The sequence below is a fragment of the Blautia stercoris genome (assembly GCF_054657695.1).
Genome location: NZ_BAAHYF010000001.1, coordinates 461,372 through 519,042, shown reverse-complemented (window position 1 = coordinate 519,042; position 57,671 = coordinate 461,372). Strand labels below are relative to the sequence as shown.

Here is a 57,671-nt window from a genome sequence, read left to right as displayed (position 1 = left end):
GAACATTACCCATATTAATAGAATCACAGTGGAATTTAAATGTCCTTTGTAGCCTTAATTCCAAAAAGTGCGTTACTATATTAATAGAATCACAGTGGAATTTAAATCAAGTAAAAGAACTGTTAAAGACAACTCTGACGCAATATTAATAGAATCACAGTGGAATTTAAATATGCTATTCTTGCTTATATTACAGTGAGTGCAACGATATTAATAGAATCACAGTGGAATTTAAATTCTGTTGTTGTAGATGTATCTGCTTCAGGTGCGTTCATATTAATAGAATCACAGTGGAATTTAAATGAAGCATGGATGGTTTGTATGATTATTGAAGGATGTATATTAATAGAATCACAGTGGAATTTAAATATAGCACCAATTACTAATACATGTCTTGTAGAAAATATTAATAGAATCACAGTGGAATTTAAATGAAAGAACATTACTGGGCAGAGCGGTAGTGTGCTGCATATTAATAGAATCACAGTGGAATTTAAAGATAGAAGCAAGGTTCTTCTTGGTTGACACCTTATCATATTATAGTGGTTCAGTTGTCAAGACAAAATCTAACATTTTTATAATGAACTGATATGGTTAATGAGTTACCTGTTTCTTGGAGAAATGTTAAAAGGCCCTCCTCAAATCCATACACATGCTAAGCAGCATATGGTAATAGCATTTAGCCGGTATATGATAATCAAGGGAAGAATGACACCTTTCAAAATAGTAGGTGTGGATATATTGTCCAATTGCAATCTTCGCTTCATTGATATTGTTATATATTTTTAAGTGTCTCAAACTGGAATATTAAAATATTGTGAAAATTGTATTACATATTCAGAAAATTTTTAAAATTAAGATTTATTAAGACTAATTTTCTTGTCGAATCCCTTCAATTATGATATAATTTCTGTTAAGATTACAGACTATTTAAAACAAGTAATGAAGGTGAAAAAATAAGATGTTTGAACACAAAAAGATAAATACATTAAATGATTTTTTCATAGAACTTCATAAAAGACCAGAGGAAGGGATTTATTTTTACCGACTTAATGGCTATTCGAATGAAATTAAAACTTTTATTCAAAATTACTACGAATCCGCAAGAAAAGCTGGAGTTGTAATTGAGGGAAAAATTCCAAATCCAGATGAAAAAAACCTGGCATATTATAATGAAATCATGGGAATGGATTTTCAGATGAATCCGGCATTTATTGAAACTGCACTTAAAAAATGGCTTCCAAGAATGAATAGTTTTCAGAGAAAGAATGTTGCATATTCTATTTATGATACATTAGATAGTTTAAGAAAATCCGGCAAAAATGAAAATATGCTCAAAAATGCATATATTAAATTTATGTGCTGGCTTTATTATAAGTTTGAGAGGATTGTGAATCTGCTTGGAACAGAGAAAGTACCAAAAATTTTGTACGAGGGTGAAATCAGTCAGTATGAACTGCTTTTAATTGTGGTGTTGGCAAAAGCTGGATGTGATGTGGTTTTACTTCAATATCATGGCGATAACCGTTATCTCAAATTGGATTTGACCAGTCAGTTGTCCGAGGAATGGAAAGCCCCAGATCTAACAAATTTTCCAGCTGATTTTAGTTTGAAACAGTTAAGAATACAGATGCAGGAAGCGTTTGAACGAGAACGTTTATATGGAAGAGCTTCTTCTTATAAAAATTGTACAAATGCGTGGATAGAGGGAAAGGCTTTAGAGGATATACAAAAAGATGTCTCAACGAGAGGGGCAGATAACAGCTTCTTTTATAATTGTTATTGTCTGATAAATGGAGTGGAAGATAAACTGACGTATGTAAATCAATTATTTTTGTTTTACCAAAGCATAGCAGAAAGTAAGCGAAATCTGGTTGCAATAGATGAGAAAATTCCACTTCCACAGCCAGAGGAAATTTCATCTGTCAGAAGAAAAAATTATATGAATTTAGAACAGATGTTATTGGATTTATCTTCTAATTTAAAAGTTCCTGAAAATGTAGAATTGCAGAGATTATTGATAAAAGCGTTTATGGATGTGATGTTTTCGGAGAGTAAAAAGTCAGGAATGAATTTAAATCGTTTGCTAAATCAAGCAGTGTATCTGCTTTGCTGGACTAAGAGGTATCAAAGGATACTGTTTAAAAACTGGAAGATGCCTGAGATTTCCTGCTTTTTTTATATGACCGCGCAGGTTACAGAGAATGAAGCTCTTTTTCTTCAGATGTTGGCGAGACTCCCGGTAGATGTATTGATTTTAAATCCACAGAGAACAGGAAAGGGAGAGCTGGAAGATCCTTTATTATATGAAGAAAATTATTCTGAAACTTTGAATATCAAAAAAATTCCAAGGGAAAATGTAGATGTTCAAATGGGAACCGTTGCATATCAGGCGGAACGAGAACTGGATACGATTTTATATCAGGATACCGGAATTTATCGAAATCAACAGTATCAAAATGCTAGTGTGATTAATTTAAAAACAACGTATGAAGAGATTGGAATTTTATGGAAAGAGGAATTAAAATATCGTCCGAATTTCAGTACTACACAGGATATTGTCAATCTTCCTGTGATTTTTGCAAAAGTGTGTGGCATAAAAAACGGAGATGAAACAGCATATTGGACTTCAATAAAAGAATTAATTACAGAAGATACATTTGTAGTAAAGCATTTTCCTTTTTTGCAGGCAACGGATGAAAACCCAATGAAGCCTTATGCAACAGAATTTTGGAAAAATGAGAGACTTCATAAAAACAAGATAAAGAATCATCCGAGTTATCCTTATGCAATGCTTCGAGAGGAGATGCAGGATTATATTTTAGATAAGCTGGAGCAGTTAATAAAAAGCAGGGTTATTAGTGGAACATTTGAAAATGGGACAGAGTATACGATTGTATCGACGGTTTTAAATCTGCCAAAGGAAGTAGTAAGGCTGTTACAGGCATTTGATTTTACAAAAGAAAACCCGAAAGCGGTTCTGATTCACACAGGAGAAAAAATGATTTCACTGGAGGATACCATTTTAACCGCATTTTTAAATCTGGCAGGATTTGATGTGGCGTTTTTTGTACCAACCGGTTATCAGAGTATTGAAAAATATTTTAATCGTAAACTATTTGATGAATATCAGATAGGAGAGTATAAATATGATCTACAAATTCCGGATTTTAATCATTTTCTGGGAAATACATGGGTAAGAAAATGGCGGGATAAACTATTAGGAAAAGGAGTATGAGGTATGGGACTTGATTTTGGAAAACCAGAGGCAATGACAGGTTCTGTTGTTGTTCCGGAAAAAAATGAGATAGAAGAGGTAAAACAATATGATATTGTTGCAGACCGTCAGCAGTTAAATACGACACTCACCAACTCAAAAGAAGTAGATGATATTGTCAGTACAATTGAAGTCTATAATTTAGATACAATTGTATCGTTTGGTTCTGAAGTTGCAGAAGAAATTTCTCGTGCCTCCGATGTCGTGTTAAATAATACAAACATGTCGCAACTGGATGATTCCAGTGAACTGTTGAATACACTCACAAAAATTATGAATCAGTTTGATATTGATGAGTTGAAAGAGAATCCGGGTCTGTTTGGAAAATTGTTTGGGAATTTAAGAAAACAGCTGGATAAAATTATAGATAAATATCATACCATGGGGGATGAAGTTGATAAAATCTATGTTCAGTTAAAGAAATACGAAGCGGAAATCCGGCAATCAAACCGAAAACTGGATGAAATGTTTCAGGCGAATGTCAATTATTATCATGAGCTGGTAAAATATATTCTAGCAGGAGAGCAGGGCTGTAAGGAAATTGAAAATTATATCGCCGAGCGTCAGGCGGATATGGAAGCAACCGGTGATCAGTCAATTCAGTTTGAAATTACCAGTCTGAATCAGTCCTTAATGATGTTAGAGCAGAGAACTCAAGATTTGCGTACAGCAGAAAATGTGGCAATGCAGTCCATTCCAATGATTAAGACCATGGAATTTAGTAATATGAATCTGGTTCGAAAGATTAATTCAGCGTTTATCATTACACTTCCGGTATTCAAGCAGGCACTTGCACAGACAATTATGTTGAAGCGTCAGCGTGTGCAGGCAGAAGCAATGTCAGCGCTTGACCAGAAAACGAATGAGTTATTAATGCGTAATGCAAGAAATACTGTAGAGCAGTCAAAGCTCACGGCACAATTAGCTTCAGGGAGTTCTATAAAAACAGAAACACTGGAAAATACCTGGAAGACAATTGTAAATGGAATAGATGAGACAAGACAGATTCAGGAAAATGCAAGAAAGCAGAGGATTGAAGATCAGGCACGATTGGAGACAATCAAACAGGAATTCAACCAGAAATATCATATGCCGAATCAGTCGTATAAATAAGATTGAAAATAAAAGCGCAAGGAGGAAAAAACGATGCCAATCAATTTATCAAAAGGACAGAAAGTAGATTTAACAAAAGGAAATGCATCTTTAAAGCATATCATGGTAGGACTTGGCTGGGATGTCAATGCTTTTGATTCAGGTGCTGATTTTGACTTAGATGCTTCTGCATTTATGTGTGGTGCAAATGGAAAATGCCCGACAGAAAAGGAATTTATATTTTATGGAAATTTGGAGCATCCAAGTGGAGCAGTAAAACATCAGGGAGATAATTTAACAGGTGAAGGCGATGGCGATGATGAACAGATTTTTGTGGATTTAAAAGCGATTCCGGAAAGTGTTGATAAAATTGCCTTTACTGTTACCATTTATGAAGCACAGGAGAGAAGACAAAACTTTGGACAAGTTTCCAATGCGTATATTCGAATTGTAGATGAGGATACCAATCAGGAGTTAATTCGTTATGATTTAGGCGAAGATTTCTCAATTGAAACAGCAATTGTGGTTGGTGAATTGTATCGTCACAATGGCGAGTGGAAATTTAATGCAATCGGAAGTGGATTTCAGGGTGGATTGGCTGCACTTTGTGGTCACTATGGAATTCAGGTTGCGTAAAACAGAAGCAGTAGTTTAACCAAATCAAGTAAGTCACCTGCTTCAATTGCGAAAAGCAATAAGCAGGGGTGGGGACTTGCTTGTATCAGGAGGGGGGTAAGCCCCTTCTGATAAGCTGCGTAGCAGCTATTTGGTTATGAGCAAGTAGCGAAGCGGATTGCGAATATCCACTTGACAATTGTTTTAAGAATATATTTAGAAAATACAGGAGGAAATAGTTATGCCAGTTAGTTTAAAAAAAGGACAGAAAGTGAGTCTTACGAAAGATAATCCAGGATTAAAAAATGTAGTAGTCGGACTCGGCTGGGATATCAATGCGTTTGATACGGGCGGAGAATTTGACTTGGATGCAGCTGCTTTTATGTTAGGTGAAAATGGAAAAGTAACAAAGTCGGAAGATTTTGTATTTTATGGAAACCTCGTTCATCCGTCACAGAGCGTTCAGCATATGGGAGATAATCGTACCGGTGCAGGCGAGGGCGATGATGAGCAGATTAAGATTGATTTAACAAAAGTTCCTGCTGAGATTTCTAAAATTGCGTTTACTGCTACAATTTATGAGGCAGAAGCGAGAAGACAGAACTTTGGACAGGTTGCCAACGCATTTATCCGAATTTACAATGAAGAGACAGGGGAAGAACTGCTTCGTTATGATTTAGGTGAAGATTTCTCAATTGAAACCGCTGTTGTTTTTGGTGAGCTTTATAAAAATGGAGCAGAATGGAAATTTAATGCAATTGGAAGCGGCTATCAAGGTGGACTGGCTGCGCTTTGTGGAAGCTTTGGAGTGGATATAGAATAAGAAAAGACAATAAAAAGAAAAAAATAGAGTCAACAGGAGGACAAAGATATGTCAGTCAGCTTACAAAAAGGACAGAAAGTAAGTCTGTCAAAAGATAATCAGGGGCTTGCACAGGTTATTGTAGGGCTTGGATGGGATGAAGTAAAAAGAAAAGGCGGTTTGTTCTCAAGAAAGCCACAGGCAATTGATTGTGATGCTTCTGCGATTTTATTAAAAAATGGAAAATTGTGCGGAAAAGAGGACCTGGTCTATTTTGGAAATCTTCGTCATAAAAGTGATGCAGTAATGCATCAGGGAGATAATCTTACAGGCGCCGGAGATGGCGATGATGAACAGATTATCGTAGATTTATTGCGGATTCCACAAGAATATGATAGAATTGTAATTGTTGTAAACATTTATAAAGCAGTACAGAGAAACCAGCATTTTGGAATGATTGAAAATGCATTTATCCGTATTGTGGATGCACGAGGAAACAGAGAGTTATGTAAGTATAATTTATCTGAGAATTATGATGGAATGACAGCTATGATTTTTGGAGAAATTTATCGTCATAACGGTGAATGGAAATTTAGTGCAGTTGGACAGGCAACCAAAGATCCAGGTCTTGGAGAGCTTGCAAATCGATTTGTTTAACCGAATCAAGTGGTGAAGTGGATTGCGAATGTCTGCTTGAAAACGTAAAGCAATCGGGTATTTAGGAAGAGAAGCTGTAAGTCCGGTTTCTCTTTCTTTTATACTATAAAAAACTCAAAAAGGAGACAGAAAAATGAAGTACAATGGTTTATCAGACAAGGAAGTCGAAGAGTCCAGAAAGCAACATGGCTCGAATATGATTCCTGATTCAGAACCAACCACATTTTGGGATGAATTCAAGGAAACTTTTAGTGACCCGATGATTAAAGTTCTGTTAGCAATTGCAGCCCTTATGATTGCAATGTTTTTCTTTGGGTATGCTGAGATTTATGAACCATTAGGAACGATTGTTGCAGTTTTAATTGTTGCGTTTGTGTCAGCAAAGACAGGTGTTGCCAGCGATACAAAATATCGTGAGTTGAAAGAGAGTACAGAGAAAGATAAATGTAAAGTTCACAGAAACGGTGTAATTACCATTATTGATGTGGACGATGTTGTAGTAGGCGACAAGGTACTTCTTCAGTCTGGTGATAAAATTCCGGCAGATGGTATCTTAATTGATGGTTCTCTTCGTGTCGATAACTCTGCGTTAAATGGAGAAGCAGAGGAATGCAAGAAAACACAGGCAGATGAATCATTCCAGCTTGCAGATGAAATCACAGGAGATACCTTCGTAGATAAACATTCTCTTTTCCGTGGTGCAATTGTATTTGATGGAGAGGGAATTTTGGATGTCAGAAAAGTCGGCTTGAAAACAATGATGGGAAAAATGGCAGAAGAGATGCAGGAAGATGAGCCGGATTCCCCATTAAAAGTAAAACTTGCGAAACTTGCAAAACAGATTTCTACCTTTGGATATATTGGTGCAATTGTAATTGCAGTGCTCTATTTTGCTTATTTTATTGTTTTGGCCGGAGGTCCGTCCGCTTATTTTGCAGAGGGATTTGAAAATATTTTAAAAGATTTAATTCAGGCGGTTTCTCTTGCAATAGTAATTATTGTCTGTGCAGTACCTGAGGGACTTCCTCTTATGATTTCGCTGGTTTTGATGCAAAATACAAGTAAGATGCTTGACCATAATGTACTTGTCCGTAAAGCCCAGGGTATTGAAACAGCAGGTTCTTTAAATATTTTATTCAGTGATAAAACAGGAACGATTACAAAAGGACGACTGGAAGTTGTTGAGTTCTTCTTTGGAGATGGAAAATCGGTTGCTCTTAGTGAGTTAAAAAATCATGGAAAAGTAAAAGGGCTTGTGGATCTTGCAATTGGAAAGAATACGCAGTCTATGTTTGATGCATCTCATAAAGTAATTGGTGGAAATGCGACAGACCAGGCATTGATGAAATTTATCGGAGAATCTACTTTCCGTGCACTTGAAAGTGATAAAGAGTGTGTAATTACACAACAGCAGGGATTTAACTCTTCTAATAAATTTAGTCAGGCTAGAATTGAAAGTCTTGGAAAGACATTTTATAAAGGAGCTCCGGAACGTTTATTGGGAGCCGCAAAGCATTATCTGGATGCAGACGGAACAGTAAAACCGCTGGATATGGATGTAGTAAATAAAAAGATTGATGAGTTGGCAGTAAAAGCAATGCGTGTCCTTGCTTTTGGATATTCAGAGAGAACTATGACGGAAAATAAAATCAATGATGATGTTGTAATTATTGGTTTAGTTGGAATCCGTGATGATGTTCGCCCGGAAGCAAAAGAAGCGATTGCAGAAGTGCAGGGTGCGGGAATTCAGGTTGTTATGATTACTGGTGACCGTCTGGAAACAGCCGTTGCAATTGCAAAGGATGCGGGTCTGTTAAAAAATAAAGATGATAAGGCACTTTCTTCTGCACAGTTAAATGAGATGAGCGATGATGAAGTAAAGAAAATCATTCCTCATATTCGTGTCATTGCAAGAGCACTTCCTACAGATAAATCCAGAATGGTTCGTCTGTGTCAGGAAATGAATCTTGTTGTGGGTATGACAGGAGATGGAGTAAATGACTCTCCGGCACTGAAACGTGCAGATGTCGGATTTGCAATGGGAAGTGGAACAGAAGCTGCAAAAGAAGCCGGTGAGATTGTTATTTTGGATGATAACTTTAAATCCATTAAAGATGCAATTTTATACGGAAGAACGATTTATCATAATATTTTGAAATTCTGTAAATTCCAGCTTGTAATCAATGTAACGGCAGTAGTGGTTAGTGCGATTGCACCGTTCTTTGGTGTAGAAGAACCGTTAAAAGTAACTCATTTACTGTTTGTAAACCTTGTTATGGATGGTTTGGGCGCAATCATGCTTGGAAATGAACCGGCACTTGAGAAATATATGGATGAAAAACCAAGACGCAGAGATGAAAGCATCATCAGTAAACAGATGATGGGACAGATTTTAACAATGGGTCTTTGGCTTACGGTTGTCAGTTTTGTGTATTTGAAAGCACCGTTCTTTAAAAATTTATTTGAAAACGAAGAACAGCATTTAACAGGATATTTTGTATTATTCATCGTAAGTGCTTTGTTTAATGGATTTAATGTAAGAGATGACGGAGCTGAAATTTTCAAAGGACTGGATTTAAATCCAGGATTCTTAAAAGTGTTCTTTGCAATTATTTTAGTACAGGCAGTGATTGTAAATGCAGGTTTGATTCCATTTGTCGTATTTGATTGGATTGGTGAAATGTTCAGTTGTGTTCCATTTGGAATTAAGGGCTGGATTGCAGCGATTCTTTTAGCGGTTACTATGATACCGGTAGATTTAATCCGAAAAGCAATTGTAAATAAAAAACATTAAAATAAAAAGCAGATACATGGAAGCGTAGAAAGTTCCGGTATCTGCTTTTTAAGCCTGAAATTAATCGATTCCAACTCGGATTCCACCGATTCTTTCATTTGGCTGAACTAAAACAGTAACTGGCTGGTGGGAATTCCATTCATAAGAGTAAGATTCACCGGAAGCCTGTCCGATAAAGTTTTTCCATGAAAGATCCGTTTTAATCTGCGGATCACAGTATCCACGCTGGGAGAACCAGCAGATTACGGCATCAGGGTCTACACAGAGAGTGGAATTACTGTTTACATTGCTTAAAACGATTGGATTTCCATTGCAAAGCAGGGCGACATAAGCATTTGGTCCTGTTCCTGTTAATGTTGATGTGGCAAGTCCTTTTTGAGAGAAAATTCCACAGCCGATGAAGCGCACCTGATAATTACAGTCCGGTGTAAAGGCAAGAATATTTTCAGATTCTACAGAAACAACTTCTCCCGGGGCAAGCTGGTAAATAACGACATGCTGACCTTTATCTGCATAATAAGTGACAGAATCTCCATTCATGGTAACTTTCATAAGTGGGAAGTTTTCACCGGTCGCTCTTCTCATCAATGAGCCAAAGGCAGCTTGCGCAAGACTTTGTTGTGGACCGAGCAGTACTTTTTCAAAACGATAATTTTTGTTTCCTGGGTTATCTCCGGCAATAAAAGCGCCGGCTTTTACAAAAAGTGTATCAGAACCAGAACAAGTTACTTTTAAAGATAATTCATTTACAGTTTCAAATGTAAGCATAGCAAAGTTCCTCCTAAGTATAAGTGAGTGTAGCGTGAGCTGAGGTTAAATCGAACGCTTATGATACATTAACACCATAACGTCTGCAAAGCCCGGCAAGGTCTTCTTTTACCCCATTTCCAACAGCATGAAATTTCCAGATACCATTATGCAGATAGATTTCTCCAATCATCATAGAAGTAACAGATTCATAATAATCACTCATTGGAAAGCTGACTAATTCGTGTTGGTTAGAATCTATAATCTGGATATACGCATGTTCAATCATACTGAAATTTAAATTTCTTGTAAGTGCTTCGTTTATAGTTAATACAAATACGATTTTTTGCACAACGGAATTTAACTGATTTAGCTGAATATGAATTTTTTCGCATTGATTGGCTGAAAGTGTTTCAAATGAAACAGATTGATCAGGGCTTTGTGGCTGACCGTAAAAAACAAACCAGGAATCTCCTAAGACTTTTTGATTTGCTCCTAATAAAAATGCAGAGACATCCACATCGCAGGCGGTTTTTTTTACGTTCCATCCTAGTAGAACGTCGACAGATGGAGAAACAGAATTTGTAAACAGTGCAATTTTCTGACCTTTTTGTACGATGTTTTTTAAAGTCGGATGCCTGTAAGAAGGAGTAGTGGGAGCAGGTGAATGAGAGTGCAAATTTTGGTTTAACTGTAAAATTGTCTGAGAGGACTTTGCGGTTCGTACTTTTTGGGTATTCAGCGACAAAATAGTCTGTGAATGAAAGGCAGGTATTGTTTTTTCAGGAATTTGAATCATAAGAAACTTCCTTTCTTTTTTACATCTTTTTAAAATCATAGTAGCATTTTAGAGAGAAAAAAGCAATGAAACAGCAGAGAAATTGACAGGAAATATTGAGTTTCTCTTGTGGGTATAGTATGATAAAAAACAGAAAATAAAAGAAATAAAAAGAAAAATAATGAGGATAATTATGAATCCAATAATTGAGATAACAAATTTTGAATTTCCAGAACTGGATGTTTATGCACGACTGAATGAAAGCCAGCTTTTACATTTTAATGAGCCAAACCCTGGGATTTTTATTGCAGAAAGCCCAAAAGTTATTGAACGGGCATTAAATGCCGGATACCATCCGATTTCTTTTTTAATAGAAAAGAAAGAGATAGGAGCACAGGCAGAAGAAATTTTCTCACGATGGGAATCTGTTCCGGTTTATACAGCAGAATTTGAAGTGCTCAAACAGCTTACAGGCTTTGGGTTGACAAGGGGAATGTTGTGTGCAATGGAGCGTTTGTCTTTAAAAAGTGTAGAAGAGGTCTGCAAAAACGCAAGAAGAATTGCAGTCTTAGAAAATGTTGTAAATCCAACTAATGTGGGCGCAATTTTTCGCTCGGCAGCGGCATTAAATATGGATGCGGTATTATTAACTCCAGCTTGCAGTGACCCTCTTTATAGAAGGGCTGCCCGCGTCAGTATGGGGACAGTATTTCAAGTTCCGTGGACATTTTTTGATAAAAAGAAAGTGAGCTGGCCGGATGGAGGAATTCAATTGTTAAAAGAAATGGGATTTCAAACAGCAGCAATGGCATTGACGGATGATTCGGTCAGTATTGATGATAAAAATCTTATGGCAGAAGAAAAGCTTGCAATTGTGCTTGGAACAGAAGGAGAAGGGTTGGCAAAACATACCATCGCAACTTGTGATTATACGGTAAAGATTCCAATGATGCATGGTGTGGATTCGTTAAATGTAGCGGCAGCAAGTGCGGTAGCGTTTTGGCAGCTTGGAATGGCAAAAACAGATGGTTGTTGAATAAGAAAATCTATCTTCATAGGCAGAGTACCACGTCCATAGGAGCTGCTGCACCGCATGGGCGTGGGTGAATGCCTATAACCTACCGATTGCCTTGATTTTGAATATATTGTTTTACTACTTTCAGGCTGTTTTCGCTAACGGTCGTGATAAAATAACTGTCTGACCAGAAATAAGGTTTCCAATAATACTTCTTTAAAAGTGTTTCGCCATAAAGTGTCCTTGCCCGTCGTGCTGTCTGCGTCTTTAAAACATTTGCCAATTCTGCTGGAGAAGTTATCGCATCCACTTCCATGAGGACATGGATATGATCCGGCTCGCCATTAATCTCCAGGATACGGAATCCGCGCTGTTCGGCAATATAGTGGATACGTTCATAAACAGTATCCTTTACGTCCCCGGTAAGTACCGGATGCCTGTATTTTGTGACAAGCACAATGGGATACTGTAACAAAAAGCAACTGTGTCTGTGCACATAATAATCTGTATTTTCTTTCTTCCTCATAACGGTTCTCCTTTACATTCGAATATATGTTTGGTATAATTATATTATAAAATACAATGCATTAGAAAGGAGACAGTCAATGGCTTATTCTGTAGCACAGCATGTCATTTCAAAAAAAGACAGCATTTACGATTATTGTGATGATCTCAGCAGAAAATCAAAGCTGCTGTATAACGCTTCCCTCTTCCGTATCCGGAATATTTTTACCGGATATGAAAAAGAACATCTCACTTCCAACGAAGCCGAAGTATTCGGGGAAGTAAAATTGCTGCATGAATCTTATCCGGGCATCCATATCCAAAAAGTAATCTGCTACAAGCATCTGGAGAAGCTGATGCGTGTGACAGAGAATCCTGATTTCTTTGCCGGACTCCCTATGCAGACAGCCCAGGCGATCGTGAAACAGGCAGTCACAGATTTCAACAACTGGCTGAAAGCATTGAAGGCTTATGCGAAACATCCAGAGGACTTTCTTGGCAGACCGAAGATGCCACATTACAAAAAGGACAGCCTTACTACTGTCACGGTCACAAACCAGGATGCTGTTTTATATCCGGAAGAGTCCGGGGTCTCCTTAAAACTACCGCTCATCAAGGAGCGGATTCTGTTATCTAACATTTCCGGCAGGTCTACACTGAAGGAGATTAAAATCAAACCGTATTATGGGCGCTTCCTTCTTTGTCTGACTATGGAAGAACCAGATAGAACAGAAACACCTTCGATGCCCCATGTCTGCGCCATTGATTTTGGTACGGATAACTTCGCAGCCATCGTATGTGATGATCATTCATCAGCTATTTACAAAGGCGGAGCTGTCTTATCCAATACCCAATGGTTTCATAAACAGCGGGCAAAGTACATTTCCATCCTTACAAAAGGTCATAGTCAGAGGAATGCAACTTCTGCAAGATTGAAAGCTCTTTCTTTTCATCATGCGAATTTTACCAAAGACCAGTGTCATAAGATCAGCCGAAACATTATCGACTTCTGCCTGGAGCACCAGGCTGGGACTTTAATCCTTGGAGTAAATCCACTTTGGAAGCAGCGCACCAACATGGGTACTGCAAGCAATCAGAAGTTTGTAGCTATGCCGATCAGCATCCTGCGTACCATGATCTCCTATAAGGCATTGAACGCCGGTATCCGCATCATCGAGCAGGAAGAAAGCTATACATCAAAAGCGGATATCACCAGGAATGATTATCTTCCTACTTACGGAAAAGACGACAATAACGCAACTTTTTCCGGTGCACGTATTACACGTGGGCTTTATCGTTGTGCGGATGGGACGCTCTTGAATGCAGACTGTAATGCAGCCGCAAACATTATGAGGAAAGCAATCCCTGATATCTGGAAGGATACCAGTGATTATACATTCCTTTCATCCCCAAAAGTGTATGGATTCCACGAACTGAACCCTAAAAGTATTCCTGTCAAAAGGATAGTGGCATAAATGAATATGCCTTAATTGGTACGGACAGCCAGATTTTTTTGGTCAGAAATGGGTAACTGTCACGACTGTTAGAAACCACTTCCATAGGAGCTACTGCACCGCATGGGAGGGGTAATTCATGATACACTAAAAAATTGAGAGAAAAGAAAGAGCATAGATAAAGGAGAAAGAAAATGCCAGTATTTGACTTTAGTGATACACCAAATGAAAAAAAAGATCCGGAATGTACTTATGAGGTTTTTTATTCAAATGAATCAGAAGCAACACCGGAGAAACCAATTTTAATTTTAGATAATTCTGCCCGTCAGTGGAAACATCATTCCGGCGGAATTTTTACCAATCCAAGTAAACGTACGACGTTTGAGTTTAAAGAAGAAGATGGAGTTTTTACAGCAGATATCTTAGAGATTGATGCTCGTTTTACAAGTCTTTTACGCTGGATGGGAGAAAACCATATCAACGTCCGGCTTTCTGGAAAGAATCAGGAAAATGGTTATGCAGTCTATAAGATTCGTGAAACTGCTTTTGGAGGTGGAACAAAACTTTCAGCAGAAGATGGATTTCTCCAGTTTATGATTGACCGTCTGTTGGCAAGTGATGCACCGGCAGAGGAAGTCAGTGATGAAGAAGAGGAAGAAGTCGGCGATGATATGAAACTGACCAGTATTCAGAGTATTACAGATTTTATGAACTGTGCAGGAAAGACGATGCCGGATAATATCCGTCTCTGGGCCAGACGAAATCTTGCAGTTGCACGTTCTCATGAAGTTTCACCGGAAGAAAGACGCCATGCACAAAGAGCGCTTTCTATTATGATGAATATTCAGTGGAAGAGTAATTATTTTGAATCCATTGACCCGGAAGAAGCTCGTAAGATTTTAGATGAAGAACTTTATGGAATGGAACGTGTCAAACAGAGAATTATGGAAACCATTATTCAGATTAATCGTACGCATACACTTCCGGCTTATGGTCTGTTATTAGTTGGTCCGGCAGGAACAGGAAAATCACAGATTGCTTATGCGGTTGCCCGTATCTTAAAATTACCGTGGACAACACTTGATATGAGTTCCATCAATGACCCAGAACAGTTAACAGGAAGTTCTCGTGTTTATGCAAATGCAAAACCTGGAATCATCATGGAAGCCTTTGCGATGTCAGGAGAGTCAAATCTGGTTTTCATTATCAATGAGTTAGATAAAGCAGCATCCGGAAAAGGAAATGGAAATCCGGCGGATGTGCTTTTAACCCTGCTTGATAATCTTGGATTTACAGATAACTATATCGAATGTCTGATTCCTACTGTAGGAGTTTATCCGATTGCAACGGCAAATGATAAATCACAGATTAGTGCACCTTTGATGTCTCGTTTTGCGGTAATTGATATTCCGGATTATACACCAGAAGAGAAAAAGATTATCTTTTCTAAATTTGCACTCCCAAAAGTGCTTAGAAGAATGAGTATGAAAGAAAATGAATGTATTGTGACAGAAGAAGCTTTAGATATGGTAATTAAAATGCACGAAAACACAAGTGGAATTCGTGACTTGGAGCAGGCAGCAGAACATATTGCAGCAAATGCACTTTATCAAATCGAGGTAAATCATGTATCTAAAGTAGTATTTGACGCTGAAATGGTAAAAAATCTGCTGTCATAAAAAGAAAAATGAAACAATTAAAAACAAGAATGGGTACATTTGAGATTGATACATACAAAGTTCCAAAAGAGTATCAGTGCTATGGCATAGAGACAATTTCGAGAACAAATGACACACATTGGAGTGTCTGCACAATCAGCCAGTCTGTGAAGGTGAATGACAAAGTTTATAGTCCTGTTTTATATCAAAGCTGTATGCATCCAGAACAGGTTACGATTTATCCACTTAAAGTAGAACAGGATGGAGAGAAGATAACGTTTGTCACTCGTTATGATAAGGCAGAATATAATCTGAAAGAAAAAGAGATAAAAGCTGAATTTTGTATGTGGTATCCAAAGCTAAAAAAGAAAAGATGTAATCCATGTCAAAATTGTGGAAGATGTTAAAAAAACGGTCATTTATGTTAGTTAAATGGCCGTTTTTATGGAAATGGAGAGTATAAAATGATTACGCTAAACGATTATCTATATGATGGAGATACGATTTTTCGCATTTTGCAAAAATATATCAATGATTTAAAAAAAAGTGCAAAAGAAAATCAAAATGAAATTGACCGGATTCACAGTCATTTTCTGATTCAGATTCGTGAACTTCTTGAACATAATGATTTCTTGACGGCACAGTCTCAGAAAATCCGTGAATTTTATAAATATATGGCAAAGGAATATCCATATCTTGCTTTTACTTTTAAGGGAAGAATCAAATCTTTGATTCGGGCGGAGGAAAAATTCAACAGTTATGTGATGGAATATATTTATGAATATTATTCCGAACATCAGGTTTATCCGCCAGTCTCCGAATTAAAAAAGAAATTAAGCTGTTTTCGAGATTTGATTGCCTATCGAATTGTAATTTCTATGCCGAAATGTCATTTTAAAAGTGAACAGGAAAGAAGAGATGCTGAATTAAACTGTTTGTATGAGATTGCAAATGTACTGCCGGAATTTTTAGAGGAGCGTGGATTTACAGCAGAGCCTGCAAATGGTGTGCAGGAAAGCTGTTCATCTTTATTAAATCCGGAAGTGAAGCCTTATTACAGGGATTATGTATCTAATCATGAAGAAAATGAGTATCAGTCTCTTCACATTACATTTTATGATAATAGTTCACGAAGTTATATGGAAGTACAGCTTCGGACCAAGATGATGGATGATGTGGCTGAAATTGGAGCAGCAAATCATCGTGTATATGAAAAAAAGCAGGAAAAAGAACGAAGAAAAAGAAACCAGATTCCGAAAGGCGAATGTCTGTATTTTGATGAGGCATATGAACGAGGGATGCGTCTTTTGGAACTGGATTTATCAAAACTTGATGTGAATATGTTCTCAGCAGTTGATAATAGGCTGATTAATGATGGATGTGGATTGTACAGAGGACGCTTGATTCTTCCTTATGAGCATTTATCAAGATTTCAAAATGATTTAATTGACTGAAAATGGGAATAAAAAGAGGATAAATTATGCAGACTGAAAAAAGAAAAAGTTCAGAAAAACAAAAGATAAGAGGTTTCTTATTTGCATTGTCTGGTGGGATTTTATGGGGATTTTCAGGAACATGTGGACAGTATCTGTTTACATTTGAAGATTTAAATTCGGAATGGCTGACGGTAACAAGAATGTTATTTAGCGGAATTATTTTGCTTGGTGTATCTGCCATCAGTCATCGGGAAGAAATGACTGCAGTATGGAAAAACAAAAAAGATGCAATAAGACTTGTCTTATTTGCAATTTTGGGACTTACCAATTGTCAATATATGTATTTGACTGCAATTGCTTATTCGAATGCGGGAACGGCTACTGTATTGCAGTATTTAGGTCCGGCTTTGATTATGATTATCTCCTGCGTGATGGGAAGGAGGCTTCCCTCGAAAAAAGAACTGGGTGCAATCTTGCTTGCGATTACCGGAACATTTCTGCTTGCAACACATGGAAATCCAGGAACACTTGTAATTTCGAAAGAGGGATTATTCTGGGGACTGAGTTCCGCAGTCGCACTGGTACTTTATACAATGCTGCCAGGAAATTTAATTAGTCGTTATGGAAGTACCGTAATTGTTGGTTTTGGCATGATGATAGGTGGTATTTTCTTATTTTTTGTATTTGGATATTGGAATTATAAAATTGCTTTTCATTTACCACTTGTTTTAGGTGTAGGAGCAATTGTTTTGATTGGGACCGCACTTGCATTTACACTGTATTTACAAGGTGTGAGCGATATTGGCTCGGTAAAGGCAAGTATGATTGCATGTGTAGAGCCAGTATCAGCCACCATTATTTCCGCATTATGGTTAAAGACAAAATTTACAGGAATTGATATCGTGGGGCTTATAGCAATTTTAACAGCTGTATTATTATTAAGCAAAAAAGATAATAGCAGAGTAAAGACTTTGTCAGTTGAATAAGAAAATAAAAAAATTTTGTTTATAGGTTATCGGCCGGAACAAATCTGATATACTGTATTTTAGAATACACGCACACGATTAGTTTGAACTTACCGACTTGTTTTTGAAAATGATACAAAAAATCAGACAAAAAACAGAAAAAAATCAGCAAAATACACAAAAAACTCTTGCTCTATAAAAAACAATACGGTATAATGAATATAAATAGGGGAATAAAAAAATTAATATCGTGAAGATATATAACCTAATAAAGGAGGAAACGGAATGTTAGACCAATCATACTATGAAAAGGCGGATGCGATTATTGAACAGTATGGTCGTAAGCCTGCCTCACTGATTCCGATTATGCAGGATATTCAGGCAGAATACCGTTATTTGCCGGGAGAGCTGTTAAATTATGTGGCAGATGAAATCGGAGTCACCCGTTCAAGAGCGTACAGCGTAGCGACTTTTTATGAAAACTTTTCTTTTGATGCAAAAGGAAAATATATCATTAAGGTGTGTGATGGTACAGCCTGTCATGTTAGAAAATCTCAGCCGGTAAAAGATGCAATTGTAAAAGAACTGGGATTAGAGGGGAAAAAATGTACAACAGATGACATGATGTTTACCGTAGAGACTGTATCTTGTCTTGGCGCATGCGGATTAGCACCAACTATGATGGTAAATGAAGATGTCCATCCAAAGATGACACCGGATAAGGCTGTAAAATTAATCAGAGAATTAAGAGGGGGGAATCAGGAATGAGTATTGCAAGCAAAGAAGACCTGTTGAACAAGCAAAAAGAAGCTCAGGAAAAGATTGATTCTTACACCTGTCGTATTCTTGTCTGTTCAGGAACCGGATGTGTGGCTTCCGGCTCACAGAAAATTTATGATGAAATGGTGAAACTCTGTGAAGGATTAGATAATGTAGAAGTCAGCATGCAGAAAGACGTACCGCATATTGGTACAGTAAAAACAGGCTGTCAGGGACTTTGCGAATTAGGACCGTTAGTTCGTATTGAACCACAGCATTTACAGTATGTGCATGTCCAGATGGATGATTGTAAAGAGATTGTAGAAAAAACTGTTTTAAAAGGAGAGCCGATTGAACGGCTGTTTTATAAACATGAGGAAAAACCATGTAAACATCCGGAAGATATTCCGTTTTTGAATCAGCAGACCAGAATTGTACTAGAGCATTGTGGGAATATTGATGCGGAATCTATTGATGAATACATTGCCGCTGGTGGTTTTCAGGCGGTTGTAAAGGCATTTTTTGAGATGACACCGGAAGAAGTCATTGATGAAATTACAAAATCCGGAATCCGTGGTCGAGGCGGTGCCGGTTTCCCAATGGGTAAAAAATGGAGTCAGGTGGCACGAATTGAATCCGATGTAAAATATGTTGTTTGTAATGGTGATGAAGGTGACCCTGGAGCATTTATGGATGGCTCCGTTATGGAAGGTGACCCTTATAAATTAATGGAAGGCATGATTATTGCTGCTTATGCGGTTGGCGCTCATGATGGTTATATTTATGTGCGTGCGGAATATCCGCTTTCTGTTGCAAGATTAAAACTGGCAATTGCTCAGGCAGAAGAATATGGTCTTTTAGGAGATAACATCTTAGGTTCAGGTGTGAACTTCCATTTACATATCAACCGTGGAGCAGGAGCATTTGTTTGTGGTGAAGGTTCTGCCCTGACAGCATCAATTGAGGGTAAACGAGGAATGCCTCGTGTAAAACCACCTCGTACCGTAGAAAAAGGTCTTTGGGAAAAACCAACCGTTTTAAATAATGTTGAAACTTATGCAAATGTAGCTAGAATCATTCTAGATGGTTCAGACTGGTATCGTTCAATTGGAACAGAAGGCAGTTCAGGAACAAAGACATTTTCTTTAACCGGAGCAATTGAAAATACAGGTCTGATTGAAGTTCCGATGGGAACAACTCTTCGTCAGATTATTTATGATATTGGTGGCGGTATTAAAAAAGGAGCCGCATTTAAGGCTGTTCAGATTGGTGGACCATCTGGTGGATGTCTGGTAGAAAAACATTTGGATGAACCGCTTGATTTTGACTCTGTTAAGAAGTTTAATGCGATTATCGGTTCTGGTGGTCTGGTTGTTATGGATGAAAATACCTGCATGGTAGATGTGGCAAAATTCTTTATGGGATTTACACAGAGAGAATCCTGTGGAAAATGCGGTCCATGTCGAATCGGAACAAAACGTATGCTTGAACTGCTTGAGAAAATTACAGGTGGTAAAGGTGAAATGAAAGACCTGGACAAACTGGAGGAAACGGCGAAATTTATTCAGTCTCGTTCCCTTTGTGGACTTGGTAAGAGTGCACCGCTTCCGGTTATCAGTACACTGCAAAATTTCCGTGACGAATATGAAGAGCATATCGTAGAAGGAAAATGCCGTGCTCATGTTTGTGAGGTAATGAAAGTTTATACGATTGACCCTGAAAAATGTAAGGGATGTACAAAATGTGCACGTAATTGTCCGGTTAGCGCAATTACGGGAGAAAAGAAAGAACCGCATATCATTGATCAGATTAAATGTATTAAATGTGGTACTTGTATGGAAAACTGTGTATTTGATGCAATCAGTGTAAGCTAAAAAATCAGTGTATTGAAAAAAAGAAAAGGAGGAGGATGACATGATTCATTTAATGATTGATGGAAATCCTGTTGAAGTGGAGAAAGGCACAACCATCCTTCATGCAGCGAAAAAGATAGGAGTCAAGATTCCTACATTATGTTACATAGAAAATTTACTGCCGGACGGTTCCTGCCGTTTATGTGTAGTGGAAGTAAAAAATAACGGAAGAACAAAAATTGATACGGCTTGTACTTTACAGGCATCAGAGGGCGATGAAGTCTTTACAATGTCTGAAAAAGTAATCCAGTCAAGAAAACAGACTCTGGATTTACTCTTATCAGACCATAATATTCACTGTTTCTCCTGTGAAGGAAACGGAGATTGTAAGCTTCAGGATTATGCTTATGAGTATGGTTTGGATTGTTCCAGTTATGAAGGTGAAAAGAGCGGTGGAGAAATTGATGATTCCAATAAGTTTTTTACTTATGACCCGAGTCTTTGTATTTTATGCCACAGATGTGTCAACACCTGTAATGAAATCGTAGGAAGAGGCGCAATTGCCACAATGGAAAGAGGATTCCAGTCTATTATTGGAAATGGAGAAGGCAAATGGGCTGATGGTACTTGTGAATCCTGTGGTAACTGTGTTCAGGCATGTCCGACAGGCGCTCTTACTATGAAGCGCAGAAAGAAATACCGTGCTTATCAGGTAGAAAAGAAAGTGTTGACAACTTGTCCACATTGTGCAACTGGATGCCAGTATTATCTGTTAGTAAAAGATGGAAAAATTGTGGATACAGAAGCGTATGATGGACCATCCAATAAAGGTCTGCTCTGCGTAAAAGGACGAAGCGGAAGCTTTGATTTTGTACACCATCCATCAAGAATTACTGACCCATTAATTAAAAATAAAGAAACCGGTGAATTTGAAAAAGCAACATGGGATGAAGCGCTTGATCTGGTTGCATCCAAATTTATGGAAATCAAAAAGAAATATGGAACAGAATCTTTAGCTGGTTTTGCATGTTCCCGTTCACCGAATGAAGATATTTACATGGTACAGAAAATGGTTCGTACCTGTTTTGGAAACAATAATACCGATAACTGTGCCCGTGTATGTCACTCTGCTTCCGTAGCAGGTCTGGCTATGACACTTGGTTCTGGCGCCATGACCAATCCGATTGAAGATATCACAAAGAAACCGGATGTGATTATGCTGGTTGGTTCGAACCCGGAAGAAGCACATCCTGTTGTTGGAATGCAGATTCGTCAGGCAGTTCAGCGTGGATGTAAATTGATTGTAGTAGACCCGCGTGATATCGGTCTTGCAAAACATGCAGATATTCATCTGAAATTAAAACCTGGTACAAATGTTGCATTTGCAAATGGTATTATGAATGTCATTATTTCTGAGGGACTTCAAGACGATAAATTTATCGCTGAGCGAACCGAAGGCTATGAAAAAATCAAAGAAATCGTAAAAGATTATACACCGGAACGAGTTGCTCAGATTTGTCATATTGATGCAGAAGATTTAAGAAAAGCAGCAATTATGTATGCAAAAGCAAAGATGGCACCAATTATTTATTGTCTTGGTGTAACCGAACATTCAACCGGTACAGAAGGCGTTATGTCGATGTCAAATATGGCTCTTTTAGTTGGTAAATTAGGTCGTGAAGGTTGTGGAGTGAATCCGCTTCGTGGTCAGAATAACGTACAGGGAGCCTGTGATATGGGTGCTTCGCCGACTGACTTCCCAGGATATCAGAAAGTGGCAAATCCGGATGTTGTTGCAAAATTTGAAAAGGCATGGAATACCAAGTTGAATCCAAATCCGGGACTTCATGCAACAGATGTATTCCCGGCAGCAATCAGAGGAGAAATTAAGGGACTGTATATTTATGGAGAAGACCCTGTTGTAACAGACCCGGATACGCATCATATTATTAAAGCACTGGAAAGTCTGGACTTCTTTGTTATTCAGGAATTATTTATGACAGAGACTGCGGCTTATGCAGATGTTATTCTCCCAGGTGTCAGCTATGCAGAAAAAGAAGGAACATTTACCAACACGGAACGTCGTGTACAGCGTGTGCGTAAAGCAGTAACAATTCCTGGCAATGCAAGATTAGATACCGATATTATCATTGATTTGATGAATCGTATGGGTTATCCTCAGCCGCATCTGACCTCGGCACAGATTATGGATGAAGTAGCATCTGTAACACCATCCTTTGGAGGAATCAGTCATGCACGTCTTGACAGTGAAGAAGTTGGTGGAAAAGGACTTCAGTGGCCATGTTTGACAAAAGACCATCCAGGTACTCCGATTATGCATGTTGGTAAATTTGCAAGAGGTCTTGGCTGGTTCTATCCGGCAGAATATGTTCCGTCAGCAGAACTTCCAGATGAAGAATATCCGATTATTCTGATGACTGGACGTATTTTATATCACTATACAACAAGAGCGATGACCGGAAAAACTCCGGAACTGATGGAGATTGAAGGAAAATCCTTTATTGAAATGAATGTGGAAGATGCAGAAGCACTTGGCATTAAGAATGGAGATAAAGTTCGTCTGACTTCCAGACGTGGTCAGATTGAATCTACGGCTCGTGTTGGTACAAAAGTATCAAAAGGAGAGTCCTGGATGCCATTCCACTTCCCGGATGGAAATGCAAACTGGCTGACAAATGCGGCGCTTGATAAGTATGCAAGAATTCCGGAATATAAAGTATGTGCAATTCGCATTGAAAAAGCGTAGTACAGCAAACTTAAGTTTCTGCTGTAGCAGTAGTAGAACTGGTTATAAAATATAAAAAAATGGGGGATATTCTCATAAGCGGTAAAGAGAATATCTCCCGTTTTTGCATCAAATGATTATTTTTATACAAAAACGTGGTCAAGGTTGAGCTTTTTTTGTTACTATGCTACAATAATTTCAAAATCAAAATAAGAGAAATTTTGAAAATAAAAAGATAAGAGGAAAAGACGATGAAATGTATTAAGACAACAGAGGCAGTAGGTCATGTACTCTGCCATGATATTACGCGGATTGTAAAAGATGTGGTAAAAGATACTGCATTCAGAAAAGGACATATTGTAGAAGAGAAGGATATTCCGGTACTTTTATCGCTTGGAAAAGATAATTTATATGTATGGGAAAAAGATGAGAATACTCTGCATGAAAATGAAGCAGCTCAGATTCTCTGTGACGTATGTATCAATGACAATATGCATCCATCCGATGTAAAAGAGGGTAAAATTGAATTGATTGCAGACTGTGATGGAGTATTTCAGGTAGATGTAAAGAGACTGGATGCTATCAATGAGATTGATGAAATTATGATTGCAACCAGACATACAAACTTTCCGGTAAAAAAAGGAGACCGTCTGCTGGGGACAAGAGTTATTCCGCTTGTGATTGCAAAAGAGAAAATGGAACAGGTGAAAAAAACAGCAGGGGAGACTCCGCTGGTTTCTTTAACTCCATACAAGAAAAAGACCGTTGGAATTGTGACAACAGGAAATGAGGTCTACTATGGAAGAATTAAAGATACATTTACACCGGTTATCATTGAAAAAATGAAAGAGTACAAAATTGAAGTATGTGGTCATATCGTATGTAATGATGATATGGAAAAAATCACAAAAGCAATTTTAGAATTAAAGGAAAAAGGGGCAGAGATGATTGTCTGTACCGGAGGAATGAGTGTAGATCCTGATGATAAAACTCCAGGAGCAATCAAGGCAACAGGAGCAAGGATTGTTTCTTATGGAGCACCGGTGCTTCCAGGTGCAATGTTTTTACTATCTTACTTAGAAGATGGAACACCGGTTATGGGACTTCCGGGGTGTGTAATGTATGCAAAGGCAACGGTATTTGATTTGGTTTTACCAAGAATTGCAGCAGGAATTGAAGTGACAAAAAAAGATTTGGCACACATGGGAAATGGCGGATTTTGCTTAGGATGTAAAGAATGTCATTATCCAAACTGCAGTTTTGGAAAAGGTGTTTAAAATAATCAAGTATAAAAAGATTTCGAGAGCACATTAAGAAAAAAGGGGGAAATGACATGGAAAATCTGACGGTAGAAGAGGCGCTTGAACAGTTATTATGTCATACAAAAGAAATAGAAGAAACGGAAGAAGTATCGTTGCTTTTGGCAAGAGGAAGAATTCTTGCCAAAGATGAAAAAGCAGAGTTTGATAATCCGCCATTTGACCGTTCTCCGGTAGACGGATATGCCTGTCATTTTGAAGATTTAAGTGAAGCAAAAAGTGATACACCAGTGTGTTTAAAAGTAATAGAGGAAATAGATGCAGGTCAATATTCTGATCGGGAAATAAAATTGGGAGAGGCTGTTCGTATTATGACAGGAGCAGCCATTCCGACAGGATGTGACTGTTGTGTAAGACAGGAAGACACTGATTATGGAGAAGATACGGTAAAGATTTTTAAAAGTAAAAAGAAATGGCAAGACTATTGCTTTCAAGGAGAGGATTTTAAGAAAGATACCGTATTATTAAAAAAAGGTACAAAAATCGGTTTTGTTGAAACTGGAATCCTTGCGAGTATGGGCAGAGCAAAAGTTTTAGTAAAAAGAAAAGTAAAAGCTGCTGTTTTAACGACCGGAGATGAAGTTATGACTCCGGGGCAACCTTTGCTTCCGGGAAAGATTTATAACTCAAACCAGAGCCTGCTGGCGACTCGTCTGTTGGATTTTGATGTAGAACTGGTACATATTGATACGATTCAGGATGAACCACAGAAAATGGCAGAGGCAATCAAAGAAATCGCAGGACAGGTAGATTTAATCGTAACAACAGGAGCTGTATCGGTAGGCAAGAAAGATATTATGCATGAGGCACTTCGTCTGATTGGGGCAGAGCGAATTTTCTGGAGGGTATTAATGAAACCGGGAATGCCAACTTTGTTTTCGGTATATCATGATGTTCCGATTGTCAGTCTTTCTGGAAATCCATTTGGTGTGGCGGTCAGCGTAGATGTACTGATTCGACCAATGTTACATAAAATGACACAGGATGAAACACTTGCGATTGTACATAAAAAATGTGTATTAAAAAATGAATTCAGTAAGAAAATCAAAGGGAGACGATATGTACGTGCTTTTGTAGACGAAACCGGAGTTATGATTCCATGTGGACTTCATTCCAATGGAGTTCTTGCGACAATGGCAGGATGTAACTGTCTGATTGATATGCAGGAGGGAAGACCAGGGATTCATGCAGGAGAAGAGACAGAAGTGCTTTTGTTGTAGATTCGATTTGACTTAAAATTTGATTTTTGGATTTTGACATTAAAATGAAAGTACAGAAAAACCGGATAAAAGAAAAATGAAAGCAGAAAGAACACAGAGAAAACAGTTTATACTGGCAGTAAGCGGAGTAAAAAACTCAGGGAAGACTACGTTAATTACAAAAATATTGCCCTTTTTAAAAGCGAAAGGCTTGAATGTGGCGGTTATCAAGCATGATGGACATGATTTTGAAGCAGATGTTCCGGAAACAGACAGCTGGAATTTTGCAAAGGCAGGTGCAGATGGTACTCTTGTGTTTTCAAAGACGAAATATATGATGATTCATTATGATACGGTATTACCAGAAGAAGATCTACTTGCCAGTTTCCCGAGAGCAGATATTATTTTGCTGGAGGGATTTAAATATTCAAATTACTCAAAAATCGAACTCATACGAAAAGGCAACTCGGCAAAATCTGTGTGTGACAGTAAAAAGCTGTTAGGAATTGTGACAGATTTTAAAAAAGAGGAATTAAAAGAACAAAAAATATTAGAAACAGAGAAATGGGAGAAACAGATAAAGATTTTTGATTTAAATCAAGCAGGGTCTTTGGCAGAATGGATTTATCAATTATGGGAAGAAATCCAGAAAAGATAATCTGAAAAAAGTGAAAAGGAGCAGTAAATCAAATGGAAGAGCAGAACAGTATGACAGAAAATAAAAGAGAGACAAAACTTGGGGTAAAAACGAAGCTTGTCATTACAAAAACAGAAGATTTTTTTGGACCGGGACTGTTTCATCTTCTTCAGTTTATTGATGAAACTGGTTCGATTCATGCGGCATCAAAAAAGATGAAAATTTCTTATTCAAAATGCTGGAAATTGTTAAATCGTGCGGAAGAGCAGATGGGATTTCAGTTTTTAAATCGTTACAATGGTGGTCCACATGGAGGAACTTCGATCCTTACAGAAGAGGGTAGAGAATTTATAAAACGATATGAGGAAATGTTGGAAGAAGTAAAACAGATAAGTCAGAATGTATTTGAAAAATATTTTGACAGTTATCAGTAAAAATGACAGGGTGTCTTTTCTTTATTTGAACGCAGATAAACATTCCCCCGCTGCTTAGTGCTCTGCGCACTTGAAGCGGGGGAATGCTTCTGTCAGTGGGAGTTGAAAGCTCCCACTGACAGCTCGCAAAGCGACTGCGTTCATGAGCAAGTAGCGAAGCAGATTGCGAATGTCCGCTTTACAGCCCCCGGTCTATTTAACCGAATCAAGAAAAATCTTCGATTCAAAAATTTTTGTTTGACAAAGACTTAAGAAAATACTTTCATGCGGTCTCGCCGTGCAGCACAAATTAAAGTTAAATGATATTCTTTCGCAAGTTCAATCGCTTCTACAGTAGGAGAAGCTTTACTGGCAAGAATTGGAATTTGTGCATAAATCGCTTTCATTGCCATGTCGGTTGGGATTCGGCCGCTTGAATAAACGATGCATTCGCGTAAATCAATCTGATTTCTAAGTGCATAACCGATCACTTTATCAAGCGCATTATGCCGGCCGATATCTTCACAGGAAAATAAAATCTGACCGTTTCTTGCAAGCAAACAGCTGTGAGTGGCGAAAGTTGTGCTGTGAAGCGGCATGCCGTCAGCAAAGGCATCTGCCATCTGAAAAATCCAGTCGGGTTTCCAGTTAATAGAAGGTACAGTCTTTGGCGTTTGTCCGGAAACAAAATAATCATTTAAAATATGGTTTCCGGTGCAGCAGGTAGGAGTGATTTCTATAAAAAGATTGTTTTCGGTATTTTGCGGAAGTGTTTCTGATGTTCTGTTTAAATAAACCTTTGCCCGTTTTCCATATTCGCAGATATAAATCTGTTCGATATCGGAGATGGAATCAATAATTCGTTCCGTTAAAAGCCGACCAAGAACTAATTCTGTCAGATACTGCGGGAGACAAACGAGTTTCATCGTTAAATGGTCATTTAAATAGACGTCAATCAGATGCTCTTTTAAAATTTGTTCCTGTTTTGAAATAAGTTGTCCATCACGGCTGATAAACCGGTATTCTTTTGTTTCTAATAATGGTAAATCGTGGTATTGTTCGTTAATATACATAATTTCTCCAATGCAAAAAAGAGTTCTTTTATTCATGTTTTCTATGTGTTATGATAATAGTATAACAGAAATGTCTTTGCTTCAAAAGAGGGAAAATATAAAAAAAGCAGAGAACAAAGGAGGATTTATTTTAGATGGGAAAAATAATAGCTGTCAATATTAGTGAGAAGAAAGGGACACAAAAAAAGAATGTGCATCGTGCAAAATTAATTGAAGAATTTGGAATTGAAAATGACGCACATGCGGGAAAATGGCATCGTCAGGTCAGCCTTCTTTCTTATGAAAAAATAGAGGAATTTAAAGCAAAAGGTGCGCCGATTGATGATGGTGCATTTGGAGAGAACTTAATCGTAAGCGGATATGATTTAAAAAGTCTTCCGGTTGGAACAAGATTTCGCTGTGGAGAGGTGTTGCTGGAAGTTACTCAGATTGGAAAACAATGTCACAGTGGCTGTGAAATTTTCAAAATTATGGGAGATTGTATTATGCCAAGAGAAGGTATTTTTACAAGAGTGCTTCATGGAGGAATCATTGAAGAGGGGGATGAGATTCATATAGAAGAAACGGATGGAGAAACAGAAAAGTAAATTATGAAAGATAAATATGGACGAGAAATTGATTACTTGAGAATTTCAATTACAGACCGATGTAATTTGAGATGTATTTATTGTATGCCGGAAGATGGAATCTGTCAGGTTTCTCACAAAGAAATTTTAACTTATGATGAGATTCAAAGAATCTGTTCCTGTATTACAACGCTTGGAATAAAAAAAATAAAACTGACCGGCGGAGAACCGCTCACAAGAAAAAATTGTTCGACCCTGGTAAGAATGTTAAAAGAACTTCCGGAGATCGAAAAAGTAACCTTAACAACGAATGGAATGTTATTGAAAGAACAGATACAAGAATTGGCAGAGGCTGGGATTGATAACATTAATATCAGTCTGGACACTGTGGATAAAGCAAAGTTTGAGAAAATTACCAGAAGAAAAGGACTTTTTAAAGTGTTGGAAGGATTGGAAGAAGCTTTAAAATATCCCAATATAGGTCTGAAAATTAATTGTGTTCCGGTAGTTGAAGAACCTGAAAATCTGGTGGCAGTTGCCAAGCTTGCAAAAGAATATCCGATACATGTCCGGTTTATAGAAATGATGCCGATTGGTTATGGAAAAGAATTTTTATTTCGAGGAGAAAGTGAAATCTGTGAAATTTTAGAAAAAGCTTATGGCAGAATGACTCCAATTTCAATGAGGTATGGAAATGGACCCTGCCATTACTATGAAATTTCCGGATTTTTAGGAAAAATTGGATTTATCAGTGCAATGACCCATAAATTCTGTGACCAGTGCAATCGTGTCAGAATGACAGCAGAGGGATATTTAAAAGCCTGTCTGCAGTACCAGACAGGAATCAGTTTAAAAGATTTAATCCGAAATGGATGTACGGATGAAGAATTAACACAAGCAATGAAAAAAGTGATATGGGAAAAGCCGGTTGGGCATCATTTTACCTCAGGGAACATTGAAGAAGACGAGATGAAACTGATGTCACAGATAGGTGGCTGAAGGCGAAATAAAAAGGCGTGTTTGTCGGAGAGGAGTAAAAATGAGAGCAGCAATTATTACATCCAGTGATTCTGGATATGCAAAAGAAAGAGAAGATAAAAGCGGTCCGGTGATTCGTGAAATTTTGGAGGCAAATGGATATGAAGTCGTTCAGGCCATTTTACTTCCGGATGAAAGAGAAATGCTTGCAAAAGAGATGAAAAGAATTGCAGACGAAGCGATTGCAGAATTGATTGTAACGACAGGTGGAACCGGATTTTCAAAAAGAGATTGTATGCCAGAGGCAACAAAAGATATTATAGAAAGGGAAGTACCGGGAATTCCGGAAGCAATGCGTGCTTACAGTATGACAATTACGCCAAGAGCCATGTTAAGCCGTGCCGCAGCAGGAATCCGAAAAGGTACTTTGATTGTCAATCTTCCGGGAAGTCCAAAAGCGGTAAGAGAAAGTCTGGAATATATTATTCCGGCTCTGGAGCATGGATTACAGATTTTAACCGGGGAGGCATCAAACTGTGCCAGAAAATAAAATTGCTTTGGTGATTTTAGCCGGTGGAAAGAGCAGTCGCATGGGACGTGAAAAAAGTGATTTGATTTTGAATGGAAATACTTTTTTGGAGATACAGATAGAAAAAGGAAAACAGCTCGGAATCAAAAAAATTTATATTTCCGGTTATAAGGGAGTGCGCTGTACAGAAGAAATTGTAATGGATCGTATCAAAAACCGAGGTCCGCTAGGAGGATTGGAAGCCTGCTTTAGAAAAGCATCAGAAGAGGGCTTTTCGCATTGTCTGGTATTAGGTGTAGATACTCCGCTTGTTCCAAAAGAAGAATTAAAAAGTTTAGTTGACAAGGCACAAAAAGAAAGTGAAAACAGAGCGGTTCTACTTCGACATGCCGAAAAAGAGGAATCCTTGATGTCAGTGTATGAAAGTAGTTTATATCAGGAAATAGCGCAGTTTCTGGAAACGGGGCAGGCATCTGTTTTTCGCTTTTTAAATCAGGTTGGTTATGACTGTTATGATACACAGGCAGAAGAATGGTATTTTACCAATATTAATGAACCGGATGTGTATCAGGAAATCTGTAAAAAAGAGCAGAAAATCTGAATTCGGTTAGAAGAAAGGATTTAACTGAATCAGATAAGTCGAGATAGTGGTTATTTCTTGTATGCTGTACTGGAAATGGTGAAATAGAAAGGATGATAAGATGATTGATTTACATTTACACTTAGATGGCTCTTTGAATCCGAAAAACATGTTTTGGATGGCAGAAATGTCAGGTGTGAAACTATCGTTTACAGAAGAAAACGAATTAAAAAAACAGATGATGGTAGAGCCGGATTGTAAAAATCTCGGAGATTATTTAGAAAAATTTGATTTACCGCTTCAGGTATTACAGACAAAAGAATGTCTGGAGTATGCAGTCTATGAATTACTAAAAGAATTACAAGCGCAGGGACTTTGTTATGCAGAAATCCGCTTTGCGCCACAACTTCACCAACAAAGAAACTTAACACAAAAAGAAGTGGTAGAGTCGGCAGTCAAAGGACTCGAAAAAGCAATGAAAGAATTTCCGATAGAAGCACAGCTGATTTTATGTTGTATGCGTGGAGAGACGAATCATGCTGAGAATTTAGAAACAGTTAAAACCGCAAAAGAATTTTTAGAAAAGGGTGTCTGTGCAGTTGATTTGGCAGGAAATGAGTCGGCTTATCCGACAAAAATGTTTGAAGATGTATTTTTACTGGCAAAAGAACAAAATGTGCCGATTATTATTCATGCAGGAGAGGCTGCCGGTGCAGAAAGTGTAGAAGAAGCATTAGCGTGTGGGGCTGTCAGAATTGGTCATGGAATTCATTCAATAGAAAGTCCAAAGCTTTTAAAGCGATTAAAAGCAGAAAAAATATATCTGGAATTATGTTATTCCAGCAATCTTCAGACACAAGCTGTAAAAAATTCCTGTGAGTATCCGCTTATAGAATTTTTAAAAAAAGGAATTTTAGTGACGATTAATACTGATAATATGACGGTTTCGAATACTTCGTTAAAAAGAGAATATCGGTTGTTAAAAGAGACATTTCAGCTTTCAGATGAAATGCTGCTTCAGCTTGCAGAAAACAGCGTAGAAGCGGCATTTCTGCCACAAAAAAAGAAACTAAAATTAAAGCAGAAAGTAAAACAGGAATTTTTGAAATGGCTGAGTACAGAGAGAATTTAATGAGGTAGGTGCGATTAAAGGAAAACTGCTGGATGCCGATGCCCAGTGGGTAAAAGTGGAAACACCGAAAAAAGGAACACAGCTGATTAACCGGAATATGATTCGCAATATTACCTTTGATAAGTAGAATGAAAAATATAAATCAGGAGTAAAAATTTCAACGAGCAGGAAACAGTAATGTCAATGTTGCGTGGATTTTGGAAGTAGGAGAACAGTTCGAATATATGTATCGGCTGTTCTTTTTTTATTTTTAAGCGTGAAAGCGGAGAGGTTTTTCTTGTGTATAGTATAGCATTAGCGTATAATAAAACCAGATTGTCTGCATACGTTTAATTGATAGACTCTCGGAGTCTTTATTATAAATACAAAGAAAGTTCAGAATGGGGATTCGTAATGAAAAAGAAAAAATGGAATAAAATACTGGCTGTGTTTTTGGCAATGGTGACGGCAGTATCACTTTTGTCAGGATGTGGCGGAAAGAGTGCAGAAAAAGAAGATGCAGAAACAATAACGGTGTATTTATGGAGTACAAGCCTGTGTGAAAAATATGCACCATACATCCAGGAGCAGCTTCCGGATATCAATGTTGAATTTGTAGTAGGGAATAATGATCTGGATTTCTACAAGTTCCTTGAGGAAAATGGTGGATTGCCAGATATTATAACCTGCTGTCGTTTTTCACTGCATGATGCAAGTCCTCTGAAAGATAGTCTGATGGATCTTTCCACAACCAATGTGGCAGGTGCTGTCTATGATACATACCTCAGGAATTTTATGAATGAGGATGGAAGTGTAAACTGGCTTCCGGTGTGTGCGGATGCACATGGTTTTGTAGTCAATAAGGATCTTTTTGAAAAGTATGATATTCCTCTGCCAACTGATTATGAAAGCTTTGTTTCTGCCTGTCAGGTATTTGAAGAGATGGGAATCCGTGGTTTTGCCGCAGACTATTATTATGATTACACCTGTATGGAAACACTGCAGGGTTTGTCAGCGTCAGAGTTATCTTCTGCAGACGGACGCAGATGGCGTACCACCTACAGTGATCCGGATAGTACAAAGCGAGAAGGTCTGGACAGTACCGTCTGGCCGGAGGCTTTTGAACGTATGGAGCAGTTTATTCAGGATACCGGGTTAAGTCAGGATGACCTGGATATGAATTATGATGATATAGTTGAGATGTACCAAAGTGGCAAGCTTGCCATGTACTTTGGCAGTTCTTCCGGAGTAAAAATGTTTCAGGATCAGGGCATTAATACAACCTTTCTTCCGTTTTTTCAGGAAAACGGTGAAAAGTGGCTGATGACAACCCCATATTTCCAGGTGGCTTTAAACCGTGACCTGACAAAGGATGAAACACGCCGAAAGAAAGCAATGGAAGTATTGAGCACAATGCTTTCTGAGGATGCACAGAACCGGATCATTAGTGAGGGACAGGATCTGTTAAGCTACAGTCAGGATGTAGATATGCAGCTTACGGAATATCTGAAAGATGTGAAATCTGTGATCGAAGAAAATCATATGTATATCCGCATTGCGTCAAATGACTTTTTTTCGATTTCCAAGGATGTAGTTTCTAAGATGCTCTCAGGAGAATATGATGCAGAGCAGGCCTATCAGTCATTTAATTCTCAGCTTCTTGAGGAAAAAGCCATTTCTGAAAATGTAGTATTGAATTCACAGAAATCTTATTCCAACCGCTTTCATAGCAGTGGAGGCAATGCAGCCTATTCGGTTATGGCAAACACGCTGCGTGGCATTTATGGGACGGATGTGCTAATCGCAACTGGAAACAGCTTTACGGGAAGCGTGCTGAAAGCTGGCTATACAGAAAAAATGGCAGGTGATATGATCATGCCAAATGGTCTGTTGGCTTACAATAGTAAGATGAGTGGAGCTGAGCTGAAAGAGACAGTTAGAAATTTTGTAGAAGGCTACCAGGGGGGATTTATTCCGTTTAATCGTGGTTCCCTTCCTGTGGTCAGCGGCATTTCAGTGGAAGTCAAAGAAACAGCTGATGGTTATACATTGAGTAAAATTATAAAGGATGGAAAAAAAATTCAGGACAATGATACTTTCACGGTAACCTGTCTGGCAATACCACAACACATGGAAGCTTATCCGGCAGATGGTAATATTACATTTAATGGAGGAGATACCTCTGTGAAAGATACTTGGACAGAATATGTTTCAGAGGGTAATGCCATTCTTGCAGAGTCTGAAGACTATATGACTCTGAAGTGAGAAAATTGAAAAAGAAAAGTAGAGGGTATCCATTGCTTTAAACGCACAACACACAAGCCATCTCATGGTGGCTCTCATAAGAAGGGGCTCCCTTCAGAATCGTGAAGTTCAGAGAGTTATAAAGAAAAATCAGGCTCAGGAAAACATTTTTATAACATTTTGTGCCTAAGCGAAAGGAATGGATATAAAAAGGAATGGATATAAAAAGGAATGGATATAAAAATGAAAGTTAAGAATCGTAATACAAAAAGAGAGAAACGTGTTATAAAAAAACGGTTAAAGATAGCTGTCTTTATTGTTCTCTTTATAGGAATCATCTCGGCTGTTTTCCAATATTTCAAGTTTGTGTCCGCAACTGTTTATGAGGAAAGTGTTTCTCATCTGACGGAGGTCTTTCATCAGTCTGATAATATGTTGAGGGAACTGATAAATAAAAATCTGACCTATCTCCATATGTGGGGTGAGAATCTTCAGAATACCTCCAGTGAAGATGAAATTTGTGATTATATAGAGAAAGCACAGGAAGATGCAGGTTTTTTAGAATTCTATTTTCTATCAACAGGTGGGAATTACAAGATGGTAACAGGGGAAACAGGGTATCTTGGATTACAGGAAGATATTGAAGAAGACATCCGGCAGGGAAATGATGTGATAACAAATGCAGCAGTCCCAGGAAAATCTCAGCTGCTTGTTTTTGCCACTCCCAAGGCTCATGGAAACTATCAGGGATTTGAATATGATGCGATTGCCATTGCTTATGAAAACTCTGATATCGTAGATGTGCTGGATATTTCTGCTTTCAATGGAAATGCCCAGAGTTATATTGTTCATCCGGATGGTCGTGTTGTGGTCGATCATTCTTCTGAGTCATGGGGGAACGTGTATAATTTCTTTGGTATTTTGAGAGAACATTCAGATATGTCCGAAAAAGAAATCAATGAACTTTCGGAGAAGTTTAAAGCAGGATGTACCGATGCGATGATGGTAAATCTGGATGGAAGAAACTATTATCTGGTCTATGAAAAATCGGATATTCAGGACTGGATATTTCTGGGACTTGTTCAGGCGGATATCGTCAATGCCAGTATGAACAGTCTGCAGCGTAGTACGATACTTCTTGTTAGTGTGGTTGTATTCTGTATTGCAGCATTTCTTGTCGGTCTGATTATTCAAAAAGGTAGAACAAATCTCAGGGAAAAAGATACAGAGATCTTGTATAGGGATGAGTTGTTCCAAAAGCTTTCAATGAATGTGGATGATGTTTTCCTGATGCTGGATGCAAAAACATATCAGGCAGATTACGTCAGTCCGAATGTGGAAAAGCTGTTGGGTATTACAGTAGAACAGATCCGCAAAGACATTTGTGTTCTGGAAAGACTGCATTTGGAGAAATCTGAAGATTCGGAGAAAAATCATCTGGAAAAAATCCAGGTTCATGAACAGAGGGAGTGGGATCTTGAATATGTTCATCTGAAGACAGGGGAAAAACGCTGGTTCCATAATATTGCAATGGGAAGCGAGGTAAACGGAAAAAAGAAATATATCCTGGTTATGTCGGATCGTACCTCTGACTGGAAAATGAATCAGGCACTTTCTGAGGCAGTACGTGCGGCGGAGATGGCAAACAGGGCAAAGAGTACGTTCCTTTCCAATATGTCTCATGATATCCGGACACCAATGAATGCGATTATCGGCTTTACCACACTGGCTGTAAGTAATATTGATGATAAAAAAAGAGTCCGGGATTATCTGGGTAAGATCCTTTCTTCCAGTAATCATCTACTCTCATTGATCAATGATATATTGGATATGAGCCGTATTGAGAGTGGAAAGATCCATCTGGAAGAGACAGAGGTCAGTCTGTCGGATGTGCTTCATGATCTGAAGACAATTATTAGCGGACAAATTCATGCAAAGCAGCTGGAGCTTTATATGGATGCAATGGATGTTACAAATGAGGATGTTTATTGTGATAAGACACGACTCAACCAGGTGTTGCTGAATCTTTTGTCCAATGCGGTTAAGTTTACACCGGCAGGAGGAACAGTTTCTGTTCGGCTCAAACAGTACCCAGGGACAGTAAAAGGCAGGGAACTGTACGAGATCCGGGTAAAAGATAACGGAATCGGCATGAGTTCGGAATTTGTACAGAAGATTTTTTCCCCTTTTGAGAGGGAGAGGACTTCCACAGTCAGCAGAACCCAGGGTACAGGGCTTGGCATGGCTATTACCAAGAATATTGTGGATATGATGGGTGGAACAATTGAGGTCAGGACAGAGCAGGGCAAAGGTACGGAATTTATTGTTCGTCTGCCATTTCGGATTCAGTCTGAGCACAAACACATAGAGAAGATCGCTGAGTTGGAGGGTCTTAAGGCACTGGTTGTAGATGATGATTTTAATACCTGTGACAGTGTGACAAAAATGCTTGTGAGGGTTGGAATGCGTTCGGAATGGACACTTTCTGGTAAGGAGGCTATTCTCCGTGCACGGCAGTCTATGGAACTTGGGGATGCATTCCATGCTTATATCATCGACTGGCGTCTGCCAGATATGAATGGCATTGAAGTTACACGCCAGATCCGTAGTCTTGGTGATGATACACCGATTATTATTCTGACGGCTTATGACTGGACCGATATCGAAGAAGAGGCCAGAGCGGCTGGGGTAACTGCTTTCTGCGCGAAACCAATGTTCATGTCAGATATCAGAGATACCTTGATGACTGCTATCGGTCAGAAGCAGGTTGAGCAGGAGGATACTATTTTTCCTGAAGCAAGTTCGGATTTCAGAGGCAGATGTATACTGCTTGTGGAGGATAATGAATTAAACAGCGAAATTGCGGTGGAGATCCTTAATGAGTATGGTTTTCTGGTTGAAACTGCCGAAAATGGAGCTGAGGCAGTGGAGAAAGTTAAGAATTCGACGCCAGGTAATTATGATCTGGTGTTGATGGATGTGCAGATGCCTGTAATGAATGGATATGAGGCCACTAAGCAAATCCGTGCTCTGGATGATCCGAAACTGGCGGAAATTACCATCCTTGCTATGACCGCAAATGCTTTTGACGAAGACAAAAAGAAGGCAATGGAATGTGGTATGGATGGCTTCTTATCCAAACCAATTGTTATAGAAGAGTTACTCCGTACATTACAGAAGAATCTGAATCAGGTGCCCGGAGTATCAGAAAAATCACGCAAATAAAGAAGTAAGTGTAAATCAGATGATTGGTATTATGATTGGAAGTATAGCTGTATTTGGAATTATTTATTATTTTCTTACATTGTTGACAGAAGGTGAAGGCACACGATAAGCAACATTATTTTTAGAAGATGAAAAGCCAAAACAGAATTTCTGAATAATATGTCCCATGATATCCGTACGCCAATGAATGTGATACTGGGATATAATTAGCTGATGAAAGCACAACTGATAGAACCGAAGCAGCTTGATTATCAGAAGAGAATCGAATAATCCGGGAAACTGTTATAAATTAGGGAGGTGCTACAATGCCATTTAAGATAGTCCGCAACGATATAACAAAAGTAAAAGCAGATGTGATTGTAAATACTGCTAATCCAAATCCGATATGTGCAAGTGGCACGGACTTAGCAATATATGAAGCAGCAGGAAAAGAAAAACTTCTCGTAGAAAGAGCAGGTATCGGCAAAATTGCAAGGGGTGATATTGCTGTTACCGGTGCATATAACTTAAAGGCAAAATATATTATTCATACAGTAGGACCGGTATGGACAGATGGAAAGCATCATGAATTTGAAATCCTTGAGAATTGTTATCGAAAATCATTACAAAAAGCATTGGAACTTGAGTGTGAGAGTATAGCATTTCCACTGATTTCGACAGGAGCATATGGATTTCCGAAGGATAAGGCATTACAGATTGCTGTGTCAGTATTCAGCCAGTGTCTTACCGAAAATGAGATAGAAATCATACTGGTAGTATTTGATAAAAGATCTTTTCAACTTTCTGGTCAGATTGTTGGGAATATTGATTCTTATATAGATGCAAATTACGTCAGAGAAATCCATAGAAAAGAGTATCCGATAAGGAGCAGAAGAAGTACTCGTATAAAAGAATTGGCAGAAGAAGATTTCAATGAGGAAATGCTTCAAAGAGAAGAAGACAACTATCCACTTGAGAAAATGACAGATACGGGCATGACAGAGTTGCTCATGCCGTTAGAAAGTATATCATTAGAAGACCAGCTGGCAAATATAGGAGCTTCCTTTCATGATAAATTATTTGAGCTGATCGACGAAGCACATCTTGATAATAAGGATGTGTGGAAACGGGCAAATCTTGATAGAAAACATTTTTCAAAGATTCAGTGTGACCAGAACTATCATCCAAAGAAAAAGACGGTAATGGCACTCTGTATTGCACTTCAGCTTGATCTGGAACAGTCAAAAGACTTACTTGCCAGAGCAGACTGGGCATTCAGCCCAAACAGTAAGGTGGATTTGATTGTACAAAAGGCAATATATGATAAAGAAAATAAGAAACCAGTAATCAAAGCGAGCATATGTAATGGCGAGCAGGTAGCTGGGTTTAAAGATATTTATACAGGTAAAATAGAGGAGATTATGCTGATTAAGAACCAGGCAGACCTTGATGCACTCAAGAAAATGTATGGAATAGATGGCGAGATAGAAAAGGAATATTAAACAATGTATTTGATTAAAATATCCTCATTGTAAGACAAGAACCTGGTGCAAGAAAGTCATGACCAAAGAGTGATAATCAAATCATATAGACAGGGTATGTCAACAGCAGGTTGCTTTTCAGAACATGAATTTATCTGTATGATATGGTTATGGAGGTGACGACGATGGAAACAAAAAATATTATTTTGAAACTTCGTACTGAAAGAGGAATGTCACAAGACGAACTGGCAGATAAAATCATGGTCACAAGGCAGGCAGTATCACGTTGGGAAAATGGAGATACAGTTCCAAATACTGATACCCTCAAGCTCTTATCGAAAGAATTTGATGTTTCAATCAATACGCTTTTGGGAGAACCCAGAAAGCTGATTTGCCAGTGTTGCGGGATGCCAATTGATGATGATTCCATATTGGGACGTGATAAGGATGGCACATTAAATGAGGAGTATTGTAAATGGTGCTATGCAGATGGAACGTACACATATAACGATATGGATGAATTGATTGATGTATGTGTAAAGAATATGGTAAATGAAAGCTTTACCGAAGAACAGGCACGCACTTATCTGAAAGAAATGCTTCCAAAGTTAGATTACTGGAAAAGATATGATGAGCTTAGTGACAATGGGCAGTTTGAAGAGTTTAAAAAGCAATTGATAAATGAAATTAATGATCTGCATATAGACGGACTTCCAAGGGTAGACAAACTAAATGCACTTGTGGGGAAATATGTGAATCTGGATTATACTCTGCCTAATGGTCAAAAAGTGAAATTCCTTGATGATCAGAAAACCTATCTGGGGAACCAACTGGAGTCTGAATTTGGAGGAGACAGGTGCTTCGGTATTCTGGCAGGTATGGATTTTATTCTGGTATGTACATATGAGAAGGATGGTGAAAATCCAGAGTTGTTGATTTATAAAAAGAGATAATATAAGCAAAAAGAAAAGTCTTGAGTAGTGTATTATGAATAAATACTTAAACTACTGGGGAGTGATTTTTGCGGCTATCTTTGCTCCGTGTCATATCCTAATAAGCTATATGAATGCGGTTTTATCATGATTTGAAGATCGATAACTTATGGCAGATATGAAGGTAAAAATAGATGAAGTGTTCAAACAAAAGGAGAAAATATGGAATCAGATATAATTAAAATCAGCCATCTGAATAAAAGCTTTGGCGAAGTAAAGGCAGTAAATGATCTGAGCTTTCGTGTGAAAAAAGGAGAATTGTTTGCGTTTCTTGGAGTAAACGGTGCAGGGAAAAGTACAACCATTTCTATTCTCTGTGGATTGCTGAAAAAAGACAGTGGAACTGTTCAGATAAACGGAATAGAAACTGACAAAGCCGGTGCACAGACAAAAAGGATGATTGGTGTTGTATTTCAGGATAGCGTACTTGATAAACCGCTTACGGTGAAAGAAAACCTAAAGAGCAGAGCTGCTTTATACGGCATTACAGGAAATGCCTTTGATAAGAGATTACAGGAGCTGGTCGAGATTCTGGATTTTGACGAGTTTTTAAACAGACCTGTAGGTAAGCTGTCAGGAGGTCAGAGAAGAAGAATTGATATTGCCCGTGCATTATTGCACAGACCGGAGATTTTGATTCTTGACGAGCCTACTACAGGGCTTGATCCGCAGACAAGGCAGTTAATCTGGAATGTTATCGAGAAGCTTCAGAAAACAGAAAATATGACAGTATTTCTGACTACACATTATATGGAAGAGGCTGCTAATGCCGGGTATGTTGTAATTCTTGACAAAGGAAGTATTGCAGCGGAAGGTACACCGTTTGAACTTAAAAATGATTATGTACAGGATATCGTATCTGTTTATGGTGTTTCCGAAGATGAAATAAAGTCATTGAACAGAGAATATAAAAAAATACGTGATGGATATCAGATAAAAGTAAGAAATACGAAGGAAGCAATGAAGCTTATTGTAGAGCATCAGGACCTATTCACGGATTATGAAGTAGTAAAAGGCGGTATGGATGATGTATTTCTTGCAGTCACAGGAAAAAGGCTTGGAGGTGAGCATTGATGAGAACAGTATTGGCATTAATGAACAGGAACAGGAAACTGTTTTTTAAAGATAAAGGTATGCTGTTTACGTCAATGATCACACCCGTCATTCTGATTGTTCTGTACGCTACGTTTCTTGCAAAGGTTTTCAGAGATTCTTTTACAGCGGCGATTCCGGATATGATCACGATTTCGGATAAGCTCATCAATGGAACCGTGGCGGCACAGCTGACAGCATCACTTATGGCAGTAAGCTGTATTACTGTAACATTTTGTGTAAATCTGACTATGGTGCAGGACAAGGCAAATGGAACAAGGAAGGATTTTAATGTTTCACCGGTCAGCAGGGAAAAAATTTATTTGGGATATTTCCTTTCAACAGTTGCTAATTCTTTGATGGTCAATGGACTTGCGTTTGTATTATGCCTGGGATATTTATTTAAAATGGGATGGTATATGAATGCAGCAGACGTAATATGGGTTTTATTTGATATGATATTGCTCGTCCTGTTTGGAAGTACGCTTTCAAGTATCATTAGCTTTCCATTGACAACACAGGGACAGCTTTCGGCTGTGGGTACAATTGTCAGCGCAGGTTATGGTTTTATATGTGGAGCTTATATGCCAATTTCAAATTTTGGTTCAGGTCTTCAGAAGGCACTGTCTTATCTTCCGAGCACATATGCCACTTCATTGATTAAGAATCATATGCTTCACGGAGTGTTCAGGGAGATGGAGAGAAAACATTATCCGGATGAAATGGTTGAAGCGATAAGAGACACTCTTGATTGCAATCCGGTATTTCATGGAAATGTGGTAAGTGTAAATCAGATGATTGGCATTATGATGGGAAGTATAGCTGTATTTGGAATTATTTATTATTTTGTTACATTGCTGCCAGAAGGTGAAGGCAGACGATAGGAAATATTATTTTCAGTGAGTGAAATTCCTTTGTTTTGTCCAAAATGCAAAGAAGAAAGCCTGATTAATGCAGAAAAATTTATAGTAAAGGAAGCCAGACGCTAAGACACAGTGCAGATTGTAATATTACAGTTTTGCACTGTGTCGTTTATATTATGGAGGTCAAATAAGAATGAAAGCAATCATATATACATCAAATACCGGAAGTACAGCAGAGTATGCAAAATTACTGGGAAAGGGATTGAATCTTCCGGTACATAAAGTACGTCGTTATATTCTGAATAGAATGAATACGACAAAAAAGTGCAGGAATATAAAGATATGGAATTAAGATTATTACGTTATTTTTTAACAGTAGCAAAAGAACAGAGCTTTACAAAAGCAGCAGAACAATTGCATATTACCCAGCCAACGCTTTCCAGACAAATGGCGGCATTTGAAGAGGACCTGGGAATAATATTATTTATTCGAAACGGGAAGAAAATATCGCTCACTGATGAAGGAATTTTATTAAAAAGGCGTGCCTTGGAGATCCTTAATCTTGAGGAAAGGACGCTGGAGGAACTGAAAGGAAAAGAAGAGGTTGTAGAGGGCACGATAACCATTGGATGCGGTGAATTTGCGGCAGTGGAGACATTGGCGAAGATATGTAAAACGTATAAAGAAAAATATCCGCTGGTTCAGATTGTATTGCATACTGCAACAGCAGATGTAGTGTATGAGATGATGAACAAAGGACTTGTAGATATTGCATTATTCATGGAGCCGGTGGACACCGAAGGGCTGGATTATATCCGGATCACAGATTGCGATCACTGGTGTGTCGGAATGCGGCCGGATGATCCGCTGGCAGAAAAAGAGTTTATAAAAAAAGAAGATCTTATTGGAAAGCCCTTGATCCTGCCAGAAAGAATGAACGTTCAAAGTGAACTTGCCAACTGGTTTGGGAAAGACTTTTCAAAATTACAGATTGCTTTTACGAGTAATCTTGGAACGAATGCCGGAGTTATGGCGGCAAATGGACTGGGGTATCCAATTTCAATTGAGGGTGCTGCAAAGTATTGGCGAGAGGATATTCTTGTACAGCGAAGAATTTCTCCTGAAATCACGACCAGTACGGTGATTGCCTGGCGACGGAATATCCCATATTCTTTGGCAGTCCGTAAAATGATTGAGGAGATTAATGCTTTTCAGGCATAAAACAAAATTCAATATAAGCATTAGACATAATGAAGCGATAGAGCTTAAAATAGATGTGTAAGATGAATGTAAATCTTATACATCTATTTTTTTGTGAAAAATACGTATAGAAAGGGGCTTTTTATTATGAGTAAAAAATTAGTGGCATTTTTCAGTGCAAGCGGAACAACAAAAAAAGTAGCAGAGATGATCGCAGAGGAAGTAAAAGCGGATTTGTTTGAGATTGAGCCGAAAGTTCCATATACAAAGCCTGATCTTGACTGGATGAATAAAAAATCCAGAAGCAGTGTGGAAATGAGTGATAAAAAATATAGACCGGCGATTATGAAAAAAGAGATGGATATGAGTTCTTATGACGAGATCCTTCTGGGATTCCCTAAAATGGAGTACAGTTTATAGTAGTGTATAGCGTGTACCAAGTTATAATTATGGGGTTGAAAATAACAGTATACACAGATAATGTGGAAAAATGTGTATGACGTTTATATAGAAAATAACATTGAAAAAGAAATTCAAGAATGGGTAAATTCATTAAATTTAAAATAGCCTGCAAATAAAAAGTCAAGGCTAAATTGAAGAACATTGAAAATTTTATACAGGTTGAAAATTTGGTATCAAAATAAGACCACCACACCAGTGCTGGTCTGAAAATATTAGTGGATAATTAAGATTCAGGAAGAGATGAAAGATATTCTTTCACTCGTCCGTAGTAGATTCTTAGAAACTTGTTGGCACCTGCAGTCATATAGACATAGTAAGGCTTGCCTTGAGCACGTTTCTTGTCTAAGAACTGATAAACAGGATCATCTTGAGGATGTGTTTTAATTAGGACATCCATTACCTGAAATAAAGTCTTTCTAAGATCAGAGGAACCTCGTTTTGAGGTTGGAACACTTTTTTGTTCATAACTTCCAGATTCATTAACACCGGGATCTACACCGGCAAATGCAGTAATAGCACTTTTGTGAGTGAAACGGGAAACATCTCCGATCTCAGCCATCAACTGAGATCCGAGTGAAGTTCCAACACCTTTCATAGCCATAACGACAGGATATTCAGGGAGTTTGGATGCAGTTTCATTCATAAGAGTGCGTAGTGACTCAACAGTTGTAGAGGCACTGTTAAGCTGGTCCACAGCCTGCTTAATTATAAGCTTTGTAATGGCATCCTTTGGAAGTACAGGAACAAGTTCCTTTGCTTTTCCATAGATTTCCTCAGCTTTGGATTGGCTGAAGTTGTACTTCTTACGTTTGCACCAGTTTTGATAATGGTCGATAAAGGCATTCAGAGACATTTTACGGACACAGTCCACATGCCAGTATGTAGATGCAAAATCAACCCATTTCTGGCTGCCGTCACTGCGTGCAGGACTGTCAAAGTAAGTATTCACACCAGGATAGGTTTGGTCAAGGATGCCGATAAGATTATTTTTCATAGCCGTCTTGTGCTTCATGTAAAAGCAGAACTGACGGTTCATGGTTTTGAGCTGATTGCGTAATTCATCCATAACATTATACTGTTTAAGATTTTGCCATTTGTCAAGAGCATATCGGGCAATCTTAACAGCATCCGCTTTATCAGATTTCACTTTACGAAGAGAATCATTATCAAAGTCTTTGATAAGTTTTGGGTTAATGGCACTGACGAAAAGATTTGCCTCTGAAAGCTGATGTGCGAGGACTTCATAATAACGTCCTGTGTGCTCCATAACGATTCGGGATTCACCTTCAACAGAGTTGATGAGTTCTACAAGTGAATGGATATCACTGGCTGTGTGTTTGATTTCGAAAGGTGTGGAAACAATTTCACCGAAAGGTCGCATGATAGCAACCATACTCTTACCTTTTGAAACATCGATACCTACTGCGTTCATAAATTTGTCACTCCTTAAGATTATTGCAATGGATAAATACCAGTTTTACTCATTGCCTATTCAATCTACTGTGGTGTGACACGAATGCGCCTATGGCGATTCAACCTGCATAAAACGAACGCTGCGAATGAGGAGCTGGTTATCAGTCTATTTTACGGACGCAAGGTCCAAGAATAAGGACGATATCCAATTGCTACCTACATTCTAACAGCTTAAGCAACAAGATGGATAATTCCTTACTGGATGTAAGGGGATTAACCATAAATATATTGTAGTAGAATAATAATTACATGAGTGACAGAAGATAAGAATCTGAATTCCCTGTCACTTTTATATTATTTGATAAGAAAAAAGAACTGGTTTATATCCGATAAGAATATAGACTGGTTCTTATTTTTAATATGCTATTATATACACAGGGAGTCGGGGAATGTCGAACTATAGCAAGCCGGAAAAGAAAGCATTGATATCGGTATGAAAGAGTTTTGCAAGTGCAACTAATTCAGATGCCTTAATGTTCATGCGATTTGTTTCCAGTTTGGCATAGGTACTTTTGGTGATGGAGATACCCATAAGATTTAATTTTGCAACTACTTGGTCTTGAGTCATATTGTTTTTATATCGAATTGCTTGGATATTTTTACCAATATCCATATCTGGTCTAATCTTTTGCATAATGATGAACTCCCCTTATAAAATAAAAAGTTTCGTAATACAGAAACATATATATTGATTCTAAAGAATTTAAATTTTATAATGTTTCGTAATAAGGAATTATTTTTAACAGGAAGAGGTAAAAGTATAATGGATGTGGAGATGGAAAAGAGAAAATTTTTAAATCTATGTGGCAAAAGAGATCGAGCATTATTGTCAGATGAAAAAAGAATGACATTGGGGGATATGGAACGATTGACATATCTGACAGAATTTTTTGAACTGGAGAACTATGGAATCGCCTTATGGAAAGAATTTGGTGATGATGTAAAAGAGCCATTTGAAGCGATGATGAAAATGTTAGATGAGCCGGAGTGCATAGAAGATCGATGGCTTGATGACGAAGCAAAAGGGGAAAAGTGGTTGTTAGAATTTCAGGAACTGGCATTAACGGAAGAATACAGGGAATGGATTCGAAATTATATCGATAAAAAATATGAAGAAAGAGGATTACCATATCCGACAGGAGCAGACTTCGATTAAGAGGTCTGCTTTTTTCTGGTCTTTTGGGAGGTGATAAGAGGTGGAAGTAAGTATTTATGAACTCTTGGCGGCAGCAAGAGAATCGGCTAAATCTGATTATATAAAAGGGGACAGCATTTTGTGTGAGAAGAGATTTCATCCAGATACCCATTACATGGTAGAAATAGAACTGCTGAAAAATGATAACAAGCTGGGAAAAAAGGGCAATTATATACGGAAGTTTTTGACAGAACCGGAGTATCTTCCCATTTTACAAAAGCAGGAAAAACATCTCATAAAAATAAAAAGACAGGCAATTGTTCAAAAAGGAAACTTGCGATATATCCCTCCCCCGGACAGGCTGGACCGCCGCCGGGAGAGGGATCTTTTATAACCGGCTGGGAAGGAACAGTAGTGTTCCTCTGGCGATAGTGGTATAAAAAAGCCAGATTTTCCGCAGGTTTTGGGACGCTGGAACATAGAAAAGTGTTCACGAATGGCACTTTTGCAACGATCCGTTGCAGCAGTGACAACATTTTTGACCTTACGTTAAACAGAAAAAATGAAAGGATGTGATTGCGATAATCATAGGAATTGATCATGGCTATTATGCCATTAAAACAAGACAAGTGTCTTTCCCAAGTGGAATTATTGGGTATGATTACGAGCCGTATACCATGCAGAATGTTCTGCAATATCAAGGAAAGTATTATGTCTGCGGTACGGGAAGACAGACGCTGGTAAAAAATAAAACGTCCAATGATAATTATTATCTGCTGACGTTGGCAGCCATTGCAGAAGAAATCAAGCATCGGAAAGCGGAACGAAAGACAGAGGTAATTCTGGCTGTTGGACTTCCGCTTTCAAGTTTTGGAAGAGAGAAACAGGGATTCAGGGAGTATCTGTTGCGGAAAGAGCAGCCAGTGCGATTTTTATATGAAAGTGAGTTATATGAGATAACAATAAAAGATGTGAAACTGTTCCCACAGGGATACTCTGCGCTTGCTCTGCATCCAGAGTATCTGAAGAATGAACCGTCTGTTCTGCTTGTTGATATTGGTGGCTGGACCGTTGACCTTATGAGGCTGGACAATGCTGTTCCGAATGCAGCAACGTGCAGAAGTCTGGAACTTGGAGTAATCCGATGTATTGATGAGACAGCAGAACAAGTGCGTAGAAATACCGGACTGTCTGTGACAGAAACTCAAATTGAGCGTGTGCTTCGGAGGGAATCTTGCAGTATGGCAGAGGAGGCCAGACGGATCATACAGGAAAACGGACGGAAATATATAGAAAGAATACTGTCTGCGGTGACAGAATCCGGGTTTGATCTCCGGGCAGTACCCACCGTATTTATGGGGGGAGGCTCCGCAATTTTAAAACGCCACGTGACCGCACAGGACGCGATTTGCCGCCCCGTTTTTATAGAGGACGTCCATGCCAACGCAACAGGGTATGAACGGATTGTAGAGCAGATGTGGACGAGATGACACGCCCGGTATATTCGTTCCGCCCGAACCTGAAAAATCCAGAACACCAGAGGGCATGGGAGAAATTTCAAAGTGTTCCAGAAGGGCAGAAAAGCCAGTATCTGGTTCAGGCAATTCTGGAAAAAGAGGATCGGAAATGGATGGAAGAAGTCATTCAAAAGACGATAAAAGAAAGTGTTCGGGAATTAGGAATATGTGGCACTACGGAACAATTGAAAACGAAACCATCATCGGAAGAAATACCAGATCAGATGATGGATTTTCTATCTCAAATGGAAAATTTGTAAAGGGGGTGAGGCCTATGATTGCACGATACATACATTGTTGGATCTGCTAGGGGTAAGGCAAGAAATGCATCGATATCTTTGGTGGGTATTGTGAATAGCTTTCCATGCGGCTTTGGAGTATGTTGTGTGTAGCAAAAGTGAAAGGAGAAAGGTTATGGCAGAGATGAAAAATATCTGCGGAAAGATCCCGATGGACTTACATGAGAAAGTAAGAGAAGAGATTGAACTCACAGAAAGCAGCACACAAAAATTTTTACAACAGGTCATTGAAGAACATTTCAACAGAGTGGAAGGAAAAGGAGAAATAAGCATGGGAGCAGTAAGAACAGTAGCAGTACAGGTATCAGAGGAATTATTCCAGAGATTAAAAGTAGTCATCGGAAAGAAACACATGAAACAGAAAGACTTCTTAATTCAGATTATAGAAGAAGCACTGGAAAAGGTAGAGGTCGAATGGCAAAGCAAAGAGCAGCCTGAAGAATCCGAACAGACAACTGGAGAATTGGGAACAGAAGAAACTCAACCGGAAGAAAGAACTGAGCCGGAAAGGGAAAGTGAACCAGAAGAGGAAGCCGAACCGGATGGAGAAAGTGAACCGAAAGAGGAAAACAAACCAGAAGGGGAAAGTGAACCGGAAGAGGAAACTGAACCAGAAGGAGAGACTGATCCGGAAGAATCCAAAGCAGAAGAACCAACAGAATGGTAACCAATTGATACAGAATAACGAAGGGCGGTATGAGAGATCATGCCGCCTGTTTTTATCAGCAAAAAGGAGGTTGATAGCCGCAACCATTCAATTTTTTGATCTCTTTAGCGGAATCGGGGGATTTCGTGAAGGCTTAAGACGGGCAGGAAACTTTGTCTGTGTCGGACATTGCGAGGTGGATACTTATGCGGATAAGAACTACCGATTGCTGTTTGATACGGAAGGGGAGTGGTATTGTAATGACGCAAGAACAATCGAACCAGAACGAATGCCAGATTTTGATTTACTCTGTGCAGGATTTCCTTGCCAGGCATTCTCTATCGCCGGAAAGCGAGAAGGATTTGCAGATGCAAGAGGAACTCTCTTTTTTGAAATTGCCCGGATTCTTGAAGCTAAAAGACCCTCGTATTTTATCCTTGAAAATGTTCCCGGTTTGTTATCGCATGACAAAGGCCGGACGTTTTGCACCATCCTCAGTACGCTTTCTGAACTGGGGTACCATGTCGAATGGAAAGTGCTTAACAGCAAGGATTTCGGAGTCCCCCAAGCAAGAAAACGGGTGTATATTGTCGGATATTTTGATTTCCGATGTGCCGGAAAAGTATTACCTGAACCAGAAACAAATGGAGCAGCTCTTGTTCAAGTCCGGGCAGGAAGTCAGGGGAAAAGAGTCTACAGTCCCAAAGGACTAAGCTGTACCCTGACATCACAGGCAGGTGGAATGGGCGGCAAGACAGGATTATATGATGTAGGTGTTCCAATCAAAGAGAATACAAAGCTCGGCTACAAACTTGCAAGAGAAGGGGACAGCATCGATCTGGGTTATGCGAATCTCAACAGCAGGAGAGGAAGAGTCGGACACCAGATCGCACATACCCTGACAACAGGTGTTCAACAGGGAACGCTGCACTTTGTCGATCTTTCACCTCCGCCGGTGGTAACGGAAGAATGCAGAAGCCTGAATACCAGACAATGCGGTGTCCACAAATACAAAGGAGAATGTTCTGGTGTATTAGCAGAGGATGGAGCAAGAGCAGTCTTAACACCAGCAAAAGAGAATGTTCGTCAGAACGGCAGACGTATGAAAGAACCCGAAGAACCGATGTTTACAATTACTGCAACCGATCGTCATGGCATCTTGTATCACGGCAGAATAAGAAGGTTAGTTCCGAGGGAATGTCTGCGACTGCAGGGTTATTACGACTGGCAGATTGATAAGATCATAGACAGCACTTCTGACGCACAGCTTTATAAACAGGCTGGAAACGGAGTAACTGTCAATGTTATCGAGGCAATTGGCAGATTGTTACAAAAGGCAGACTCCGAACTTAACACACAGAAAGTGTCTGAGAAAGGAATCCATTAGGCATGATCGGAATAAAAGACCAATACTTTGGCACAGAAATCGAAATGACAGGGATTACCAGACAACGTGCTGCAGAAGTTGTTGCTGAAATGTTTGGAACAGAAGCATATTATGACGGCACTACTTATGGAGTCTGGTCAGTGATAGATCTGGAAGGAAAAAAGTGGAAATTTATGTCTGATGGGAGCATTTATACACAACGGAAAGTATACGGTCGAATTGTAGACGCAGGTGGAGAATATTCAACAGAAATGGTATCACCGAAATTATCCTATGATGAAATGGGAAAGTTACAGGAAGTAGTACGATGTCTGCGACAGCATGGAGGTTTTGTAAATGAGTCCTGTGGTCAGCATGTTCATGTAGATGCATCGAATCATACACCGCAGAGTCTGAAAAATGCACTGACAATTATGTATGCAAAGGAAGATATCCTGTTCAAAGCACTGAAAGTGCAGGAGAGAAGAGCAAATAGTTATTGTCAGAGGGTGCGACCGGAGGTATTGGAGAAAATCCGAAAAATACCAAATAAATCAATCACAATGGACCGAGTAAGAAATGTCTGGTATGGAGGCAGGGATGGAAGTCATACCCATTATGATCATACCCGTTATTATGCTCTGAATCTTCATGCTGTGTTTTCCAAGGGAACTTTGGAATGGCGTTGTTTTGAAAGCACACTACATGCAGGAAAGGTGAGAGCAAATATTACACTGGCATTAGCCATTTCCGCACAGGCAATCAATCAGAGATCGACACAGATGAAAAAGACACTGATATCAGAAAACCCGGCATTTACATTTCGTACATTTTTATTGAGACTTGGGTTAATTGGAGACGAATATAAAAATGTTCGAAAACATCTGCTGGCAAATCTGGATGGTGATCTTGCGTGGAGATATGATAAAAGCACGTATGAGTGTCTGAAGAAAAATCAAAGGACAGAAGGAGTCAGATAGAGGTGAGAAAAAATGAAAGATAGATATTACTTCGCTTATGGCAGCAACATGAATCTGGAGCAGATGAAGTACAGGTGTCCGGCTGCGGAAGTTGTGGAAAACGTCCGGCTTGAAAATTATCGGCTGGCATTTCGGGGAAGGGCTCCGGGCAATGGGGTAGCAACGGTTCTGCCGGAAAAAGGAAGCTATGTCGAAGGAGTCTTATGGAAAATCACAGAAGCGTGTGAGAAGAGTCTGGATTTTTATGAAGGATTCCCAAGTTTTTATGGGAAAGAATCGATTCGGGTAAAAAATCAGGATGGTGTGGAGAAAGAAGTGTTTGTATATATGATGAACGCTCCGCACAAAGATGTTCCGGCAAAGCCATCGAAATTTTATCTGGATGGAATTCTGGAAGGATGTAAGGATAACCAGATTCCAACGGAGTCTGTCATGGAAGCGGTAAAACGTACCAGACAGGAAGTAAAAAAAGAAAAAAATCGATATGCAAGATAAAACGTACCGCAGAGGAAACATCTTCTGCGGTATTTTACTGAAAAAATCTATTTATAATAGGAAGGAAAAGCACATGAAGGTTAGAAAATTAAAGACCAGAATTGCTGCTTTTGGACTGGCTGTCCTGATGGGCATCAGTACCTTGAGCAGTGCGAATGCGTTTGCGGCCGAACAGACAGGCTCGGAACAGCAGACGGAAGTACAGGCATCTGAACAGGCGGTAACAAGCCAGAAAGATACATCAGTTACAGCAGATGATATCACAAAAGCAGTTTCAGATGATACATTTGCAGTGGAAACCAGTATGGAAGGAATCCATTATGATGCAGAAAAAGAAGATGTTACGCTTGTAAGTATCAAAGATGAGAATGGTGGAGAGTATCATTCAGACAAAGCAGGAACATATATTGCCACTTATATGGTCGTTCCAAAAGATAAGAGTGACAGCTATACCATCACCCGTAAAGTGACTCTGACGGATACCGAAGGACAGGCACATTCCGAAGAAAATGGTGGAGAGAAACAGAAGTCAGATACAGAATCTGAAGATGATTCGGATTCGCCTGTGCAGAACTACACAGATGTAGAAATTGAAACATCCGAAGAAGATGCATCTGCACAGGCAATCAAAGAACTGAAAGAGGACATCGAAGAGGGAAATGTGATGGTATTGTCTGCGGCTGAAAGAGCTACAAGCAGCGGTTCCACAGTTACATTGACAAAGGGGAGAACTATTTATTATCCAAGTTATATTGGAAATTATCTTACTTGCCTGTTTACAGTCAATGGAAAAATTGCATACTGCCTTCAGTCCCAGAAAGCATCCCCACCGAGTGGAAGTTATGTAGCACAGGTACTGGACAGCAATAAAAATCTGCAGAAAGTCCTTTATTATGGTTATGGCGGGGCAGGAGATCTGACAGGAAGTTATCTGTCTGGAAAAACGGAAGATGAAAAGTATGTGTATACACACATTGCAGCCAGCTATGCTTATGCAGGAGAAGCCGGATTTACAGGGTGTAATTATAATGACCTTGTAAATGCAGGGGTTATCGCATATATCAATTATCTGTTTGGACAGGAAGAACCGCCAAAAGGTGAACTGAGCCTTTCAAGCACAAAGCTGAATGCAGTACGGGATGGAAACATCCAGAAAACACCAAATATCACACTGTCTGGAGATCACAGAAACTATGTGACACTGAGTGTACCAGAAAATGTGACAGCACATAATCTTTCCAAAGGAACAAGTGTTACAAATGGAAAAATCCAGATTTATGGTGGAGATACATTCTATCTGTCCGCAGATTTATTACTGACAGGCAGTTATGCTTCCGGCAACTTATATGGTTCTGTCGGAAAGACATGGAGAACACTGGTGTTGACAACCGGAGATTCCAAGCAGGATATCGGTGTATTTGAAAGCGAAACAGCAGCGCCGGTAAGCTTCAGTGTACAGTGGCTGAATATGACACGCATTGAACTTATGAAGAAAGATGTCAATACACAGAATCCACTGTCAGGAGCAGTTTATGGTATTTATACTGATAAGAAGTGTGAAAATCTGCTGATGACAATGTCAGCAACCGGAACAGACGGAAAAGCAGTCAGCGATTATTTTGATTCTGCACTGAAAACAGTGTACGTGAAAGAGATCACTGCTCCGACAGGATACAAACTGAATACAGAAGTATATAAAGTGGCTGTTACTGCCGGAAAGACAATGACTGTAACAGCAACAGATGAGAGAGTCACCGGAAAGGTGAAAATCGCAAAGATCGATAAAGAAACACTTGCATTTAAAGCGCAGGGGGACAGTGTTCTTCGTGGTGCTGTGTATGGTCTGTATGCAAAAGAGGACATCGTGCATCCGGATGGCACAACAGGGGTTCTGTATAAACAGGACAGCCTGATTGCACAGGGAGTCATCGGAGATGACGGAACACTGGAATTTTCAGAATTATACCTTGGAGAAATGTATGTAAAAGAGATCACTCCACCGGAAGGATATACACTGGATACTACCAAATACGAGGTATCAGTAACTTATGAAGGTCAGGATGTTGCCGAAGTGACAAGAGACCTTACGGTAAAAGAGCAGGTAAAGAAACAGGCATTCCAGTTAATCAAAATCAGTGAAGATGGAGAGCAGACAGAAACAGACCTGGTTGCAGGAGCAGGATTTAAGGTATATCTGATCAGCGACCTGACACAGGTAAAAAATGGAAAACTGAAGCCAGCCAATGGAGAAAGCTATACAGCAAGCGATTTCAAAAATTATGACTTCAGCAAAGAGCAGGTTGCAGTTACTTACGAGAATGGAACAGCCGTACCAGTACCAGAACTGATCACTGATACAAAAGGATATGCAGTCAGCCCGGAACTGCCGTATGGAAGTTATGTTGTAGTGGAAAGTACTACCCCTGAGAATTTGAAAACCATTGATCCATTTGTTGTAAATGTGGAAAATGACAGCAGAGAGCCAATGCAGTGGAGAGTATTTGATGACCGCCCGTTTGAATTTTTGCTGAAAATTGTAAAGAAGGATGCACAGACTGGAAATACTGTTTTAAAGGCTGGTGCTTCTTATAAGATTTACGATGTGACAAATAAGAAATATGTGGAACAGGTTGTTCAGTATCCGAAGAAAGAAAAGATCAGTGTATTCGAAACAAACGAGGAAGGATATCTGATCACACCGCAGGAACTGAAGTGCTCTACCTACCGAATCGAAGAAGTGAAAGCACCGGAAGGATTTGTAAGACAGGGAAGCGAGGAGTCCCTGTATGATGGAACAACGATTATTTCACCATTAGAACAGACTACAAAAGGAACATATAAAGAAAATCCACAGAGTGGTATTGTAATTACAGTATCCTCAAACACTGCACATCAGATTGATCCAGATACAGGAGCTGCGATTGTAGAGGTAGAACAGAAAAACGATGAACAGGTAGGAAGCCTGCTCCTGACGAAAAAGGGAGAACAGCTTACCGAAGTAACCGGAGATTCTGTTCTGGCAAAAGTAAAAGCACTGGTTTCAAAAGTAAGAAATGCCGTATCTGGAAAAGAAGAAACAGGTATTTATAAAGGCTTTAAATATGAAGAAACCGGAGTAGAAGGCGCTGAATTCGAAATATATGCCAAAGATACCATCTATTCACCGGACGGAGCAAAGGACGAAGCAGGAAATCCAGTTGTCCGATATGAGAAAGATGACCTGGTAGCCAAACTGACTACAGATGAAAATGGAACAGCAGTTATCAACAATCTGCCACTGGGAACGTATTATCTGAAAGAAGTTGTAGCAGGAGAGAATTTTGTCCTGAATACAGAACAGAAAGAATTTACCCTGACAGCAGAGGATGATACACAGGCAGTCGTTTATGAAGGCGTTACCTATAAAAATGAAAGACAGAAAGTTTCTGTATCAGTAGAAAAGAAAGATTCTGTCACAGGCGAAAAGCTGGAAGGTGTTATTTTTGGACTGTATGCTGCGGAAGATATTCTTTCTAATCAGGGAGAGGTTCTCGTAGAGAAAGATGCCCTGCTGGAAAAGAAAGCAACGGATGCAAAGGGAACACTTACTTTCGACAGTGATCTTCCACATGGAAAATACTATGTCAAAGAGGAAGTCAGAAAAGCCGGATATCTTCCAAATGAGGAAGTATGGAATGTAGATGCAACTTACGAAAATCAGAATCTTGCAAAGATTGAACTGAACAAAGAAGTTAAGAATCAGCCGACAGAAACACGCATTACAAAAACAGATGCAACAACAGGAAATGAGCTGGAAGGAGCAAAACTGCAGGTCATTGATAAAGACGGAACTGTTGTGGAAGAGTGGATCAGTACGAAGGAAGAACATGTCATTTATGGACTGCCGGAAGGAAGTTATACCTTACATGAGGAACTGGCTCCTTATGAAGAAGGCTATGTGTCTGCCAGCGATGTGACGTTTGAAGTCAAAGAAGATGGCAGTGTGACAAAGGTTGAGATGAAAGATGAATATTCCAAAGTGGAAATTTCAAAAACAGACCTTACAACCGGAAAAGAACTGGAAGGGGCAAAGCTTCAGATTATCCGCAAAGACGGAACTGTTCTGGAAGAGTGGATTACAGATGGAAAACCACATTCCGTTGAAAAACTCCCAGTCAATGAAGAACTTACTCTGCGTGAGATCACAGCACCGGATGGTTACGAGATTGCGGAAGATGTCACATTTACATTGAAAGATACAATGGAAGTCCAGAAAGTAGAAATGAAAGATGCCAGAACACCGGAGAAAACAACAGAAAAAACAAATGCACCAAAAACAGGTGATAACCAGAAAATATGGGCGTTTGTTCTGCTTGCACTGGCATCTGCTGGAACAGCTACAGGAGTGACTGTATACCGCAGAAAGAAGTCAAAAATGACAGACAACAAAAAAGAAACAGAAGAAAAATAAAATAAGAATTACAGGATAAACCAATCTGACAGGGCAGGAGATGTGCATAAAGCAGCTTCTGCCCTGTCTGTATATAAGGAGAAGAATGATGAGACGTTTTTATACAGCAGAATCAGTAACAGAAGGACACCCAGACAAAGTATGCGATCAGATAGCAGATGCAATCTTAGATGAATGTCTGCGTTACGATCCATCTTCGAGAGTGGCGTGTGAAGTCCTTGCTACAAGAGGAAATGTGTTTGTAGCAGGAGAAATCACCAGCGGATATGAACCACCAGTGTTTGATGTGATCCGAAAAGTTTTAGAAGAGTGTGGATATTGTACAGATGGGATAGAAATGGATACGTTTGTACACCAGCAGAGTCCAGATATTGCGAAAGCAGTGAGTGTGTCGAAAGAATTTCGGGATAATATCGGCGCAAAATTAAGAGATAGAAGCAGGGGAGCTGGAGATCAGGGTGTTATGGTCGGATATGCGTGTGATGATACTCCGCAGCTTATGCCAATGCCGACTGTTCTGGCACACCGGATCACACGTGAACTTTCGGCTTGCAGAAGAAGCGGATATATCAAAGATATCTTTTCGGATGGAAAAGCACAGGTAACCGTAGAATATGAAGATGGAAAGCCAGTGAGACTGGAAAGTGTTGTTGTTTCCTGCCAGCATGGTGCAGAAAAGAGCCTGAAGAAGTTAGATGCCGAAATCAGAGAGAAAGTGCTTCGCTCAGCACTCAGATTACTGCCGCCGGATGAGGATACGAAGATTCTGATCAATCCGTCAGGAAAATTTGTGTGTGGAGGGTTTGATGCAGATACCGGACTGACCGGAAGAAAGCTGATGGTGGATACTTATGGAAGTATGGTTCCGCATGGCGGCGGTGCATTTTCAGGAAAGGACTGTTCGAAAGTAGACCGTTCGGCAGCTTATATGGCAAGGTATATCGCAAAAAATATAGTAGCTGCTGAGTTTGCAAGCAAGTGTCAGGTGTCTCTGGCTTATGCAATCGGAGTAGCAGAGCCGGTTATGATTGAGGTGGATACCTTTGATACAGGGAAAGTGTGTGCGGATGATTGTCTGGCGGCAGCAATCCCACTGGTGTTTGGAGTGACACCTGTTCAGATCATGGAATCCCTTCGACTGAACCGTCCGATTTTCCGGCAGACGGCAGTTTTTGGTCATTTTGGAAGAAAGGAGTTTCCTTGGGAGCGGACGGATAAGGTACTGGATCTTCAGGATGCAATTCTGTAATGCCCTGGGTAACGGAAGAAGAGATTCAGGCAGCAAAAAATATGACTGCGTATGAGTATTTGCGGACGCATCAGGCACAGCGGTTGCAAAAGACAAGAACCAGAAATGAATGGCAGTTGACGGACCATGACAGTTTTAAAATCAATGAACTGTCCAGCAAATGGCATTGGAAATCCAGAGATATCGGTGGCGTGTCCGCACTGCGGTTCCTGATTGAAGTAGATGGAATGAAATTTACAGATGCCGTAAAACTGTTGTGCGAAGAGAGTCCGTCTTTTATTCCGACACAGTCTGCGAAAAAGGAAAAACCACCCTTTAAGCTGCCGGAGAGATATTGTAATTGCAGACGAATCAGGGCTTATTTAAACCACAGAGGAATCAGCGATGAAGTGATCACGTATTGCATTTCGCATGAAATCCTTTATGAAAGTGTCCCGTACCATAACGCTGTTTTTGTTGGAAAAGATGAATCCGGAAAAGCAAGATATGCATTCCTGCGAGGAATCTATGAAAAAAACGGGAAAGGATTCAAGATGGAGCAGACCGGGAGTGAAAAAAAGTACAGCTTTTGTATTCCACCTGAAAGAGAAACAAAACGAGTTGTCGTATATGAAGCGTGTATTGATGCACTGGCCCACATGACACTGGAAGAAGGAAAGAGGGATAAATATCGTCTTTCCCTTGGAGGAATCGCTGCTCCGAAAGAAAACACACAGATACAGAGTGAACGTTTTAAAAAGCTGCCGGATGCACTGGAAGAGTTTCTGAAGAACCATCCGGAAATCAAAGAAATTGAAATCTGCACCGATAATGACTTTGCCGGGAGATGGGCGAAAGAACAGATGAAAAAACATTACGAGGGAACGTATCAGATTATTTGCAATCTGCCGGAAAAAGAAGGGGCAGATTATGCAGACCTTGCGAAAGAAAAAAAGCAGACAAATAAATGCAGGGACAGACCATTAG

50 protein-coding genes, 3 pseudogenes and 1 CRISPR repeat array (2 of these 54 running past the window's edge) are annotated in these 57,671 nt (G+C 39.1%); of the genes and pseudogenes, 47 read left to right on the top strand and 6 right to left on the bottom strand.

From position 1 onward, the window contains the following. Nucleotides 1-499: direct repeats of the CRISPR family, unit length 30 nt; unit sequence ATATTAATAGAATCACAGTGGAATTTAAAT (it extends 2,171 nt beyond the left edge of the window). Nucleotides 500-961: 462 nt separating this feature from the next. The 6 genes from ACYQ2D_RS02570 to ACYQ2D_RS02545 all read left to right on the top strand — a co-directional run bounded on the left by ACYQ2D_RS02570 (nt 962) and on the right by ACYQ2D_RS02545 (nt 9,237). Then, nucleotides 962-3,238, top strand: coding sequence for a YceG family protein (locus ACYQ2D_RS02570; protein ID WP_459784540.1), 2,277 nt, complete (start codon nt 962-964; stop codon nt 3,236-3,238). Nucleotides 3,239-3,241: 3 nt separating this feature from the next. Beyond that, nucleotides 3,242-4,390 carry a toxic anion resistance protein gene (locus ACYQ2D_RS02565; protein ID WP_459784539.1) on the top strand — a complete coding sequence of 383 codons (1,149 nt, stop codon included), beginning with the start codon at nt 3,242-3,244 and terminating at the stop codon, nt 4,388-4,390. Nucleotides 4,391-4,423: 33 nt separating this feature from the next. Beyond that, complete coding sequence (locus ACYQ2D_RS02560; protein ID WP_022304608.1) at nt 4,424-5,005, top strand: TerD family protein; 582 nt, start codon at nt 4,424-4,426, stop codon at nt 5,003-5,005. Nucleotides 5,006-5,225: 220 nt separating this feature from the next. Then, entirely contained in the window at nt 5,226-5,807 is a 582-nt protein-coding gene (locus ACYQ2D_RS02555; RefSeq protein WP_444139394.1) for a TerD family protein, read from the top strand. Nucleotides 5,808-5,855: 48 nt separating this feature from the next. Continuing rightward, on the top strand, nt 5,856-6,443 hold the full coding sequence (locus ACYQ2D_RS02550) for a TerD family protein (protein WP_022304606.1): 588 nt from the start codon (nt 5,856-5,858) through the stop codon (nt 6,441-6,443). Between the two features lie 133 nt (nt 6,444-6,576). Continuing rightward, nucleotides 6,577-9,237 carry a calcium-translocating P-type ATPase, PMCA-type gene (locus ACYQ2D_RS02545; RefSeq protein WP_187557981.1) on the top strand — a complete coding sequence of 887 codons (2,661 nt, stop codon included), beginning with the start codon at nt 6,577-6,579 and terminating at the stop codon, nt 9,235-9,237. A gap of 60 nt (nt 9,238-9,297) precedes the next feature. Here the strand turns inward: ACYQ2D_RS02545 and ACYQ2D_RS02540 are convergent, their stop codons facing one another. Together ACYQ2D_RS02540 and ACYQ2D_RS02535 are read right to left on the bottom strand one after the other, a co-directional pair. Further along, nucleotides 9,298-10,005, bottom strand: a complete 708-nt coding sequence (locus ACYQ2D_RS02540) for an AIM24 family protein (RefSeq protein WP_459784537.1) — start codon at nt 10,003-10,005, stop codon at nt 9,298-9,300. Between the two features lie 58 nt (nt 10,006-10,063). Next, complete coding sequence (locus ACYQ2D_RS02535; protein WP_459784535.1) at nt 10,064-10,783, bottom strand: TerD family protein; 720 nt, start codon at nt 10,781-10,783, stop codon at nt 10,064-10,066. A gap of 172 nt (nt 10,784-10,955) precedes the next feature. Here ACYQ2D_RS02535 and ACYQ2D_RS02530 point away from each other — a divergent pair, with 172 nt between their 5' ends. Continuing rightward, complete coding sequence (locus ACYQ2D_RS02530) at nt 10,956-11,798, top strand: TrmH family RNA methyltransferase (RefSeq protein WP_117456425.1); 843 nt, start codon at nt 10,956-10,958, stop codon at nt 11,796-11,798. 82 nt (nt 11,799-11,880) lie between these two features. On the opposite strand, the gene tnpA is transcribed toward ACYQ2D_RS02530, so the two are convergent. Further along, complete coding sequence (tnpA, locus tag ACYQ2D_RS02525; RefSeq protein ID WP_459784534.1) at nt 11,881-12,303, bottom strand: IS200/IS605 family transposase; 423 nt, start codon at nt 12,301-12,303, stop codon at nt 11,881-11,883. Nucleotides 12,304-12,382: 79 nt separating this feature from the next. On the opposite strand from tnpA, the gene ACYQ2D_RS02520 reads away from it, so the two are divergent. The 12 genes from ACYQ2D_RS02520 to ACYQ2D_RS02465 all read left to right on the top strand — a co-directional run bounded on the left by ACYQ2D_RS02520 (nt 12,383) and on the right by ACYQ2D_RS02465 (nt 26,741). Beyond that, nucleotides 12,383-13,756 carry an RNA-guided endonuclease InsQ/TnpB family protein gene (locus ACYQ2D_RS02520; RefSeq protein ID WP_459784533.1) on the top strand — a complete coding sequence of 458 codons (1,374 nt, stop codon included), beginning with the start codon at nt 12,383-12,385 and terminating at the stop codon, nt 13,754-13,756. A gap of 173 nt (nt 13,757-13,929) precedes the next feature. After that, nucleotides 13,930-15,414 (top strand): AAA family ATPase, encoded by a 1,485-nt coding sequence (locus ACYQ2D_RS02515; RefSeq protein WP_118700864.1) that lies wholly within the window; start codon nt 13,930-13,932, stop codon nt 15,412-15,414. A gap of 8 nt (nt 15,415-15,422) precedes the next feature. After that, complete coding sequence (locus ACYQ2D_RS02510) at nt 15,423-15,800, top strand: hypothetical protein (protein WP_022304169.1); 378 nt, start codon at nt 15,423-15,425, stop codon at nt 15,798-15,800. Between the two features lie 57 nt (nt 15,801-15,857). Then, nucleotides 15,858-16,847 carry a nucleotidyltransferase family protein gene (locus ACYQ2D_RS02505; RefSeq protein ID WP_117456427.1) on the top strand — a complete coding sequence of 330 codons (990 nt, stop codon included), beginning with the start codon at nt 15,858-15,860 and terminating at the stop codon, nt 16,845-16,847. Between the two features lie 26 nt (nt 16,848-16,873). Next, nucleotides 16,874-17,815, top strand: a complete 942-nt coding sequence (locus ACYQ2D_RS02500) for a DMT family transporter (protein ID WP_187557977.1) — start codon at nt 16,874-16,876, stop codon at nt 17,813-17,815. Between the two features lie 264 nt (nt 17,816-18,079). Beyond that, nucleotides 18,080-18,562, top strand: coding sequence for a complex I 24 kDa subunit family protein (locus ACYQ2D_RS02495; RefSeq protein ID WP_117456429.1), 483 nt, complete (start codon nt 18,080-18,082; stop codon nt 18,560-18,562). Continuing rightward, nucleotides 18,559-20,427, top strand: coding sequence for an NADH-ubiquinone oxidoreductase-F iron-sulfur binding region domain-containing protein (locus ACYQ2D_RS02490; RefSeq protein WP_459784531.1), 1,869 nt, complete (start codon nt 18,559-18,561; stop codon nt 20,425-20,427). The genes ACYQ2D_RS02495 and ACYQ2D_RS02490 overlap by 4 nt, the downstream gene beginning before the upstream one ends. Before the next feature lie 40 nt (nt 20,428-20,467). After that, nucleotides 20,468-23,173 carry a formate dehydrogenase subunit alpha gene (fdhF, locus tag ACYQ2D_RS02485; protein WP_459784530.1) on the top strand — a complete coding sequence of 902 codons (2,706 nt, stop codon included), beginning with the start codon at nt 20,468-20,470 and terminating at the stop codon, nt 23,171-23,173. Nucleotides 23,174-23,403: 230 nt separating this feature from the next. Next, a complete protein-coding gene (locus ACYQ2D_RS02480; RefSeq protein WP_022304163.1) occupies nt 23,404-24,429 on the top strand; it encodes a molybdopterin-binding protein in 1,026 nt (341 codons plus the stop codon). 56 nt (nt 24,430-24,485) lie between these two features. Then, the gene (locus ACYQ2D_RS02475) at nt 24,486-25,691 is read left to right on the top strand and encodes a molybdopterin molybdotransferase MoeA (RefSeq protein ID WP_459784528.1); all 1,206 of its coding nucleotides are present in this window, start codon (nt 24,486-24,488) and stop codon (nt 25,689-25,691) included. Between the two features lie 76 nt (nt 25,692-25,767). Continuing rightward, nucleotides 25,768-26,328 (top strand): molybdopterin-guanine dinucleotide biosynthesis protein B, encoded by a 561-nt coding sequence (gene mobB / locus ACYQ2D_RS02470; protein WP_117456434.1) that lies wholly within the window; start codon nt 25,768-25,770, stop codon nt 26,326-26,328. A 32-nt stretch (nt 26,329-26,360) separates the two neighbouring features. Next, nucleotides 26,361-26,741 carry a winged helix-turn-helix domain-containing protein gene (locus ACYQ2D_RS02465; protein WP_117456435.1) on the top strand — a complete coding sequence of 127 codons (381 nt, stop codon included), beginning with the start codon at nt 26,361-26,363 and terminating at the stop codon, nt 26,739-26,741. Nucleotides 26,742-26,989: 248 nt separating this feature from the next. Here the strand turns inward: ACYQ2D_RS02465 and fdhD are convergent, their stop codons facing one another. Beyond that, a complete protein-coding gene (gene fdhD, locus ACYQ2D_RS02460) occupies nt 26,990-27,793 on the bottom strand; it encodes a formate dehydrogenase accessory sulfurtransferase FdhD (protein WP_117456436.1) in 804 nt (267 codons plus the stop codon). Between the two features lie 134 nt (nt 27,794-27,927). On the opposite strand from fdhD, the gene ACYQ2D_RS02455 reads away from it, so the two are divergent. The 17 genes and pseudogenes from ACYQ2D_RS02455 to ACYQ2D_RS02375 form a co-directional block, all read left to right on the top strand. Beyond that, a complete protein-coding gene (locus ACYQ2D_RS02455; protein ID WP_459784526.1) occupies nt 27,928-28,380 on the top strand; it encodes an MOSC domain-containing protein in 453 nt (150 codons plus the stop codon). 3 nt (nt 28,381-28,383) lie between these two features. Beyond that, entirely contained in the window at nt 28,384-29,358 is a 975-nt protein-coding gene (gene moaA / locus ACYQ2D_RS02450; RefSeq protein ID WP_187557970.1) for a GTP 3',8-cyclase MoaA, read from the top strand. Between the two features lie 40 nt (nt 29,359-29,398). Next, nucleotides 29,399-29,887 (top strand): MogA/MoaB family molybdenum cofactor biosynthesis protein, encoded by a 489-nt coding sequence (locus ACYQ2D_RS02445; protein WP_459784525.1) that lies wholly within the window; start codon nt 29,399-29,401, stop codon nt 29,885-29,887. Further along, nucleotides 29,874-30,467 carry a molybdenum cofactor guanylyltransferase gene (gene mobA, locus ACYQ2D_RS02440; RefSeq protein WP_022303069.1) on the top strand — a complete coding sequence of 198 codons (594 nt, stop codon included), beginning with the start codon at nt 29,874-29,876 and terminating at the stop codon, nt 30,465-30,467. Before ACYQ2D_RS02445 ends, mobA begins: the two co-directional genes overlap by 14 nt. A 100-nt stretch (nt 30,468-30,567) precedes the next feature. Further along, the gene (add, locus tag ACYQ2D_RS02435; protein ID WP_459784523.1) at nt 30,568-31,578 is read left to right on the top strand and encodes an adenosine deaminase; all 1,011 of its coding nucleotides are present in this window, start codon (nt 30,568-30,570) and stop codon (nt 31,576-31,578) included. Between the two features lie 393 nt (nt 31,579-31,971). Beyond that, nucleotides 31,972-33,822, top strand: coding sequence for an extracellular solute-binding protein (locus ACYQ2D_RS02430; protein WP_459784522.1), 1,851 nt, complete (start codon nt 31,972-31,974; stop codon nt 33,820-33,822). Nucleotides 33,823-34,044: 222 nt separating this feature from the next. Beyond that, nucleotides 34,045-37,026 carry a hybrid sensor histidine kinase/response regulator gene (locus ACYQ2D_RS02425; protein ID WP_459784521.1) on the top strand — a complete coding sequence of 994 codons (2,982 nt, stop codon included), beginning with the start codon at nt 34,045-34,047 and terminating at the stop codon, nt 37,024-37,026. Between the two features lie 141 nt (nt 37,027-37,167). Next, nucleotides 37,168-37,236, top strand: a pseudogene (locus ACYQ2D_RS02420) (histidine kinase dimerization/phospho-acceptor domain-containing protein); the annotation flags it as partial. Between the two features lie 95 nt (nt 37,237-37,331). Beyond that, a pseudogene (locus tag ACYQ2D_RS02415) lies at nt 37,332-37,667 on the top strand (macro domain-containing protein); the annotation flags it as partial. Between the two features lie 630 nt (nt 37,668-38,297). After that, nucleotides 38,298-38,507, top strand: coding sequence for an aspartate dehydrogenase (locus ACYQ2D_RS02410; RefSeq protein ID WP_459785297.1), 210 nt, complete (start codon nt 38,298-38,300; stop codon nt 38,505-38,507). Between the two features lie 164 nt (nt 38,508-38,671). After that, nucleotides 38,672-39,439 carry a zinc ribbon domain-containing protein gene (locus ACYQ2D_RS02405; RefSeq protein WP_459784519.1) on the top strand — a complete coding sequence of 256 codons (768 nt, stop codon included), beginning with the start codon at nt 38,672-38,674 and terminating at the stop codon, nt 39,437-39,439. Between the two features lie 201 nt (nt 39,440-39,640). Next, a complete protein-coding gene (locus ACYQ2D_RS02400) occupies nt 39,641-40,552 on the top strand; it encodes an ABC transporter ATP-binding protein (RefSeq protein WP_459784518.1) in 912 nt (303 codons plus the stop codon). After that, a complete protein-coding gene (locus tag ACYQ2D_RS02395) occupies nt 40,552-41,454 on the top strand; it encodes an ABC transporter permease (RefSeq protein WP_459784517.1) in 903 nt (300 codons plus the stop codon). Before ACYQ2D_RS02400 ends, ACYQ2D_RS02395 begins: the two co-directional genes overlap by 1 nt. A 15-nt stretch (nt 41,455-41,469) precedes the next feature. Then, a complete protein-coding gene (locus ACYQ2D_RS02390; RefSeq protein ID WP_372554378.1) occupies nt 41,470-41,559 on the top strand; it encodes a cysteine-rich KTR domain-containing protein in 90 nt (29 codons plus the stop codon). A gap of 67 nt (nt 41,560-41,626) precedes the next feature. Then, a complete protein-coding gene (locus tag ACYQ2D_RS02385; protein ID WP_372554379.1) occupies nt 41,627-41,785 on the top strand; it encodes an NADPH-dependent FMN reductase family protein in 159 nt (52 codons plus the stop codon). Further along, nucleotides 41,776-42,654, top strand: a complete 879-nt coding sequence (locus ACYQ2D_RS02380; RefSeq protein WP_117456448.1) for a LysR family transcriptional regulator — start codon at nt 41,776-41,778, stop codon at nt 42,652-42,654. Before ACYQ2D_RS02385 ends, ACYQ2D_RS02380 begins: the two co-directional genes overlap by 10 nt. Before the next feature lie 126 nt (nt 42,655-42,780). Then, nucleotides 42,781-43,032: pseudogene (locus tag ACYQ2D_RS02375) on the top strand (flavodoxin); the annotation flags it as partial. Nucleotides 43,033-43,318: 286 nt separating this feature from the next. Here ACYQ2D_RS02375 and ACYQ2D_RS02370 read toward each other — a convergent pair. After that, nucleotides 43,319-44,527 (bottom strand): IS110 family RNA-guided transposase, encoded by a 1,209-nt coding sequence (locus ACYQ2D_RS02370; protein ID WP_459784516.1) that lies wholly within the window; start codon nt 44,525-44,527, stop codon nt 43,319-43,321. Between the two features lie 438 nt (nt 44,528-44,965). Next, nucleotides 44,966-45,202, bottom strand: a complete 237-nt coding sequence (locus ACYQ2D_RS02365; RefSeq protein WP_005341369.1) for a helix-turn-helix domain-containing protein — start codon at nt 45,200-45,202, stop codon at nt 44,966-44,968. A gap of 141 nt (nt 45,203-45,343) precedes the next feature. Between ACYQ2D_RS02365 and ACYQ2D_RS02360 the strand changes: the two genes are divergently transcribed. The 11 genes from ACYQ2D_RS02360 to ACYQ2D_RS02310 all read left to right on the top strand — a co-directional run. Next, nucleotides 45,344-45,724, top strand: a complete 381-nt coding sequence (locus tag ACYQ2D_RS02360; protein WP_226816172.1) for a hypothetical protein — start codon at nt 45,344-45,346, stop codon at nt 45,722-45,724. A 40-nt stretch (nt 45,725-45,764) separates the two neighbouring features. Further along, on the top strand, nt 45,765-46,097 hold the full coding sequence (locus ACYQ2D_RS02355; protein WP_005341391.1) for a DUF5720 family protein: 333 nt from the start codon (nt 45,765-45,767) through the stop codon (nt 46,095-46,097). Between the two features lie 187 nt (nt 46,098-46,284). Beyond that, nucleotides 46,285-47,193, top strand: a complete 909-nt coding sequence (locus ACYQ2D_RS02350; protein ID WP_044912250.1) for a ParM/StbA family protein — start codon at nt 46,285-46,287, stop codon at nt 47,191-47,193. Then, complete coding sequence (locus ACYQ2D_RS02345) at nt 47,190-47,480, top strand: hypothetical protein (protein WP_006426993.1); 291 nt, start codon at nt 47,190-47,192, stop codon at nt 47,478-47,480. The genes ACYQ2D_RS02350 and ACYQ2D_RS02345 overlap by 4 nt, the downstream gene beginning before the upstream one ends. A 154-nt stretch (nt 47,481-47,634) precedes the next feature. Further along, complete coding sequence (locus ACYQ2D_RS02340; protein WP_007884604.1) at nt 47,635-48,186, top strand: hypothetical protein; 552 nt, start codon at nt 47,635-47,637, stop codon at nt 48,184-48,186. Nucleotides 48,187-48,256: 70 nt separating this feature from the next. Beyond that, nucleotides 48,257-49,552: a DNA (cytosine-5-)-methyltransferase gene (gene dcm / locus ACYQ2D_RS02335; RefSeq protein ID WP_055247004.1), complete on the top strand. Its 1,296-nt coding sequence runs from the start codon at nt 48,257-48,259 to the stop codon at nt 49,550-49,552. Nucleotides 49,553-49,554: 2 nt separating this feature from the next. Continuing rightward, nucleotides 49,555-50,511, top strand: coding sequence for an amidoligase family protein (locus ACYQ2D_RS02330; RefSeq protein WP_006426990.1), 957 nt, complete (start codon nt 49,555-49,557; stop codon nt 50,509-50,511). Nucleotides 50,512-50,523: 12 nt separating this feature from the next. Beyond that, a complete protein-coding gene (locus ACYQ2D_RS02325; RefSeq protein ID WP_006426989.1) occupies nt 50,524-51,006 on the top strand; it encodes a gamma-glutamylcyclotransferase family protein in 483 nt (160 codons plus the stop codon). Nucleotides 51,007-51,079: 73 nt separating this feature from the next. Further along, entirely contained in the window at nt 51,080-55,456 is a 4,377-nt protein-coding gene (locus ACYQ2D_RS02320) for a SpaA isopeptide-forming pilin-related protein (RefSeq protein ID WP_459784515.1), read from the top strand. 88 nt (nt 55,457-55,544) lie between these two features. Then, the gene (gene metK, locus ACYQ2D_RS02315) at nt 55,545-56,705 is read left to right on the top strand and encodes a methionine adenosyltransferase (RefSeq protein ID WP_167528845.1); all 1,161 of its coding nucleotides are present in this window, start codon (nt 55,545-55,547) and stop codon (nt 56,703-56,705) included. Beyond that, nucleotides 56,705-57,671 carry the 5' portion of a DUF3991 and TOPRIM domain-containing protein gene (locus tag ACYQ2D_RS02310; RefSeq protein ID WP_006426986.1) on the top strand. The gene runs 11 nt beyond the window's last position, so the window shows 967 of its 978 coding nt (coding positions 1-967); its start codon is at nt 56,705-56,707; the stop codon falls past the right edge of the window. The genes metK and ACYQ2D_RS02310 overlap by 1 nt, the downstream gene beginning before the upstream one ends.

Bases quoted from the DNA above. Each gene is read 5' to 3' on its own strand.
- ACYQ2D_RS02540 (WP_459784537.1), bottom strand. From the start codon at position 10,005: ATGCTTACATTTGAAACTGTAAATGAATTATCTTTAAAAGTAACTTGT.
- ACYQ2D_RS02380 (WP_117456448.1), top strand. From the start codon at position 41,776: ATGGAATTAAGATTATTACGTTATTTTTTAACAGTAGCAAAAGAACAG.
- ACYQ2D_RS02565 (WP_459784539.1), top strand. From the start codon at position 3,242: ATGGGACTTGATTTTGGAAAACCAGAGGCAATGACAGGTTCTGTTGTT.
- ACYQ2D_RS02510 (WP_022304169.1), top strand. From the start codon at position 15,423: ATGAAACAATTAAAAACAAGAATGGGTACATTTGAGATTGATACATAC.
- ACYQ2D_RS02370 (WP_459784516.1), bottom strand. From the start codon at position 44,527: ATGAACGCAGTAGGTATCGATGTTTCAAAAGGTAAGAGTATGGTTGCT.
- ACYQ2D_RS02530 (WP_117456425.1), top strand. From the start codon at position 10,956: ATGAATCCAATAATTGAGATAACAAATTTTGAATTTCCAGAACTGGAT.
- ACYQ2D_RS02490 (WP_459784531.1), top strand. From the start codon at position 18,559: ATGAGTATTGCAAGCAAAGAAGACCTGTTGAACAAGCAAAAAGAAGCT.
- ACYQ2D_RS02365 (WP_005341369.1), bottom strand. From the start codon at position 45,202: ATGCAAAAGATTAGACCAGATATGGATATTGGTAAAAATATCCAAGCA.
- metK (WP_167528845.1), top strand. From the start codon at position 55,545: ATGAGACGTTTTTATACAGCAGAATCAGTAACAGAAGGACACCCAGAC.
- ACYQ2D_RS02345 (WP_006426993.1), top strand. From the start codon at position 47,190: ATGACACGCCCGGTATATTCGTTCCGCCCGAACCTGAAAAATCCAGAA.
- ACYQ2D_RS02465 (WP_117456435.1), top strand. From the start codon at position 26,361: ATGGAAGAGCAGAACAGTATGACAGAAAATAAAAGAGAGACAAAACTT.
- ACYQ2D_RS02475 (WP_459784528.1), top strand. From the start codon at position 24,486: ATGGAAAATCTGACGGTAGAAGAGGCGCTTGAACAGTTATTATGTCAT.
- ACYQ2D_RS02400 (WP_459784518.1), top strand. From the start codon at position 39,641: ATGGAATCAGATATAATTAAAATCAGCCATCTGAATAAAAGCTTTGGC.
- ACYQ2D_RS02560 (WP_022304608.1), top strand. From the start codon at position 4,424: ATGCCAATCAATTTATCAAAAGGACAGAAAGTAGATTTAACAAAAGGA.
- ACYQ2D_RS02385 (WP_372554379.1), top strand. From the start codon at position 41,627: ATGAAAGCAATCATATATACATCAAATACCGGAAGTACAGCAGAGTAT.
- ACYQ2D_RS02320 (WP_459784515.1), top strand. From the start codon at position 51,080: ATGAAGGTTAGAAAATTAAAGACCAGAATTGCTGCTTTTGGACTGGCT.
- ACYQ2D_RS02430 (WP_459784522.1), top strand. From the start codon at position 31,972: ATGAAAAAGAAAAAATGGAATAAAATACTGGCTGTGTTTTTGGCAATG.
- ACYQ2D_RS02325 (WP_006426989.1), top strand. From the start codon at position 50,524: ATGAAAGATAGATATTACTTCGCTTATGGCAGCAACATGAATCTGGAG.
- ACYQ2D_RS02550 (WP_022304606.1), top strand. From the start codon at position 5,856: ATGTCAGTCAGCTTACAAAAAGGACAGAAAGTAAGTCTGTCAAAAGAT.
- ACYQ2D_RS02360 (WP_226816172.1), top strand. From the start codon at position 45,344: ATGGAAAAGAGAAAATTTTTAAATCTATGTGGCAAAAGAGATCGAGCA.
- ACYQ2D_RS02515 (WP_118700864.1), top strand. From the start codon at position 13,930: ATGCCAGTATTTGACTTTAGTGATACACCAAATGAAAAAAAAGATCCG.
- mobB (WP_117456434.1), top strand. From the start codon at position 25,768: ATGAAAGCAGAAAGAACACAGAGAAAACAGTTTATACTGGCAGTAAGC.
- ACYQ2D_RS02500 (WP_187557977.1), top strand. From the start codon at position 16,874: ATGCAGACTGAAAAAAGAAAAAGTTCAGAAAAACAAAAGATAAGAGGT.
- ACYQ2D_RS02425 (WP_459784521.1), top strand. From the start codon at position 34,045: ATGAAAGTTAAGAATCGTAATACAAAAAGAGAGAAACGTGTTATAAAA.
- ACYQ2D_RS02535 (WP_459784535.1), bottom strand. From the start codon at position 10,783: ATGATTCAAATTCCTGAAAAAACAATACCTGCCTTTCATTCACAGACT.
- ACYQ2D_RS02445 (WP_459784525.1), top strand. From the start codon at position 29,399: ATGAGAGCAGCAATTATTACATCCAGTGATTCTGGATATGCAAAAGAA.
- moaA (WP_187557970.1), top strand. From the start codon at position 28,384: ATGAAAGATAAATATGGACGAGAAATTGATTACTTGAGAATTTCAATT.
- add (WP_459784523.1), top strand. From the start codon at position 30,568: ATGATTGATTTACATTTACACTTAGATGGCTCTTTGAATCCGAAAAAC.
- ACYQ2D_RS02340 (WP_007884604.1), top strand. From the start codon at position 47,635: ATGGCAGAGATGAAAAATATCTGCGGAAAGATCCCGATGGACTTACAT.
- tnpA (WP_459784534.1), bottom strand. From the start codon at position 12,303: ATGAGGAAGAAAGAAAATACAGATTATTATGTGCACAGACACAGTTGC.
- ACYQ2D_RS02505 (WP_117456427.1), top strand. From the start codon at position 15,858: ATGATTACGCTAAACGATTATCTATATGATGGAGATACGATTTTTCGC.
- ACYQ2D_RS02545 (WP_187557981.1), top strand. From the start codon at position 6,577: ATGAAGTACAATGGTTTATCAGACAAGGAAGTCGAAGAGTCCAGAAAG.
- ACYQ2D_RS02405 (WP_459784519.1), top strand. From the start codon at position 38,672: ATGGAAACAAAAAATATTATTTTGAAACTTCGTACTGAAAGAGGAATG.
- ACYQ2D_RS02330 (WP_006426990.1), top strand. From the start codon at position 49,555: ATGATCGGAATAAAAGACCAATACTTTGGCACAGAAATCGAAATGACA.
- ACYQ2D_RS02520 (WP_459784533.1), top strand. From the start codon at position 12,383: ATGGCTTATTCTGTAGCACAGCATGTCATTTCAAAAAAAGACAGCATT.
- ACYQ2D_RS02455 (WP_459784526.1), top strand. From the start codon at position 27,928: ATGGGAAAAATAATAGCTGTCAATATTAGTGAGAAGAAAGGGACACAA.
- ACYQ2D_RS02570 (WP_459784540.1), top strand. From the start codon at position 962: ATGTTTGAACACAAAAAGATAAATACATTAAATGATTTTTTCATAGAA.
- ACYQ2D_RS02480 (WP_022304163.1), top strand. From the start codon at position 23,404: ATGAAATGTATTAAGACAACAGAGGCAGTAGGTCATGTACTCTGCCAT.
- fdhD (WP_117456436.1), bottom strand. From the start codon at position 27,793: ATGTATATTAACGAACAATACCACGATTTACCATTATTAGAAACAAAA.
- fdhF (WP_459784530.1), top strand. From the start codon at position 20,468: ATGATTCATTTAATGATTGATGGAAATCCTGTTGAAGTGGAGAAAGGC.
- ACYQ2D_RS02395 (WP_459784517.1), top strand. From the start codon at position 40,552: ATGAGAACAGTATTGGCATTAATGAACAGGAACAGGAAACTGTTTTTT.
- ACYQ2D_RS02555 (WP_444139394.1), top strand. From the start codon at position 5,226: ATGCCAGTTAGTTTAAAAAAAGGACAGAAAGTGAGTCTTACGAAAGAT.
- ACYQ2D_RS02495 (WP_117456429.1), top strand. From the start codon at position 18,080: ATGTTAGACCAATCATACTATGAAAAGGCGGATGCGATTATTGAACAG.